The sequence below is a fragment of the Pseudomonas tremae genome (assembly GCF_001401155.1).
Classification (GTDB): domain Bacteria; phylum Pseudomonadota; class Gammaproteobacteria; order Pseudomonadales; family Pseudomonadaceae; genus Aquipseudomonas; species Aquipseudomonas tremae.
On sequence record NZ_LJRO01000133.1, the window covers coordinates 1 to 57,671 of the forward strand.

The 57,671-nt window shown below is 59.2% G+C and carries 54 protein-coding genes, 3 tRNA genes and 2 pseudogenes (1 of these 59 running past the window's edge); 11 read left to right on the plus strand and 48 right to left on the minus strand.

The features are described 5' to 3' along the window. Positions 1–291, plus strand: a pseudogene (locus tag ALO43_RS09395) (threonine dehydratase); the annotation flags it as partial. An 80-nt stretch (positions 292–371) separates the two neighbouring features. Here ALO43_RS09395 and ALO43_RS09400 read toward each other — a convergent pair. From ALO43_RS09400 to ALO43_RS09555, 32 genes are all read right to left on the minus strand, one after another. Further along, positions 372–1,199, minus strand: a complete 828-nt coding sequence (locus ALO43_RS09400; protein ID WP_024670216.1) for a DUF2242 domain-containing protein — start codon at positions 1,197–1,199, stop codon at positions 372–374. Positions 1,200–1,421: 222 nt separating this feature from the next. Continuing rightward, positions 1,422–1,498 (minus strand) — tRNA-Asp (locus ALO43_RS09405). A gap of 115 nt (positions 1,499–1,613) precedes the next feature. After that, positions 1,614–1,690 (minus strand) — tRNA-Asp (locus ALO43_RS09410). A gap of 84 nt (positions 1,691–1,774) precedes the next feature. Beyond that, positions 1,775–1,850: transfer RNA gene (locus tag ALO43_RS09415), tRNA-Val, on the minus strand. A gap of 149 nt (positions 1,851–1,999) precedes the next feature. Further along, a complete protein-coding gene (locus ALO43_RS09420; RefSeq protein WP_005892276.1) occupies positions 2,000–2,806 on the minus strand; it encodes an SDR family oxidoreductase in 807 nt (268 codons plus the stop codon). Further along, positions 2,803–4,014 carry an O-succinylhomoserine sulfhydrylase gene (locus ALO43_RS09425; protein WP_054997417.1) on the minus strand — a complete coding sequence of 404 codons (1,212 nt, stop codon included), beginning with the start codon at positions 4,012–4,014 and terminating at the stop codon, positions 2,803–2,805. The genes ALO43_RS09420 and ALO43_RS09425 overlap by 4 nt, the downstream gene beginning before the upstream one ends. Positions 4,015–4,034: 20 nt before the next feature. Next, entirely contained in the window at positions 4,035–5,543 is a 1,509-nt protein-coding gene (gene purF, locus ALO43_RS09430) for an amidophosphoribosyltransferase (RefSeq protein WP_005892270.1), read from the minus strand. Positions 5,544–5,555: 12 nt separating this feature from the next. Beyond that, on the minus strand, positions 5,556–6,143 hold the full coding sequence (locus ALO43_RS09435) for a CvpA family protein (RefSeq protein WP_024670215.1): 588 nt from the start codon (positions 6,141–6,143) through the stop codon (positions 5,556–5,558). A gap of 118 nt (positions 6,144–6,261) precedes the next feature. Continuing rightward, positions 6,262–6,921 carry an SPOR domain-containing protein gene (locus tag ALO43_RS09440; RefSeq protein ID WP_024690476.1) on the minus strand — a complete coding sequence of 220 codons (660 nt, stop codon included), beginning with the start codon at positions 6,919–6,921 and terminating at the stop codon, positions 6,262–6,264. Next, complete coding sequence (gene folC / locus ALO43_RS09445; protein WP_054997418.1) at positions 6,905–8,209, minus strand: bifunctional tetrahydrofolate synthase/dihydrofolate synthase; 1,305 nt, start codon at positions 8,207–8,209, stop codon at positions 6,905–6,907. The genes ALO43_RS09440 and folC overlap by 17 nt, the downstream gene beginning before the upstream one ends. Next, entirely contained in the window at positions 8,206–9,126 is a 921-nt protein-coding gene (gene accD, locus ALO43_RS09450) for an acetyl-CoA carboxylase, carboxyltransferase subunit beta (RefSeq protein ID WP_024670212.1), read from the minus strand. The genes folC and accD overlap by 4 nt, the downstream gene beginning before the upstream one ends. A gap of 246 nt (positions 9,127–9,372) precedes the next feature. After that, positions 9,373–9,993, minus strand: a complete 621-nt coding sequence (locus ALO43_RS09455; protein WP_054997419.1) for a phosphoribosylanthranilate isomerase — start codon at positions 9,991–9,993, stop codon at positions 9,373–9,375. 60 nt (positions 9,994–10,053) lie between these two features. Next, entirely contained in the window at positions 10,054–10,878 is an 825-nt protein-coding gene (gene truA, locus ALO43_RS09460; RefSeq protein WP_032618904.1) for a tRNA pseudouridine(38-40) synthase TruA, read from the minus strand. A 159-nt stretch (positions 10,879–11,037) separates the two neighbouring features. Continuing rightward, a complete protein-coding gene (locus ALO43_RS09465; protein WP_054997420.1) occupies positions 11,038–13,869 on the minus strand; it encodes a FimV/HubP family polar landmark protein in 2,832 nt (943 codons plus the stop codon). A gap of 109 nt (positions 13,870–13,978) precedes the next feature. Continuing rightward, the gene (locus ALO43_RS09470) at positions 13,979–14,992 is read right to left on the minus strand and encodes an aspartate-semialdehyde dehydrogenase (RefSeq protein WP_054997421.1); all 1,014 of its coding nucleotides are present in this window, start codon (positions 14,990–14,992) and stop codon (positions 13,979–13,981) included. 84 nt (positions 14,993–15,076) lie between these two features. Further along, positions 15,077–15,637, minus strand: coding sequence for a DUF1285 domain-containing protein (locus ALO43_RS09475; RefSeq protein WP_024670208.1), 561 nt, complete (start codon positions 15,635–15,637; stop codon positions 15,077–15,079). Positions 15,638–15,658: 21 nt separating this feature from the next. Next, on the minus strand, positions 15,659–16,261 hold the full coding sequence (locus ALO43_RS09480; protein WP_024670207.1) for a DUF4823 domain-containing protein: 603 nt from the start codon (positions 16,259–16,261) through the stop codon (positions 15,659–15,661). A gap of 103 nt (positions 16,262–16,364) precedes the next feature. Beyond that, positions 16,365–17,024 carry a TetR/AcrR family transcriptional regulator gene (locus tag ALO43_RS09485; protein WP_005892252.1) on the minus strand — a complete coding sequence of 220 codons (660 nt, stop codon included), beginning with the start codon at positions 17,022–17,024 and terminating at the stop codon, positions 16,365–16,367. 151 nt (positions 17,025–17,175) lie between these two features. After that, positions 17,176–17,829 (minus strand): LysE family translocator, encoded by a 654-nt coding sequence (locus ALO43_RS09490; RefSeq protein WP_054997422.1) that lies wholly within the window; start codon positions 17,827–17,829, stop codon positions 17,176–17,178. A gap of 292 nt (positions 17,830–18,121) precedes the next feature. After that, positions 18,122–18,907 (minus strand): TatD family hydrolase, encoded by a 786-nt coding sequence (locus tag ALO43_RS09495; RefSeq protein ID WP_005892246.1) that lies wholly within the window; start codon positions 18,905–18,907, stop codon positions 18,122–18,124. A gap of 15 nt (positions 18,908–18,922) precedes the next feature. Continuing rightward, positions 18,923–19,279, minus strand: a complete 357-nt coding sequence (locus ALO43_RS09500) for a PilZ domain-containing protein (protein WP_005892245.1) — start codon at positions 19,277–19,279, stop codon at positions 18,923–18,925. A gap of 34 nt (positions 19,280–19,313) precedes the next feature. Continuing rightward, the gene (locus ALO43_RS09505; RefSeq protein ID WP_005892243.1) at positions 19,314–20,300 is read right to left on the minus strand and encodes a DNA polymerase III subunit delta'; all 987 of its coding nucleotides are present in this window, start codon (positions 20,298–20,300) and stop codon (positions 19,314–19,316) included. Next, positions 20,293–20,925 (minus strand): dTMP kinase, encoded by a 633-nt coding sequence (gene tmk / locus ALO43_RS09510; protein WP_005892242.1) that lies wholly within the window; start codon positions 20,923–20,925, stop codon positions 20,293–20,295. Before tmk ends, ALO43_RS09505 begins: the two co-directional genes overlap by 8 nt. 19 nt (positions 20,926–20,944) lie before the next feature. Then, on the minus strand, positions 20,945–22,102 hold the full coding sequence (mltG, locus tag ALO43_RS09515; protein WP_005892241.1) for an endolytic transglycosylase MltG: 1,158 nt from the start codon (positions 22,100–22,102) through the stop codon (positions 20,945–20,947). 3 nt (positions 22,103–22,105) lie between these two features. Continuing rightward, entirely contained in the window at positions 22,106–22,921 is an 816-nt protein-coding gene (gene pabC, locus ALO43_RS09520) for an aminodeoxychorismate lyase (RefSeq protein WP_024690480.1), read from the minus strand. Then, positions 22,921–24,165, minus strand: a complete 1,245-nt coding sequence (gene fabF / locus ALO43_RS09525; protein WP_005892239.1) for a beta-ketoacyl-ACP synthase II — start codon at positions 24,163–24,165, stop codon at positions 22,921–22,923. Before fabF ends, pabC begins: the two co-directional genes overlap by 1 nt. 114 nt (positions 24,166–24,279) lie before the next feature. Then, positions 24,280–24,516, minus strand: a complete 237-nt coding sequence (gene acpP, locus ALO43_RS09530) for an acyl carrier protein (RefSeq protein ID WP_005892238.1) — start codon at positions 24,514–24,516, stop codon at positions 24,280–24,282. A gap of 191 nt (positions 24,517–24,707) precedes the next feature. Then, complete coding sequence (fabG, locus tag ALO43_RS09535; protein WP_005892237.1) at positions 24,708–25,451, minus strand: 3-oxoacyl-ACP reductase FabG; 744 nt, start codon at positions 25,449–25,451, stop codon at positions 24,708–24,710. 15 nt (positions 25,452–25,466) lie between these two features. Then, positions 25,467–26,405, minus strand: a complete 939-nt coding sequence (gene fabD / locus ALO43_RS09540; protein WP_054997423.1) for an ACP S-malonyltransferase — start codon at positions 26,403–26,405, stop codon at positions 25,467–25,469. Between the two features lie 116 nt (positions 26,406–26,521). After that, positions 26,522–27,544, minus strand: coding sequence for a phosphate acyltransferase PlsX (gene plsX, locus ALO43_RS09545; RefSeq protein ID WP_054997424.1), 1,023 nt, complete (start codon positions 27,542–27,544; stop codon positions 26,522–26,524). A 4-nt stretch (positions 27,545–27,548) separates the two neighbouring features. Beyond that, a complete protein-coding gene (gene rpmF / locus ALO43_RS09550; RefSeq protein ID WP_002552688.1) occupies positions 27,549–27,731 on the minus strand; it encodes a 50S ribosomal protein L32 in 183 nt (60 codons plus the stop codon). A 13-nt stretch (positions 27,732–27,744) separates the two neighbouring features. Further along, a complete protein-coding gene (locus ALO43_RS09555) occupies positions 27,745–28,272 on the minus strand; it encodes a YceD family protein (protein ID WP_054997425.1) in 528 nt (175 codons plus the stop codon). 106 nt (positions 28,273–28,378) lie between these two features. Between ALO43_RS09555 and ALO43_RS09560 the strand changes: the two genes are divergently transcribed. After that, positions 28,379–28,957: a Maf family protein gene (locus ALO43_RS09560; RefSeq protein WP_024670203.1), complete on the plus strand. Its 579-nt coding sequence runs from the start codon at positions 28,379–28,381 to the stop codon at positions 28,955–28,957. Positions 28,958–29,035: 78 nt separating this feature from the next. On the opposite strand, the gene sppA is transcribed toward ALO43_RS09560, so the two are convergent. Genes sppA through rluC form a run of 3 tightly spaced genes read right to left on the minus strand, consistent with a single transcriptional unit; the run spans position 29,036 to position 31,667 of the window. Then, complete coding sequence (gene sppA, locus ALO43_RS09565) at positions 29,036–30,034, minus strand: signal peptide peptidase SppA (RefSeq protein ID WP_054990555.1); 999 nt, start codon at positions 30,032–30,034, stop codon at positions 29,036–29,038. Between the two features lie 24 nt (positions 30,035–30,058). Continuing rightward, on the minus strand, positions 30,059–30,721 hold the full coding sequence (locus ALO43_RS09570; protein WP_054997426.1) for an HAD-IA family hydrolase: 663 nt from the start codon (positions 30,719–30,721) through the stop codon (positions 30,059–30,061). After that, positions 30,711–31,667, minus strand: coding sequence for a 23S rRNA pseudouridine(955/2504/2580) synthase RluC (rluC, locus tag ALO43_RS09575; RefSeq protein ID WP_005892226.1), 957 nt, complete (start codon positions 31,665–31,667; stop codon positions 30,711–30,713). The genes ALO43_RS09570 and rluC overlap by 11 nt, the downstream gene beginning before the upstream one ends. Positions 31,668–32,390: 723 nt before the next feature. Between rluC and rne the strand changes: the two genes are divergently transcribed. Continuing rightward, positions 32,391–35,669 carry a ribonuclease E gene (gene rne, locus ALO43_RS09580; RefSeq protein ID WP_054997427.1) on the plus strand — a complete coding sequence of 1,093 codons (3,279 nt, stop codon included), beginning with the start codon at positions 32,391–32,393 and terminating at the stop codon, positions 35,667–35,669. 151 nt (positions 35,670–35,820) lie between these two features. On the opposite strand, the gene murB is transcribed toward rne, so the two are convergent. The 10 genes from murB to ALO43_RS09630 all read right to left on the minus strand — a co-directional run bounded on the left by murB (position 35,821) and on the right by ALO43_RS09630 (position 44,894). Next, complete coding sequence (gene murB, locus ALO43_RS09585) at positions 35,821–36,840, minus strand: UDP-N-acetylmuramate dehydrogenase (RefSeq protein WP_024670199.1); 1,020 nt, start codon at positions 36,838–36,840, stop codon at positions 35,821–35,823. A 34-nt stretch (positions 36,841–36,874) separates the two neighbouring features. Beyond that, positions 36,875–37,639, minus strand: a complete 765-nt coding sequence (kdsB, locus tag ALO43_RS09590) for a 3-deoxy-manno-octulosonate cytidylyltransferase (protein ID WP_005892221.1) — start codon at positions 37,637–37,639, stop codon at positions 36,875–36,877. Continuing rightward, positions 37,636–37,821 carry a Trm112 family protein gene (locus ALO43_RS09595; RefSeq protein ID WP_004884599.1) on the minus strand — a complete coding sequence of 62 codons (186 nt, stop codon included), beginning with the start codon at positions 37,819–37,821 and terminating at the stop codon, positions 37,636–37,638. The genes kdsB and ALO43_RS09595 overlap by 4 nt, the downstream gene beginning before the upstream one ends. 17 nt (positions 37,822–37,838) lie before the next feature. Next, positions 37,839–38,834: a tetraacyldisaccharide 4'-kinase gene (gene lpxK / locus ALO43_RS09600; protein ID WP_054997428.1), complete on the minus strand. Its 996-nt coding sequence runs from the start codon at positions 38,832–38,834 to the stop codon at positions 37,839–37,841. Continuing rightward, complete coding sequence (locus tag ALO43_RS09605) at positions 38,834–39,265, minus strand: ExbD/TolR family protein (protein WP_005892218.1); 432 nt, start codon at positions 39,263–39,265, stop codon at positions 38,834–38,836. The genes lpxK and ALO43_RS09605 overlap by 1 nt, the downstream gene beginning before the upstream one ends. Further along, the gene (locus ALO43_RS09610; RefSeq protein WP_080267902.1) at positions 39,262–39,978 is read right to left on the minus strand and encodes a MotA/TolQ/ExbB proton channel family protein; all 717 of its coding nucleotides are present in this window, start codon (positions 39,976–39,978) and stop codon (positions 39,262–39,264) included. The genes ALO43_RS09605 and ALO43_RS09610 overlap by 4 nt, the downstream gene beginning before the upstream one ends. 42 nt (positions 39,979–40,020) lie before the next feature. Then, on the minus strand, positions 40,021–42,237 hold the full coding sequence (locus tag ALO43_RS09615; protein ID WP_054997429.1) for a DNA internalization-related competence protein ComEC/Rec2: 2,217 nt from the start codon (positions 42,235–42,237) through the stop codon (positions 40,021–40,023). A 136-nt stretch (positions 42,238–42,373) separates the two neighbouring features. Next, complete coding sequence (locus tag ALO43_RS09620; RefSeq protein WP_005892215.1) at positions 42,374–43,162, minus strand: ABC transporter permease; 789 nt, start codon at positions 43,160–43,162, stop codon at positions 42,374–42,376. After that, a complete protein-coding gene (locus ALO43_RS09625; RefSeq protein ID WP_005892214.1) occupies positions 43,159–44,091 on the minus strand; it encodes an ABC transporter ATP-binding protein in 933 nt (310 codons plus the stop codon). Before ALO43_RS09625 ends, ALO43_RS09620 begins: the two co-directional genes overlap by 4 nt. A 179-nt stretch (positions 44,092–44,270) precedes the next feature. Further along, positions 44,271–44,894, minus strand: a complete 624-nt coding sequence (locus tag ALO43_RS09630) for a glutathione S-transferase (protein WP_024670196.1) — start codon at positions 44,892–44,894, stop codon at positions 44,271–44,273. 162 nt (positions 44,895–45,056) lie between these two features. Between ALO43_RS09630 and ALO43_RS09635 the strand changes: the two genes are divergently transcribed. From ALO43_RS09635 to ALO43_RS09645, 3 genes and pseudogenes are all read left to right on the plus strand, one after another. Beyond that, positions 45,057–47,504, plus strand: coding sequence for an acyl-CoA dehydrogenase (locus ALO43_RS09635; RefSeq protein ID WP_054997430.1), 2,448 nt, complete (start codon positions 45,057–45,059; stop codon positions 47,502–47,504). Between the two features lie 78 nt (positions 47,505–47,582). Further along, a pseudogene (locus ALO43_RS09640) lies at positions 47,583–47,995 on the plus strand (PA2817 family protein). Between the two features lie 130 nt (positions 47,996–48,125). Continuing rightward, on the plus strand, positions 48,126–48,980 hold the full coding sequence (locus tag ALO43_RS09645; protein WP_024690491.1) for a pirin family protein: 855 nt from the start codon (positions 48,126–48,128) through the stop codon (positions 48,978–48,980). Positions 48,981–49,092: 112 nt separating this feature from the next. Here ALO43_RS09645 and ALO43_RS09650 read toward each other — a convergent pair whose 3' ends face one another. Then, positions 49,093–50,277 carry a patatin-like phospholipase family protein gene (locus tag ALO43_RS09650; RefSeq protein ID WP_005892205.1) on the minus strand — a complete coding sequence of 395 codons (1,185 nt, stop codon included), beginning with the start codon at positions 50,275–50,277 and terminating at the stop codon, positions 49,093–49,095. 30 nt (positions 50,278–50,307) lie between these two features. Further along, a complete protein-coding gene (locus ALO43_RS09655) occupies positions 50,308–51,240 on the minus strand; it encodes a lipid A biosynthesis lauroyl acyltransferase (protein WP_005892203.1) in 933 nt (310 codons plus the stop codon). Positions 51,241–51,360: 120 nt separating this feature from the next. On the opposite strand from ALO43_RS09655, the gene minC reads away from it, so the two are divergent. The 5 genes from minC (at position 51,361) to ALO43_RS09680 (ending at position 55,587) form a co-directional block, all read left to right on the plus strand. Continuing rightward, positions 51,361–52,101 carry a septum site-determining protein MinC gene (gene minC, locus ALO43_RS09660; protein ID WP_005892201.1) on the plus strand — a complete coding sequence of 247 codons (741 nt, stop codon included), beginning with the start codon at positions 51,361–51,363 and terminating at the stop codon, positions 52,099–52,101. Positions 52,102–52,332: 231 nt separating this feature from the next. After that, the gene (gene minD, locus ALO43_RS09665; RefSeq protein ID WP_005892199.1) at positions 52,333–53,145 is read left to right on the plus strand and encodes a septum site-determining protein MinD; all 813 of its coding nucleotides are present in this window, start codon (positions 52,333–52,335) and stop codon (positions 53,143–53,145) included. Further along, a complete protein-coding gene (gene minE / locus ALO43_RS09670) occupies positions 53,145–53,399 on the plus strand; it encodes a cell division topological specificity factor MinE (protein WP_005892197.1) in 255 nt (84 codons plus the stop codon). The genes minD and minE overlap by 1 nt, the downstream gene beginning before the upstream one ends. Positions 53,400–53,489: 90 nt before the next feature. Continuing rightward, positions 53,490–54,125: an RluA family pseudouridine synthase gene (locus ALO43_RS09675; RefSeq protein ID WP_005892195.1), complete on the plus strand. Its 636-nt coding sequence runs from the start codon at positions 53,490–53,492 to the stop codon at positions 54,123–54,125. 172 nt (positions 54,126–54,297) lie between these two features. Then, entirely contained in the window at positions 54,298–55,587 is a 1,290-nt protein-coding gene (locus tag ALO43_RS09680) for a M18 family aminopeptidase (protein ID WP_005892193.1), read from the plus strand. Positions 55,588–55,813: 226 nt separating this feature from the next. On the opposite strand, the gene ALO43_RS09685 is transcribed toward ALO43_RS09680, so the two are convergent. Beyond that, on the minus strand, positions 55,814–57,671 hold part of the coding region annotated (locus ALO43_RS09685; protein ID WP_412778917.1) for a beta strand repeat-containing protein (this coding region is incomplete at its 5' end). The annotated region continues 314 nt past the right edge of the window; 1,858 of 2,172 annotated nt are visible.

The following is a 57,671-nucleotide window of genomic DNA, read 5'->3' on the forward strand; positions in this document are numbered from 1 at the left end:
ATTCGGCATATGGTCGGCGGGCATGCCGAGCGCGTCGACGATGAAGTGGTGCTGCGCTTCGAATTCCCGGAACGGCCGGGCGCGCTGTTCAACTTCCTCAACCGCCTGGGCGGCCGCTGGACCATTTCGATGTTCCACTACCGCAACCACGGCGCGGCAGATGGCCGGGTGGTGGCTGGTTTGGTGGTGCCAGAAGAAGAACGGCATCTGGTAGGCGCGGCGCTGGACGAGATCGGCTACCCGTACTGGGACGAGAGCGAAAACCCGGCGTATCGGTTGTTTTTGAGCTGATGCCGAAACGCGGAGCGTCCTGAAATGCATGCCGACGCGGAGCATCGGCACCATGGTTACCTGACGTTCTGAGTCAAACCTTACTGTATAGGGGCGTGCTCAAGCGGCACAGGGTTAGCTTTTTCTGTCGGCTCGGCGGCTGGCGCCTCGATGGTTTCTGCCTTGAAGGATGCAGGTTCGGCGGGGGCTGGCACAGGCTCGCTTGCCGCAGGCGGCGTGGCAGACTCCACAGCAGGCTCTACTGCCTTGGGTTTCGATTCCCTGGACTCCGGGGCCAGCCTGGACGGCTCCGCTGCCTTGGCCGGTTCAGCGGCGGCAGGTGCCACATCCGGAACGCCCAGGTCCGCCTTCGGCTTTTCTACAATATGCGCGGCCTTTTTCACTTCAGGTGGCAGGAAGTTTTCCACCAGACCGAAAAAGCGTTCATAGAACTTCGCCGACGAAACCGTCTCGCTGGCAACTTTGACCATCGAATCATCGGTAGAACCAATTGGCATCGAGACAGAACCCAATACTCCGACCCCGAGGCTGGCGGAGTTATTGGTCTTCTTCAGGGCATAACGGTCCTGCAACGCATTGGCGAACATGGTGGAGTTGCCATCTTTCATGTCAGCCGCACACACCAGATTGAAGCTGATCTCGATGTGAGTATCACCGGTTTGCTGAAAGCTCTTGCGACCGGCGACCATCTTCGGATCGTTGCTGGTGATGATGTAGCCCTGACTCAGCAAGGCACGTCGCCCCGCTTCGCAATATGCCAGGTCGGTCGCAGGATAGCTGCGTGAGAAGGTTCCGGCGTCGTCGAAGTGCTCGTGATCATAAATCGCCTGTTTGGGCGATGAACAGCCCGCTGCCATCAACAGGACAGAGGCCCACAATGCGGTGCGAAGGTTCAATAGCTTAAACATCGAGAATCCTGAGGAAGGAAGAATCTGCCAGCAAGACTGCGAACTGGGAAATGGCGGTAAGTCTGCAACAAGGGAGACGTTGTATCAACGTACAGTTCAAAAAGGATCTGAAAGCATTGCCCAGCCTCTATCTGCGCCGCATAAAACGCAGGCAACAAAAAAGCGACCCTTAGGTCGCTTTTCTGTTTGCTTCAAGGAGTTCAAGGGCCTTGAAGCGGTGTATGGCGCAGCGGACGGGACTCGAACCCGCGACCCCCGGCGTGACAGGCCGGTATTCTAACCGACTGAACTACCGCTGCGTATCGCTTTGAAACTGTTTGAAACAACCCTTAACAGGCTTGCTTCCTGTACATCTGACTGAAACGCCCTTTGGCTTTTCAATCGCAGACCCGGCGAACCCGATCTGTACAAATATGGCGCAGCGGACGGGACTCGAACCCGCGACCCCCGGCGTGACAGGCCGGTATTCTAACCGACTGAACTACCGCTGCGCATTGTGGACTTGCGTCCGTATAACCGTTTTTGAAAGCTCTCGTACTTCAGCCTTCAAACTCAACGATGCGCCAATCTTACGATGGTGGGTGATGACGGGATCGAACCGCCGACCCGCTGCTTGTAAGGCAGCTGCTCTCCCAGCTGAGCTAATCACCCTTTGCTTCGTTGAGGCCGCGAAATTTACGCACCTAACGAACCTAAGTCAATACCCTGATTGAAGTTTTTTGAAAAACCGCTTCAAACGCTGACCCTTTACCACACATCAAAAGAACAGCAAAGCACCAATCCCGCAACGCTGCGCAAAACTATTCAGCGTAGACCATTTTCCGGGTCATGCCGCCGTCTACGACAAACTCCTGACCGGTCACAAACCCGGCGTTTCGCGACAACAACCAGGCAACCATCGCCGCCACATCCTCGACTGTCCCTACCCTGCCCGCCGGATGCTGGGCATGATCGGTCTCGGACAAGGGTTCGGCGCGGCGCAACGACGGATCGCGCGCGTCAATCCAGCCAGGGCTGACCGCATTGACCCTGATTTCAGGCCCCAGACTGATTGCCAGCGCATGCGTCAACGCCGTCAGACCGCCCTTGCTGGCCGCATAAGCCTCAGTGTCGGGTTCCGACTGCCTGGCGCGCGTTGAAGTCAGATTGACGATACTGCCGCAGTGCGCACGCAAATAAGGCGCGCAGTGCTTGGCCAATAACATCGGCCCACCGAGATTGACCGCCAGTACCCGGTTCCAGTGAGACAGATCCAGGCTTTCGAGAGTGGTGTTATGCGGATCAGCGACCGCTGCGTTGCATACCAGTGCGTCCAGACGGCCGAACTTCCTGAGCACTTCAGCCACACCCTGGGCGACCTGCTCTTCACTCGCGACGTCCATGGCTATGAACAAAGCGTTGTCACCCAGCACGCGGGTTACTTTCGCACCGCGTGCACGGTCCAGATCGGTCAACACCACCTGCCAGCCTTCGGCAATCAGCCACGCCGCAATGCCCAGCCCGATGCCGCGCGCAGCCCCGGTCACCAGCGCGACGCGACCGTTGTGGGTACCTGCAAACTTCAGCGCCCACTCCTGACCTGTCTCAGCGCTCACCGTATCACTCACAACGCCGCCAGACCGCGTGCCAGGTCGGCCTGGAGGTCAGCAACGTCCTCAAGACCTACCGCCACCCGGATAAGACTGTCGCGAATGCCAGCCGCTTCACGCTCCTGCGGGGCCAGACGGCCATGCGAGGTTGTGCTCGGGTGGGTAATCGTGGTTTTGCTGTCGCCCAGGTTCGCGGTGATCGAGATCAGACGCGTGGCGTCGATAAAGCGCCATGCGCCATCCTTGCCACCTTTGACCTCGAAGCTCACGACCGCACCGAAGCCCTTTTGCTGACGCTGGGCCAGCTCATGCTGCGGATGGCTCTTGAGCCCGGCGTAGTGGACCTTCTCGATACCGTCCTGCTGCTCGAGCCATTCGGCCAGCGCCTGAGCGTTGGCACAATGAACACGCATCCGCAGGTTGAGGGTTTCGAGGCCCTTGAGGAAGATCCATGCGTTGAACGGGCTGAGTGTCGGCCCGGCCGTACGCAGAAAACCGACCACTTCCTTCATCTGCTCGCTGCGACCTGCAACCACACCGCCCATGCAACGGCCCTGGCCATCGATGAACTTGGTGGCCGAATGCACAACGATGTCGGCCCCCAGCAGCAACGGCTGTTGCAAGGCTGGCGTACAGAAGCAATTGTCGACGATCAGCATCGTGCCTTTGGCATGAGCGATCTCGGCCAGACCGGCGATGTCGACCAGCTCGGCCAATGGATTGGAGGGCGACTCGACGAACAGCATTTTGGTGTTGGTCTTGATTGCCGCTTCCCAACCACTCAGATCAGCCAGCGGAACGTAATCCACCTCGATACCGAAGCGCTTGAAATACTTGTCGAACAGGCTGATCGTGGAGCCAAAAACGCTGCGCGACACCAGAACATGGTCACCGGCACTGCACAGGCTCATCACCACCGCGAGGGTTGCGGCCATGCCGGTGGCCGTGGCGACGGCCTGCTCGGCGCCCTCAAGCGCGGCAATGCGCTCTTCGAAAGAGCGCACGGTCGGGTTGGTGTAACGCGAGTAGACGTTGCCAGGCACCTCGCCGGCAAAACGCGCAGCCGCATCGGCGGCCGTGCGAAATACGTAGCTGGAAGTAAAGAACATGGGGTCGCCATGTTCGCCTTCCGGTGTGCGGTGTTGCCCGGCACGTACGGCGAGGGTATCGAAACCCACGCCTTCAAGGTCGCTGTCCAGCCGCCCTGCATCCCATTCCTGAGTCATGCCGCCCACTCCTTGTCCGATTAGTTGTTGTACAGATCGATGATCGCACTCACGGCCTGAGTCTTGATCTTGGAAGCGTCGTTGCGCGCGCTCTCGATCCTGTTCAGATAATGTTCGTCGATGTCGCCGGTCACGTACTTGCCATCGAATACCGAGCAATCGAAGTTATCGATCTTGATCTTCTTGCTGCCGCTGACCGCTTCGATCAGGTCGTTCAGATCCTGATAGACCAGCCAGTCGGCACCGATGAGGTCGGCCACGTCCTGAGTCGTACGGTTGTGGGCAATCAGCTCGTGAGCACTCGGCATGTCGATGCCGTAGACGTTGGGGTAACGCACAGCCGGGGCCGCCGAGCAGAAGTAGACATTCTTGGCACCAGCTTCACGGGCCATTTGAATGATCTGCTTGCAGGTGGTGCCACGCACGATGGAATCATCCACCAGCATCACGTTCTTGCCGCGAAACTCCAGTTCGATCGCGTTGAGCTTCTGGCGCACGGATTTCTTGCGTGCGGCCTGACCCGGCATGATGAAGGTCCGACCGATGTAGCGGTTCTTGACGAAGCCTTCGCGAAACTTGACGCCCAGGTGGTTGGCCAGCTCCAGTGCCGCCGTACGGCTGGTGTCCGGAATCGGAATGACCACGTCGATGTCGTGATCCGGACGCTCGCGCAGGATCTTGTCGGCCAGCTTCTCGCCCATGCGCAGACGCGCCTTGTAGACCGAGATACCGTCGATGATCGAATCCGGGCGCGCCAGATAGACGTGTTCGAAAATGCACGGCGCGTACTTTGGGTTGGCGGCGCACTGACGGGTATGCAGCTTGCCGTCTTCGGTGATGTAGACCGCTTCGCCCGGTGCCAGATCACGAATCAGAGTAAAGCCCAGCACGTCCAGCGATACGCTTTCAGACGCGATCATGTACTCGACGCCTTCATCGGTGTGACGCTGACCGAACACGATAGGACGAATGGCATCCGGGTCACGGAAACCGACGATGCCGTAACCGGTGATCATCGCCACGACCGCGTAGCCCCCACGGCAGCGATGATGCACGTCAGTAACTGCGGCAAAGATGTCCTCTTCAGTGGGCTGCAACTTGCCACGCACGGCCAGCTCATGGGCGAATACGTTAAGCAGCACTTCCGAATCGGAGTTGGTGTTCACATGGCGCAGGTCGGATTCGTAAATCTCCTTGGCCAGTTGCTCGACGTTGGTGAGATTGCCGTTGTGCGCCAACGTGATGCCATAAGGCGAGTTGACGTAGAACGGCTGGGCTTCGGCCGAAGTCGAGCTGCCCGCCGTTGGATAACGCACATGACCGATGCCCATATGCCCGACCAGACGCTGCATATGTCGCTGATGGAACACATCACGCACCAATCCATTGTCCTTGCGCAGGAATAACCGGCCATCGTGGCTGGTTACGATACCGGCAGCGTCCTGGCCGCGGTGCTGGAGGACGGTAAGCGCGTCATACAGCGCCTGATTGACGTTCGACTTGCCGACGATACCGACGATGCCACACATGCGACACAACCCCTACTTAGTGGAACTGGATTTACCGAGCACATCCTGCTGTGGTGTAGACGGCAGGATCTGTTCCTTGAACGGCAGATCAGCGGGTATGCTGATGCCGCTTGCAAGCCACTTGCTGGACATCCCGAGAATCAGGTTTTTCGACCAGTCAGCAACCATGAGAAATTGCGGCACCAGCCTGGACTGCTGCCACCATTGATCCTGTTGTACCGGCCCCAGGCTCAACAGCCCCACCGCCACAACGACAAGCAGGCCTCCGCGCGCTGCGCCGAAGACCATACCAAGAAAACGATCGGTCCCGGAGAGCCCGGTGACGCGAATCAGTTCGCCTATCAGAAAGTTGACCATGGCGCCTACCAGCAGGGTGGCGACGAAGAGGATGGTACAGCTCGCAATGACGCGGGCCGAAGGTGTTTCTATGTAATTGACCAAGTACTGCGACAGCCCTGCGCCAAACATCCAGGCCACTACACCTGCAATGATCCACGTCGTCAACGACAGTGCTTCTTTTACGAAGCCGCGTTTCAGACTGATCAGGGCGGAGATGGCGACAATTCCCAGAATTGCCCAGTCAACCGGAGTAAATGGCACGTTGCAGCCTGCAGACAGATAAGGCGGCGCATTTTAGCAGAGCGCCTGCCTGCCGGTAAGCAGCGATTACCGGCAAGAGGCATTTTCCTGTACGGCGACGCCATCAGGCGCCGGACGGTCAGCCCCGCTCAGGCTGAAAGCGCACCACGATACCTTTGAGTTTTTGCTGCTTGTCGAGCTGATCGCGCAGACGATCGGCCTCTGCGCGCTCTATCAGCGGGCCGACAAACACCCGATTAACGCCATCGGACGTGCGAATGTAAGCGTTATACCCTTGGGTACGCAGGGTCTTTTGCAGGTTATCGGCATTGGCACGGTTGGACATGCTCGCCAACTGCACGGACCAGCTGACTGACAAACCATTGGCATCGACCCCAGCCGGTGCTGCAGGCTTGGCGGGAGCCGCTGGCGCGGGTGCGGGCGCAGTCACGGGTGCAGGTTTGCTGGCTGGCTTTGGCGCCGGCGCCTGTGCCGCAGGCGGTGCGCTCTGGGTGGCAGGAGCTGGTGCAATAGGCATCGACGGCGGCTGATTGCTGCTGCCGCTGTCATCCTCGCCCGGCACAGGCTCCTGAGGCAGGGCTTGAGGTTCCGGAACAGGTACTGGATCGACCTTTACTTGCGAGACTGCAGGGGCCTGAGGCGCAGAAGGCGCCTCAACCTGTACCTGACGTGTCTCATCTTCACGTGTGAAGAGCATGGGCAGAAAAATGACCGCTACAGCGATCAGCACCAGTGCTCCAACCATTCGCTGCTTGAATACGTTATCCAGCAAAGCCATTTGCAGCGTCCTCATCGGTATGCCGGGCCAGCCATTCCAGAGCCTCGGCAACACAGTAAAATGAACCGAACAGCAGAATCTCGTCATCGGTCGTGGCGTGCGCGCACTGAGCCTCGAGTGCCAGCGCAACACTCTGATAGGACGTCACGCGAGCACCAAGGTTCTCCAGTGCCGAATGTAACTCTTCTGCGCTGCGGCTGCGCGACGTGGGAAGAGGCGCAACCGCCCACTCATCGATCACCGCCGCCAGGGGCGTAATAACGCCGTCGAGGTCTTTATCACTCAAAAGCCCGAACACAGCTAGACGCCTGCCGGAAACCGGACGACGGGCCATACGCTGCGCCAGAAAATGCGCGGCATGGGGGTTGTGGCCCACATCCAGAAGCAGATTGAGCCGCCTGCCTTGCCAGCGGACTGTCCGGCGGTCGAGACGACCGGCCAGCCGGGTTTCGGCAAGCACCCGCCCTACTGCTTCCGGTTGCAGCGGATAACCCAGCAATGCAAACGCCTGAAGCGCCAGCGCGGCGTTCTGCATAGGCAGGTCGAGCAGCGGGAGATTATGCAGTTCGACCTGCTCACCAGCTGCCAGACCACGCCAGTTCCAGCTGTCATGCCCTGTCGACAGGTCGAAGTCCCGCCCTCGTAACAACAACGGGCAACCAAGCTCGCGAGCCTTGGCCAACAGGGGCTCCGGTGGCGCAGGATCACCACACAGGGCAGGACGGCCGGAACGGAAGATACCGGCCTTCTCGAACGCGACTGACTCGCGGGTATTGCCCAGGTACTCGGCATGATCAACACCGATGCTGGTAACCAGCGCGATATCCGGATCAACCAGATTTACCGCATCCAGACGTCCGCCCAGACCGACTTCCAGAACAGCCACATCGAGCTGTGCCTGTTCGAATAGCCAGAACGCCGCCAGCGTGCCCATTTCAAAGTAAGTCAGGGTGACATCGCCCCGCGCTGCTTCAACCGCGGCGAAGGCATTGCATAATTCAAGATCGGTGGCTTCGACGCCCTGCACCTTGACTCGCTCGTTGTAGCGAATCAGATGCGGCGAGCTGTAGATACCGACTTTAAGGCCCTGGGACTGCAACAGGGCGGCCACAAACGCACAGGTCGAGCCTTTGCCATTGGTGCCCGTCACAGTGATCACCCGGCGCGCCGGACGCAGCAGGCCCAACTGCTGCGCCACCTGTCGGGAGCGTTCCAGCCCCATATCGATGGCGCTGGGGTGCAGTTGCTCCAGATAAGCGAGCCAATCGCCCAGTGACCCTGGGGTCATATCGAGGCAGGTGCCGGCGGAACGACGATAGGCTCGATGACCGGCGCGACGAAACGTGGCGTCGGCAGATTCATCATTTGCGCCAGCAGATTACCCAGGCGCGGACGAAGCTCGCTACGCGCGATGATCATGTCGATCGCGCCGTGATCCAGCAGGAACTCGCTGCGCTGGAAACCTTCCGGCAGCTTTTCGCGAACGGTCTGTTCGATAACGCGAGGACCGGCGAAACCGATCAGCGCCTTTGGCTCTGCGACAATGACATCGCCCAGCATGGCCAGGCTCGCCGAAACACCGCCGTAGACAGGGTCGGTCAACACCGAGATGAATGGCAGCCCCTCTTCGCGAAGGCGCGCCAGAACAGCAGAGGTCTTGGCCATTTGCATGAGAGAGATCAGTGCTTCCTGCATGCGCGCACCGCCGGAAGCGGCGAAGCAGATCATCGGGCAACGATTTTCGAGGGCGTAGTTGGCAGCGCGAACAAAGCGCTCGCCGACGATGGCACCCATCGAACCGCCCATGAAGGAAAATTCGAATGCCGACGCAACCACGGGCATGCCCAACAGGGTGCCGCTCATGGAAATCAGCGCATCTTTTTCGCCGGTCTGCTTCTGGGCAGCCGTCAGGCGGTCCTTGTACTTCTTGCCGTCACGAAACTTCAGACGGTCGACCGGTTCCAGATCAACGCCCAGCTCTTCGCGACCCTCGGCATCCAGAAAAATGTCCAGGCGCGCGCGCGCACCGATACGCATGTGGTGATTGCACTTGGGGCAGACGTCCAGGGTCTTTTCCAGCTCCGGGCGATAGAGCACCGCCTCACAGGAAGGACACTTGTGCCAGAGGCCCTCGGGAACCGAGCTCTTCTTGACCTCGGAACGCATGATCGATGGGATCAGTTTGTCTACCAACCAGTTGCTCATGCTTTATATCTCCAGTACCGATGTGGCTTGAACGGCTAGCCATGACACGCCAGCCGCACGCCCTCAGCTAAATTCGTATGGACGATGGTGACGGAACGGCGATCGACCCCTGGCCAGACCTGCACACCCCCTCACTCCGCTTCTTCACAACGACGACGGCGCACACAGGCACCCTCGCTTACTTGATTCGACCCGCATCTCTGGCGGAACAGGCTTATGGACGGCGGCCGAAGCGCAACCGTCACATCAGGAGCCCTGGACCGCACTCATGAACGCAAGGATCTTTTCGCGATCCTTGATGCCTTTGCTCTTTTCGACGCCGCCACTGACATCCACTGCATAAGGCCTGACCTGAGCGATGGCCTGCGCCACATTGGCCGAGGTCAGGCCGCCTGCGAGAATGACCGGTTTGTCGAGATCATCCGGAATCAGTGCCCAGTCGAAGGTTTCGCCAGTGCCGCCCGGCACACCTTCTACGTACGTGTCGAGCAGCACGCCACGGGCATTACGATAGGCACGACAGGCACTGGCGATGTCATCACCCGCCTTGACCCGAAGCGCCTTGATGTAGGGGCGATGATAGCCGTCACACTCTTCCGGCGTTTCATCGCCGTGAAACTGCAGCATGTCCAGCGCAACCGCATCCAGCGTCTCGTTGAGCTCACAGCGACTGGCATTGACGAACAGCCCCACCGTGGTCACGAAAGGCGGCAACGCGGCGATGATCGCGCGGGCCTGAAGCACGGTCACAGCCCGCGGGCTTTTTGGGTAAAACACCAGACCAATGGCATCCGTCCCAGCCTCGACAGCGGCCAATGCATCCTCTATGCGGGTAATCCCGCAGATCTTGCTGCGAACGGCTGACATATGTTGAAAACCTCAGACCTTTCGGAAAGTCCCGGATGTTAACAAATGCTTTCCGGATCGTCAGCCGTCCAATTCGGCAAACCCCGTAAGAAAATGCGGACCGACGTAGCGTTCAGGCAACGGGAACTCGTCGCGGTACTCGACCTGCACCAGATAAAGGCCGTAAGGATGGGCCGTCACGCCACCGGTACGCCGAACCCGGCTTTCCAGAACATCACGCGCCCATTCGACCGGACGCTCGCCGGCGCCGATCGTCATCAGCACGCCGGCGATATTGCGCACCATGTGGTGCAAAAACGCGTTGGCGCGCACATCGATCACGATCATCTTGCCATGACGGGTCACACGCAGATGGTGCAGCTGTTTGACGGGCGATTTGGCCTGACACTGCCCGGCACGGAAGGCACTGAAATCGTGAGTGCCCACCAGAAATTCGGCGGCTTGAGCCATGCGCTCGACATCCAGCGGACGATGATTCCAGGTAATTTCCTGATTCAGGTGCGCAGGACGGATCTGATCGTTGTAGATCACGTAGCGATAACGACGCGCAATGGCCTTGAAGCGTGCATGGAAGTTGGCGGGCATGACTCTGGCCCAGGTAACGCTGACATCATGAGGCAGGTTGATGTTGGCGCCCATCACCCAGGCTTTCAAGGAACGCTCGGCAAGGGTATCGAAATGCACCACCTGCCCGCAGGCGTGTACGCCAGCGTCAGTGCGCCCGGCACACATCAGCGATACCGGTGACGCAGCAACCTTGGACAGTGCGTTCTCGAGTGTTTCCTGCACGGTGAGCACGCCGGACGCCTGACGCTGCCAGCCGCAGTAGCGCGAGCCTTTGTACTCAACGCCCAGCGCGATTCGGGAAAAGCCCTCGGCCGCCATCTCGGCAGCCGGGTTATCTATGTTCGCCAATGTGGTACAGCCTGTCGGTTCGCGAAAAGTCGGCCATTATAGGGCCGCAGAAAAAACACGCTACTCACGCCGACGGCTGAAAAACAAACGGCCGCGTAAGCGGCCGTTCGAGTGGGGGGCAGGTTTGAATCAGACCAACCGCGAAAGCATCTCGCGCGCCTCACTTTTCTGCCCGTCATCACCTTCGGTCACGACCTCGTCAAGGATGTCACGCGCTCCGTCTGCATCGCCCATATCGATATAGGCACGCGCCAGGTCCAGCTTGGTCGCCGCCTCGTCAGTACCGGCCATGAAGTCGAAGTCCGGCTCATCGTCCAGCGCTGCCGCGTCTTCGGCGGTAAACCTTGGCTCGTCGAGCGGCGGATGCTCAAGGTTCTGAGAAAGACGGTCCAGCTCGGCATTGACGTCATCGATTTCGGTCGCAAACGCCTGACTGGCCTGATCGGTTTCGATTTCGTCAGCCAGCGACAGATCAAAGTCTTCAGGCAGCTCTAGATCGTCGCTGATCGGCGGCACCGGCTTTGTCTCGACAGGATCGAGCGGATCGGTGCCGAGGCCCAGCAGGAAGTCATCTTCGTTCTTGAGCGCTGGGTCTTCCTCGGACAGGTCCAGGTCGAAATCGGCAAGTTCTTCAGGGACTGCTGCTGCGCGCGCTTCTTCCTGCTCGCGCATGATCGACTCAAAGCTCAGCTCGTCGTCGTCAGCCACCGCTGATATTTTCGGCTCGTCCAGCATCAGGTCATCGATGTCATCCACCGTGGAAACATCTGACGCAGGTGTTTCTTCGAACTCGTCGAGGCTCAGATCGAAATCGTTATCGAACGGATCCGCTTCCTCGGCAGGCGCAGTTGCCACCGGTGCTATCACCTCCGGCTCGACCGCTGCGACGGGCTCAGGCTCGAGCGCCGGTTCAGTTGCCTCGTCTGCCGAATTATCAGCCAGCAACTCTTCGACATATTTGGCGTCGAGTTCAGCGGCCAATGCAGCAGCACTGGCTGCTGCAGCTGCCGCAGCAATGGCAGGAGCTGCCGAAGCCGGTGCGGGTTCAGAAGCCAGCGGCGTAGCGGACTTCAGGGTCGAGTGACGTTCTTCAAGCTGCTCGACCTCAGCTTCAGGCTTTCCCGCAGCCACCAGTTTACGCTCGTGGGCGGCGTAGGCTTTGTTGTTGCCCTGCTCGGCGTAGATTTCCATCAGCTTGAGGCGGATATCATCACGCTGCGGATCTTCCTTGATAGCCTCCTCCAGCAACTCGATGGCCTGATTCATGCGGCCATAAGCAATATGAATCTCGGCCTGGACCAGCGCATCGGCTGGACGCTCGCGAGTCGCAGCTGTAGCGGCTGCCGCAGCACCGGCGCCCATACGGACATTGGGCGGTGGCACATCAAGCCCGTCGAAACTGGCCTGCGGCGAATCCATGTCCATGTCTGAAACGAACTCGGACTCTTCAGCCAGCGCCCGCGCCATGCGCTTGTGCTTCTCGGCTTCGGCTTTTGCCGCACGACGACGTGCCAGGAACAGCAGCAACAGCGCCAGGATCAGCAGCACAGCGCCCCCGACCAGGCCGAGCAGCACCGGATTATCGAGGATCTTCTGCAGCGTACTCTCATCATCTTCAGGAACGGCCACAGGCTCCACAGCCAGCGGTTGATCCGCAGCCGGTGTCGCCACCTCAGCCGCGCCTGCCGGCAACGCATCTTCAGGCGCAATCTCGCCAGCTGGCTTGACCGGGGCGCCATTGGCATCAACCAGAGAGGCCGGCACCGCTGCGTTGGCTGGGGTCGCAGCGTCAGGAGTTGCCGCAGGAGGCGGCACCGCAGCGCCAGCCGCTTGCATTTTGGCCAACTGACCGTTTTTCAGCTCGATGAGACGCTGAAGCTTGTCCAGCTGGCTTTGCAGATCGTTCATCCGGCTTTTCAGCTCGGCATTATCCCGGCGCGTGGTATCGAGCGCTTCCTGAGCGACCGCCAGCTTGTTGCCCAGATCACTGTCACCCGCTGCGCCTTTGGCGGCTGGCTTGCCGCTCGCAGACACCAGGCTGAGGTTGTCAGAAGCATCCACTTTGGAGGGCGCCGCACCGGCGCGATCACGCCGGGTGGCATCGACCTGACGCGGGCCTGCGGGTAGGCGACGGCCTTCGCGCCAGGCACTGTACTGTCGGGAAACTTCGGCAATCGCTTGAGGCTGTGGCAGTGCAGCGGTTTGCTGAGGTGTCGGCAGACGCAGCACCTGACCCTTTTTCAAACGGTTGATGTTGCCACCGATAAATGCGTCGGGGTTCAGCGCCTGAATCGCCAGCATGGTCTGCTGAACCGTACCGCCCTTACGTACCTTCGCGGCGATTTCCCACAAGGTGTCGTTATTGGCGGTGACGTATTGCGACTGTTTATCTGCGGCTGGCGGTGGCAATGCTGCCGGAACGGCTGCGGGCGTCGGGGCAGGTGCTTCGGGCGCCGGAGCTTCTGCCGACGGCTCCACTGTGGCCAGTTGCGCAGGTGCTGCGGGAGCCGCCGCAGGGGCCGGTGCCGGAGCAGCTGCAGCAGCGGCCGCCTCCGGAGAGTACTTCGGCGGGTCCAGCAGAAGACTGTAATCACGCACCAGTCGACCGTTCGGCCAAAGCACCTGAACCAGAAACTTCACATAAGGTACGCGCACCGGCTTGCTGGAGGTGATGCGCAGGACGCTTTTGCCATTAGCATTGATGACGGGGGTAAACGAAAGATCGTTCAGCAACTCCTGACGGGAGACACCCAACTGAGCGAAGTCAGCCGTGGTTGCCAGGCTGGGGACAATTTGCGCAGCATTGAGCCCCTGCGCATCAGTCAACTCGATTTCCGCTACCAATGGCTGATTCAGGGTCGACTTGACCGACAATTCCCCGAGCCCCAGCGCCTGCGCCATTCCCGATGACAGCGCTGAAGCCGCAGCGATTGCTAATACCAGTTTACGAACCTGAACCATAGCCCATCCCTTGTTTAAAGATTCTCCGATATCCGGAGAGGTAGTCCTGCATTTGGGTGTAAGGCGTCTCGCCGCTAAAATAATTGTTCAATGTGTTGCCAAGTATCTTTTACACATAATCTTTTATCAACAATTCGCCAACCTGCACAGCATTGAGCGCGGCACCCTTGCGCACGTTATCCGAGGTAAGCCACAGATTAAGCTGTTCCGCATCGTCCGTTCCGGCTCGAACCCGGCCTACATAGACCACATCCTGCCCCACTGCGTCACCGACCGGGGTCGGGTAATCACCGGCATCCACCAGTTCGACTCCGGCAGCGGCCTCAAGTGCGGTATTGACCGCAGTCAGATCAACCGGCCCGGCCGCGCGCAGCGAGACGGTAAAGCTGTCACCGAAGAACACCGGCACCTGGATGCACGTGGCCGATATCTTAAGTGACGGCAGGGCCAGCAGTTCGCGCAACTCGGTGACCAGACGCTTTTCCAGCGGAAGGTGACCCGACTCGTCGGGTTTACCCACCTGAGCCAGCACATTGAACGCCATCTGGCGGTCAAAAAAACGGGTTTCCAGAGGGCGGACATTGAGCAATTCAGTGGTCTGACGCGCCAGCTCACTGACGCCCTCGCGCCCCAGTGCGGAAACAGCCAGGCACGCCGTCACGCTCACGAACTGAATATCGACCAGCGCACGCAACGGGGCCAAGGCAAGCGCAACCGCTGTGGCCGCAGCACTCGGGCTGGCCACCAGGCATGGCGCGACGCCACAAATATCCAAAAGCGTAGCATTGATTTCAGGCACCACATTGGGCGCCTGTGCAAACGGGAAGGCGCCTGACAGATCGACAACCGAGCACCCCGCCGCTACCGCCTTTTCGGCGTAGCTGCGACTGATCGCCGGGCCAGCGGCAAAGAACGCCAGCCGGACTGTGCTGAAGTCGAACTCGTCGACTTCACGCACGCGCACATTCTTGCCCCTGAAAGGCACCGAATGACCGGCAGACTCGATGCTTGCCAGCAAGTGCAGACTGCCTACAGGGAAATTGCGCTCTCCCAGAACCTGGACAATGGTTTCGCCGACAGTACCGGTTGCGCCGACTACGGCGATATCAAAGGACTGGCTCATGCAAAAACCTCAGGAAAATCGGGGAGCGGCACTTTAACCGTCGTACTGCAAGCAAGCAATTCAAGCGACCAAATAGACTATTTTTCAAGGCTCGAGGCCAATCGGAAAGAACGTACCGTGACTCCAGACGCCCAGCCACTGCTGCCCGTCGATCTCGCGAGAAACCGCCAGGTCGACCAGCTGATAGAACACATTTCGATGAATCAGTGCTTCCAGATTGCTGCGCACCAGTACATAAGGAGCTGGCTCGCCGGTATGCGGATCTGTCACTACCCGTAAAGGATGCTCAGGACCGGCCTCTGCTTCGTCATCGACATGAGTCCGAAAGCGCAACACTTGCGCCTCGCCCTCTCCCACCACCTCAAGGCTGACCGCGATAAAAGGCGCGTCGTCCACCTTGATACCGACCTTTTCCACAGGGGTGACCAGAAAATAATCATCCCCATCGCGCCGCATGATGGTCGAGAACAGCCGGACCATAGGCTTGCGACCGATCGGCGTCCCTTGGTAATACCAGGTTCCGTCGCGGGCAATGCGCATGTCGATGTCGCCACAAAAATCCGGATGCCACAGATGAACAGGTGGCAACCCTTTGGTTTTGGGGATCTGCGCAAACAGATCGCCCGCCTTGCTTGAATCGGTCACTCAACTCTCCTGCAGCCAGCCCTAGCGCTCAACGCCCAAGAGTGTACGAGCGTAGTCCTCAAGTGGCGGGCCGAGCAAATCTTCAGGACTTGTATCGTAAAGCGTCAGCAATCCGCCACGACTGCGTATGCGTGCGCTGTCGATCAGGTAACGGGTGCTGGTTTCGATCAGCATGAGCTGAATGACGCCACTGTCCACACCCAGCCGATCTACCGCCTCCTGATCAGACCACTGATCAACATTGCCGATGCGGTCATCTGCCTTGGCAAAGCGGGTGTAGAGCAAATAATGTGCGCCGGCACTGCGCGCTTCGGTCAGCGCTTCGTCCAGGCCTAACGGGGCACGGGCACGGCGGACCATCGGAAAGTATTCGACGAAACCCTTGAAGGCCTCCTCGGCCACCACATTGGGACGCGGATAGGCATTGCCTGGCGGCACGAAGGCGCCTTGAGCAATGTAGATGAACGAGTCTGGCTGCACACGCCAGTTGGCCGTGCGGCGGGTATTGCTGTGGTCGAGCAGACCTGCGTCGCTGAACTGCTCGCGAACACCCTCGCCCATGTCACTGACTTTCATGCAGCCGCTCAGCGCCATAAGCGCGAGCAGCAGAACCAGGCTACGCATCATCCCCTCCCAGATGCCGGTGACGGAAAACCGGCGAATGGTCGTCGGATGCAGCTTCCGCGCCATCTCTGGGCCAGAGGCTCAAAACCGCGACGCAGCGTTATTACGCAGCGGGGTCGGGCTTAGGCTCTGCTGAAAGATCGATGTCGCGCTTGCGCTTGTTGCCCATGCGTACACCGATGTCCATGAGGAAATTGAAGAAGCCCTCCTGATCCTCCAGCACGTTGCTCCAGAACGGCGAGTGGTACAGCGCAACAGCACCATGCACCAATGCCCAAGCAGCACAGTAGTGGTAGTAAGGAGGCACATCTTCAAGCTTGCCTTCAGTGATGCGGCCTTTGATCAGCAGCGTCAGGCGTTCGAAGTTGGAAGCGCGGATCTTGTGTAGCTCTTCGACCAGCTCGGGCACCTGATTGCCCTTTACCACTTTTTCTTCCAGACGGTCGAACAAGCGATAGCGCTGTGGATCACGCATGCGGAATTCGAAGTAGGCACGCGAGAGCGCCTCCTTGTCCTTGTCGACGTCGGCAGAATGCAGCAGCTCGTTCAAGTCACGCTCATAGTCGAGCATCAGGCGAAGGTAGATTTCCGCCTTGGACTTGAAGTGCTTGTAGATGGTCCCTTTGCCAATGCCAACGGCGTCCGCGATCATTTCGACGGTGACGCTGTCTTCGCCCTGCTCCAGGAAAAGCTTTAGTGCGGTGTCGAGAATTTCCTGCTCACGGCGGCGAAATTCACGGACCTTACGAGGTTCTTTCTGCATGAGGAGGTCTGTCAGGATCGAAATCGAAGCAGGGTATTATGCCCAATCGGCGCTAAATTGCACGGATCATCGGTCCTTCCGGGTTATATCCATCCACTGGCAAATAACCTGCAGCAATTGATCATTATTCGGCCCCGCACTGACCAAAACGCTAAAGCGCTGGCAGTGAAGGCGTTGCTGCGACAAATTCCATGTACCCGGTGATGACAACGTACAGCGTGAAATAGGCAAAGATCAGCGCTGACGCAATGTAAGACCAGCGTAGCATTCGCTCCCCCATGAAACGCCCACCCTGATGAGCCAGCGCGCACAGGGAAATCGACCAGACCACACCAGCCGCGACAAACCCGGCCAGAAACGTCGAGGCACTGGTCAGATCAGAACCTTGCCGCGCGATGAGTGCGCCACCTACTGCCGCGAACCAGAGAATGGCGCTGGGCGATGACATGGCCAGAAAAATCCCGCGCAGGAACAGTGTCAGGTCGGACGTTTCTGGCTCGACATCAGCGCTCGCAAGGCCCTCGCTGACAGTGGTTGCGCTCATGATCATCCTGAAACAGAACCAGGCCAGAACCGCGGTTCCGCCCAGCCACAGCACATAACGCACGGCCTCGTACTGAAGAAGCACCGCCATGCCAAGCATGGCCAGAATCGCGTAAGTCAGATCGCCGACGCAGGTGCCCAGGCCAAGCCAAAGCCCCTTGGTAAAGCCACGCTGCATGGACAGGGTTATCATGGCGATGTTTGCCAGGCCAATATCCAGGCACAACGAAAGACTCAATAGAAACCCGTTGGAAAACTCCACTGACAACCTCGACCAGACCCGCGATGTTCGTTTTGGCGCACCGATGCCCTCATCTGTTCAATAAGGACTCAACAAGCGCTTTGGTATTCCAAAACTGTTTAAAAAACGACCAGAAGGCGCTGGAAGACTTACCATTCTGGTCAATACTCAAGGCGCTGGTGCCTCATTCCCCCAAATGATGCACCTGCAAAGGTGCCAACGGACCGAGTGCCTTTGTTTTACTCCTAATGGTCTTGACCCGGTTTCACCCCCCCAGAATCCGGGTTTTTTTTGCCTGCAATTCGAGGCTTGCTCAGCGCTGAAGATGGGCCAGCGGGAACAGGCGAGAGAAATTGGCAGTGGTCTGCTCGGCGAATCGCTCGTAAGGCTCACCGCGAAGCATTGCCAGAAATTCGGCCACCTCACGCACATACTGCGGCAGATTTGGCTTGCCCCGGTAAGGAATGGGGGCGAGATAAGGCGAGTCGGTTTCGACCAGCAGACGATCGGCAGGCACCTGCCTGGCCACATCACGCAGGGCATCGGCGTTGCGAAACGTCACGATACCGGACAGCGAGATGTAGTACCCCATATCCAGCGCGGCCTTGGCCATTTCCCAGTCTTCAGTGAAACAATGCAGCACGCCGGCCTGAGGCAAGGCCGCTTCACGCAACAGGCTCAAGGTGTCGGCACGGGCACCGCGGGTATGGATGATGACCGGCTTTTCAGTGGCTCTGGCCGCCTCAAGGTGTATTCGGAAGGACGCCTGTTGCAGCTCGGCGGCTTCAGGTTCGTAGTGGTAATCCAGACCGGTTTCACCAATCGCTACCACACGCGGGTGGTCCAGCTCTTTGAGCAGCCAGTCCAGCGGCGGCATTTCACCCGGTTTGACGTCCAGCGGATGAATGCCAACCGAGCAGTCGACATCGGCATAGCGTTCGGCAAGAGCCTTGACCGCACCGGCATTGTCGGCGCTGACGCCGATACACAGAAAGTGTCCGACACCCCGGCCCCGGGCGGCCTCAAGGGCTGCGTCCAGGGAGCCATCGTGCTGGGCGAGGTCAAGGCGATCAAGGTGACAATGAGAATCTACAAGCATGGGCAAGGAACACAACTACATCGTATGGGTGGGACGATCGGACTTGAGAGCACCGACCAAGTGGGTTTCGATCAGATTGCGAGCAGTATTGTCGCCATCATTGAATTGCACGCCGACCCCGGCAGTACGGTTGCCCTGAGCACCTTTGGGTGTGATCCAGGTGACCCGGCCCGCTACCGGAACCTTCTCCGGCTCATCCATCAGATTGAGCAGCATGAACACTTCATCGCCCAGCTTGTAGCTCTTGCTGGTCGGAATGAACAGGCCGCCATTCTTGATGAACGGCATGTAAGCGGCGTACAGCACGGACTTGTCCTTGATGGTCAGGGACAGAATGCCGTTACGTGGACCCGTATTAAGCGGCAGACTCATGACAATACCTCTACGATTCCGAATAACACCGAGTCTACGCCTGTCCCGGTAGCCCTGCCCACTGCACCAGTAGCGCTTCGAGCAGCAATACCCGGTTGAGGTTGGCCTTGGACATGACTTTCTGGCGCTGCGCAAGTATCCAGTCCTGAATATCCAGCACCTTGCCACGTGTCGACTTTTGCGCCAGGTACTGAACAACCTTGCGCATATCACCCAAGCCCAGGCCCTCTTCGTCCTGAGTCATCTGATAGCGCAGGATAAGGTGAGACCAATCGCAGAACCAGTCGAACAGCAGCAATAACGGGATGTCTTTCCAGCCCTCGGCGAGCTGGGTAGCCGATTGCTGTTGCTTGAGCAGTTTTTTTACGCCATCCACCACCAGTGCGCGCTGTTCGCGAACGCCTTGGGCGTGAAGCGACACAGCCGCCAGTGGGGAGCCGGCAGCCAGTGTCAGCAGTTCAAAGCGCTCGTCCGGAGTGCAATCAGGCAACGCGCCGCTCAGCCAGTCCAGGCTCATCTGCTCGCCGGGCAGCGGGCAGGCCTGCTGCACGCAACGGCTTTTGACCGTCGGCAGCAGTCGACTCGGCTGGTGACTGACCAGCAACAGCACGGTGTTGCCCGAGGGTTCTTCGAGGCTTTTCAGTAAAGCGTTGGCCGCATTGATATTCATCGCCTCGACAGGCTCGACCAAGACCACTTTGCGTCCGCCCATCTGGGCGGTCTGGACCACAAAACTGACCAGATCACGCACCTGATCGACCTTGATCGGCTTGTCGGCCTCTTCTGGCTCAAGCACGTAATTGTCCGGGTGACTGCCAGCCAGCAGCAACAGGCACGACTTGCACTGCCCGCAAGCGTCAAGCCCGTCAGGTGCCTTGCACAACAGGCTGGCCATCAGGCGCTCGGCCAGTGCCCGCTTGCCGATACCGGCAGGACCGTGCAACAGGTAGGCGTGCGCGTGCTGAGCACGGCCTGCCATCTGTCGCCAGAGCGATTCCTGCCAGGGGTAGGCTTCAGCCACGTTGCAGCTCCAGCAATTGGGGCAGCAACGTGTCGAGAGAGGCCTGGACTTCAGCGAGGGTCTGCGCGGCATCCACCAGGCGATAACGCGCAGGCTCGGCTTTTGCCCGCTGCAGATAGGTGCTGCGTACCGCGTCGAAGAAGGCCCGGCCTTCCTGCTCGAAGCGATCCAGCCGGCCGCGTGCCGCAGCGCGCGCCAGACCGACTTCCACCGGCAGATCGAAGACCAGCGTCAGGTCAGGGCGCAGGTCGCCCTGAACAAACTGCTCCAGCGTTGCAATGCGCTGGTGAGACAGGCCACGCCCGCCCCCCTGATAGGCGTAGGTTGCATCGGTGAACCGATCACAAAGCACCACTTCACCACGCGCCAGCGCAGGACGGATGACCTCGGCCAAGTGTTGCGCACGCGCTGCAAACACCAGCAGCAGCTCCGTGTCAGCGCTCATGCTTTCTTCGCTGGGCGCCAGCAATAGCTCGCGCACGCGCTCGGCCAGAGGCGTGCCGCCAGGCTCACGTGTCAGCAGCACCTGCACGCCCTGGGCCCGCAATTGCGCTGCCAGGTAATCACGATTGGTGCTCTTGCCTGCACCTTCCGGACCTTCAAGAGTGATAAACAAGCCAGTCACAGATAATCCTTAGTCTTTGTCATTGCGCATCAGCCCCGGATTGCGGTGCATCCGGCTGGGTCGTGACATCTGGCTCTGCAGGGGAAGGCACTGATTCAGGCGTCCCTGACTCAGGCGTTTCAGCTGGCGTTACAGGCGGAGCAACAGGTGCCGGGCTGGAGCGGTAATCTGCACGGCGCTTGAGCTGATAGTCACGCACGGCTGCGTTGTGGGCGTCCAGATCGTCCGAAAAGACATGGCTGCCATCACCCTTGGCCACGAAATACAGGCTGCTGCCGGGCACAGGATTGAGCGCAGCATGAATGGCTTCGCGCCCTACCAGCGAAATAGGTGTCGGTGGCATTCCGGCGATCATATAGGTGTTGTAAGGCGTTGCTTCTTTCAGGTCAGCACGGGTCAGCTTGCCGTTGTAGCGTTCGCCCATCCCGTAGATAACGGTCGGATCGGTCTGCAACTGCATACCCAGCTTCAAGCGACGTACGAAAACACCGGCAATCTGGCCGCGCTCCTGCGGCACACCGGTTTCCTTCTCGACCAGCGATGCCATGATCAACGCCTGATAGGGCGTGGAATAAGGTGCTTCCGGCGACTTGGCACGCCACTCCTCATCCAGCACTTCTTCCAGACGACTGTAAGCCTGCTTGAGCAATTCGGCATCGGTCATGCCGCGTACATAGCGGTAGGTGTCGGGGAAGAAACGGCCTTCGGGGAACACATCAGGATGACCGATCTTCGCCATCAGCTCGCTATCGGACAAACCTGCAAGGGTCTGATCGAGCTTGGCCTGCTTGGCCAACGCAGCACGTACCTGCCTGAAATTCCAGCCTTCGACCAGAGTCAGGCTGTATTGCACGACCTCTTTGCGCTTCCAGACATCAAACAACCCTTTGACGTTCATGCCCGGCACCATGCGGTATTCGCCGCTGTGCAACGACTGCCCCGACAGGTTGAAGCGCCAGTAGAGGCGCAGCCAGAACGCGTCGCTGATCACGCCATCGGCCTGCAAGCGATTGAGAACACCGGTGGGCGTCGAGCCCGCCGGCACATCCAGCAATTGCTCTTGAGCCACCTTGAGTGGTTGTTCCAGGGCTTTGTTCTGCTGCCAGAACGCGAAGCCAAGCAGTAGGCCGGCCAGGACAACGGCAGTTTCCAGCAACACCAGTAATTTTCGGATCACAGATCAGATATCCAGAAGGGTGCGAGCAATACCTTGCAGTTTACGGGTGAGCGGACCAACCGCCCAGTCCAGCGCTGCAAAACCGCAGACAGGCCAGACGCCATAGACGCTGTTGCACAGAAACACTTCGTCTGCCGTTTCAAGGTCAGGCAAGTGCAGATCACGGATTTCGACAGCCAGCCCCAGATTTCGTGCCTGATCGAGCAATGCGGCACGCATCACGCCTGCGACCCCACACCGACTCAGGTCGGCGGTCAGCAAACGCCCGCCACAGACCAGAAACAGATTGCTGTATACCCCCTCGATCAACCGCCCCGAGGTGTCGCGCATCAGCCCCTCGGCATGTTCACTGTCGCTCCATTCGGAGCGGGCCATGACCTGCTCCAGGCGATTAAGATGCTTGAGCCCGGCCAGCAGCGGCTGTTCGGCCAGCCGGGTCTGACAGGCAAACAGGCGTACGCCCTGTTCGGCATGGGCAGCGGGATAGGCTGGTGCGGCACTGCCTTGCAGAATTCGACGTGAACACGCGTTGGCGGCAGGAGCATAACCGCGCTGACCGTCGCCTCGGGTAAGAATCAGCTTCATGACCCCGTCGCCAAGCTCGGCGGCGAAACGGGTCATTTCAGAGTGAACCAGCGCAAGGTCGACCGATATCGCCAGACGCTGGCAGCCAGTTTCAAGACGCTGCAGATGACGATCAAGCAGCAATGGCCGGCCAGCCTTGACAGCGATGGTCTCGAAAACTCCATCGCCGTAGGCCAGCCCTCTGTCCTTGACAGACAGGCTGCCGGCAGGAAGGCCATCAACCCAATCGGGCATTACTCGGCAAACCGGCGGAATACCAGCGAACCATTGGTGCCACCGAAACCGAAGGAGTTCGACAGAACGACGTCGATCGGCATGCGGCGTGCTTCGTGAGGCACAAAGTTCAGGTCACAACCTTCGCTTGGCTCGTCGAGGTTTATGGTCGGCGGAGCCACCTGATCGACCATCGCCAGCACGCTGAAAATGGCCTCGACTGCGCCAGCAGCACCCAGCAAATGGCCCGTCATCGACTTGGTCGAGCTGACTGCCAGCTGATAGGCATGATCGCCGAAGACCGACTTGATGGCCGACGCTTCGGCGAGATCGCCTGCCGGCGTCGATGTACCGTGTGCGTTGATGTATTGCACCTGATCAGGGTTGACCTTGGCATCTCGCAACGCATTGACGATGCAGCGAGCGGCACCGGCGCCGTCGTCAGGTGGCGAGGTCATGTGGTACGCATCGCCACTCATGCCAAACCCGACCAGCTCGGCATAAATGGTCGCACCACGCGCCTTGGCGTGTTCGAGTTCTTCAAGCACCATAGCACCGGCACCGTCGGAAAGGACAAACCCATCACGGCCCTTGTCCCAGGGACGGCTGGCACGCGCCGGGTCGTCGTTTCGCGTTGACAGCGCACGCGCTGCGCCGAAACCGCCCAGACCAAGGCCACAGGCCGCCATTTCAGCGCCACCGGCAATCATCACGTCCGCTTCGTCATAGGCGATGTTGCGTGCAGCCATGCCAATGCAGTGAGTGGCCGTGGTACATGCCGTCGCGATGGCATAGTTAGGCCCCTGTGCGCCCAAATGGATCGACAGGAAACCGGAAATCATGTTGATGATGGAGCCCGGTACAAAAAACGGTGAAATCCGTCCCGGCCCTTGCTCATGCAGCAAACGACTGCTGTTTTCGATGTTGGTCAGACCACCGATGCCCGAACCCATGGCGACGCCAATGCGTTCACGGTTTGCATCAGTGACTTCAAGGCCTGCGTTACGCACCGCCTGGAAGCTGGCCGCCAGGCCATACTGAATAAAGAGATCGAGCCGACGCGCTTCTTTGGGCGCCAGGTATTCCTCGACGTTGAAACCCTTGACCGAACCGCCGAAGCGGGTGGTGAAGGCTGACAAGTCCGTGTGCTCGATAAGGCCAATGCCACTGCGGCCCGCCAGAATGCCTTGCCAACTGCTGGGCACGTCATTGCCCAGTGGCGAAAGCATACCCATCCCGGTGACCACGACGCGTCTACGCGACACAGGACTCTCCTTCTCTCTTGTTTACGGAACAATCACAGCGTTTTTTAAAGAAAAAACCGCACGCCGGTTAAAGCAGTGCGGTTTTCCCGTGACAGCAGTCAGCGATTACAAATCTTAAGCCTGATGGCTAGTGACGTAATCGATTGCTGCTTGAACGGTAGTGATCTTTTCCGCTTCTTCGTCAGGGATTTCGGTCTCGAATTCCTCTTCCAGAGCCATTACCAGCTCGACGGTGTCCAGGGAGTCAGCGCCCAGGTCTTCAACGAAAGAAGCAGTGTTGACAACCTCGTCTTCTTTGACGCCAAGTTGCTCGGCAACGATTTTCTTGACGCGCTCTTCGATGGTGCTCATACCTAGTTTTAACTCCTAGTGGAAATGTTCAGGCATCTGGCCAGTGGGTAAGTGTATAGAAGAGGTTTTGCGTATTTCAAGCTAAACGCTCTTCCCTTGTCCCCAACCGTACCTTTGCCCATTCATAGATTGCAGCTTTATAACGGATTTTAGACAGCTCGTATGACATTTTTTTGAAACAGAGCGTCACATCAGCTCATGTACATGCCGCCGTTGACCGGGATTGTAGCCCCGGTAACGTAGCCTGCGCCTTCAGACGCAAGAAAAGCGACTACATGCGCGATCTCTTCAGCTTGCCCCAGGCGAGCCAGGGGGATCTGGGTAATCAGTGACTGACGTTGCGCCTCTGGCAGCTCGCGCGTCATGTCGGTGTCGATAAAGCCCGGCGCAACCGAGTTGACGGTAACCGCACGCGACCCCACTTCACGGGCCAGGGCACGGCTGAAACCTTCCAGACCGGCCTTGGCGGCAGCATAGTTTACTTGACCGGCGTTGCCCATGGCACCCACAACCGAACCGATGCTGATAATACGCCCCCAACGAGCTTTGGTCATACCACGCAAAACGCCCTTGGACAGACGGAAAAGGCTGTTCAGGTTGGTGTCGACAACGTCATGCCATTCGTCATCTTTCATGCGCATCATCAGGTTATCACGGGTGATACCGGCATTATTGACCAGAATCAACGGCGCGCCAACACGTTCCTGAATGGTCGACAAGACCGAATTTACAGACTCGGCATCACAGACATTCAGCATCAGACCGAAGCCTTCGATGCCGTTTTCCTTGAACGTCGCACTTATACGCTCGGCGCCGGACTCGGAAGTCGCAGTACCTACAACGACCGCACCCTTGCGTCCCAATTCAAGAGCAATGGCTTGACCAATACCGCGACTGGCACCGGTGACCAGTGCCACTTTACCTTGAAGGCTCATGCAGACTTCTCCTAATCAGGCCAGTGCCGCGCGTGCGGCGGCAAAGGCTTCGGGGGTATCAAGGTTGTAAGTCGTCACGCCTTCGGCGCAACGCTTGTTAAGACCGGCCAGGACTTTACTCGGCCCACATTCCACCAACTGGGTCGCACCGCGACTTGCCAGGCACTGGATGGATTCGACCCAGCGCACAGGCTTGTACAGTTGCTCCAGAAGATCACGTTTGAGGGTCGCCAGATCACTGACTGCGCTCGCGCTGACGTTCTGCACCAAAGCGATCCCTGGCGCCTGCCATTCGATGGCCTCGACGGCCTCGGCAAAACGCTCGGCAGCAGGACGCATAAGCTCGCAGTGCGAAGGCACGCTGACCGGCAGCGGCAAGGCACGCTTCGCCCCACGGGCCTTGCACAGTTCCATGGCACGCTTGACCGCTTCGGCGGAACCGGCGATGACCACCTGGCCCGGCGAGTTGAAGTTAACTGCGCTGACGACTTCGCCCTGCGCCGCTTCGGCGCAGGCGGCAATGACGTCGGCATCATCAAGACCCAGAATGGCTGCCATGCCACCCTGACCGGCCGGCACGGCTTCCTGCATCAACTGACCACGACGCTCCACCAGCTTGACGGCATCCGCCAGGCTCAGGCTTTGCGCCGCGACCAGCGCACTGTATTCACCCAGGCTATGACCGGCAACAAAAGCCGGAACGGCACCGCCTTCCGCCAACCACACGTGCCACAGGGCGATGGAAGCGGTCAGAATGGCCGGTTGGGTCTTGTCGGTCTGATTGAGCAACTCGGCAGGACCGCTCTGGGTCAATGCCCACAGGTCATAACCAAGCGCTTCGGAAGCCTGCTCGAATGTGTCCAGGATCAACGGATGCTGCTCGCCCATTCCGGCAAGCATGCCGAGCGATTGCGATCCTTGACCCGGAAAGACGAATGCGAGGGATGCAGACATATGACAGACCTCTGAATGATTGTCGTCAAAATAAGCGTCCGGACGAGCCGAACGCGAGAATTCAAGTTTACATGACTGATCGGTTGGATGACTGACCAGTCTGATGCGTCACATTTTCAGGTCTGGTCGTCTCGAAGCACTGCTTCAAGGCGCCCCCTGAGGCGCTGCGGCAAGTTTTCGCAGGCCTCGGTCTGCGCTCGCTGAATAGCACTCTGAAACCCTGCAACGCTGGCAGCCCCGTGGCTTTTCACCACAACGCCCTGCAACCCCAAAAGGCTGGCACCATTGTGACGGGCCGGGGCCAGATCGGTCCGCAAGCGCTTCAGCAACGGCAACGCCATCGCGCCGACAGCCTTGGTCAGCAGGTTACGGCTGAACAGCGCATCGATCCGCTCGGCAATCATTGTAGCCAGCCCTTCACTAGACTTGAGCAGCACGTTGCCGACAAAACCGTCACACACCACCACGTCGGCCTCCCCCCGGTACACACCATCGCCCTCGACGTAGCCGATGTAGTTGAGCCCCGCAGTCTGCTGCAACAGTGCAGCAGCTTGCTTGACCTGCTGATTACCCTTGATGTCTTCAGTGCCCACGTTGAGCAAGGCGACTCTGGGCTTTACAATCCCAAGCGTCTCGGCAAGAACAGACCCCATCACCGCAAACTGATAAAGCGCCTCGGCGCTGCAATCGACATTTGCGCCCAGATCCAGCAACTGGCAATGACCTGCGCGGGTGGGCACAGCAGCGATCATCGCGGGCCGGTCGATACCAGGCAACGTCTTGAGCACGTAACGAGACAGCGCCATCAACGCACCGGTGTTGCCGGCACTGACACAGGCCTGAGCCTGCCCGCTTGCTACAAGCTCGAGTGCAACACGCATGGAGGAATCAGGTTTGCCACGCAGAGCCTGAGAAGGACGCTCATCCATGGCAATGACTTCGCTAGCATTTACAACGCGCAGGCGCGAGCGATCCACACCTTGATGGTGGGCAATCAGTTCTTCAATAAGGGTGGCTTGGCCGACGAGGGCCAGATGAAGCGAGGGTGTAGCTGTCAGACACGCAAGGCTTGCCTGAACAATGTTGCGGGGACCGAAGTCCCCGCCCATTGCGTCGATCGCGATGATCGGAGCGGACAAGAAATTACTCGTCAGCGCCCTTGTCGATCACTTTACGACCACGGTATACGCCTTCTGGCGATACGTGGTGACGCAGGTGAATTTCACCAGTGGTCTTTTCTACCGACAGAGTGCTTGCCTCAAGAGCGTCGTGCGAACGACGCATGTCACGGGCAGAGCGGGATTTTTTGTTCTGCTGAACAGCCATAATTGATTAACTCCTAAACGTTTGGGTCACGCTTTAACTGCGCCAATACACTGAACGGGTTGGACCGCGTTACCTCGTCCACGCTCGGTTCGGGCTCATCGAGACCCGCCGGTTGCTGGCATTCTTCAGGATGATGAGCAGGCACAATGGGCAAGGCGAGCAGTAGCTCATCCTCGATCAATGCCAGCAGATCCAATGGATCTTCGCCCAGTTCCAGCACGTCATAACCTTTCGGTAACGACTGGGTATTCGCACCCTCCTTCACCACGACATAACTGCATTCGCTGTGGATCGGTAGGGTCACCAGCTCAAGACAACGCTGGCAAACCATCTTGACCGGGACGTCTATCGAACTGTGGATAACCACAGAGCGGCGTTCGTCACGCTCGAAAATGAACTTCGCCTGCACCGTACCGACAGTGTCGGCAAGCGGGTCGCAGAGTCTCTTCAAATCGCCCAGCAGCACTTCACCCTGAAGGGTAGTGCCGCGATCAGACAATTTGCGCGGGTCAACGTGAGATGGAATCGGGTCATTCAACATAGGCGCAGCATTCTAGGGATGCCCCCTTGGCATGTCAAAGGAAATTCAGGCCTGTTCGTCACTCGGGCCACTCTTTAGAATCAACGCTCAGCCTACGGAGAACCGCATGCCTTCCCTGCTCCTTGCCTCCAGCTCCACTTATCGCCGCGAACTGCTTGCCCGCCTGCGCCTGCCGTTCACCTGCAAGTCTCCGGATATCGATGAAAGCCATCACCCGAACGAGGCGGCACACGACCTGGTGCAGCGCCTCGCCCGCAAAAAAGCCGAGGCGCTGGCGGGTGAATATTCGCAGCACCTGATAATCGGTTCGGATCAGGTCGCTGTGCTCAATGGCCGAATACTGGGCAAACCGCACACCTTCGAGCGCGCCCTGCAACAACTGACGGCCGCCAGCGGCAACCGCGTAACCTTTCTGACCGGCCTGGCGCTGCTTAACAGCACGACCGGAGAATGCCAGATCGACTGCGTGCCCTTTACCGTACACATGCGCGAGCTCGATCAGGCCCGCATCGAGCGATACCTGCACGCAGAACAGCCTTACGACTGCGCAGGCAGCTTCAAGGCCGAAGGCCTGGGTGTCAGCCTGTTTCGCAGCACGGAAGGCAGCGACGCCACCAGCCTGATAGGGCTGCCACTGATTCGCCTGGTAGACATGCTTATAAAGGAAGGCGTCAGCATCCCCTGAGCGCCTGCAACACGGCCTGCAATAAAAAGCCCTGACCAGCAATGATCAGGGCTCAGACACCAAGGCTTTGAATGCCTGTCAGCGTAACGTCGGACCACTGAAGCCGACCAGCGTGGCAATACGCTCAGCCATGCTGGTGCCGATTTTTTTCGAGAAACGATCAAAAGGCGACTCTTCGACCGTGTATTCGACAATGTCCTTTTCCTTGATCAGCTCACGCGCCACGTAGCTCGCATTGCCAAGACCATCCACCAGACCAAGCCCGACCGCCTGCTCACCGGTCCAGACCAACCCGGAAAACAGCTCTGGGTGATCCTTGTCTTTCAAGCGATCGCCACGCCCCTGCTTGACGCTGGCAATGAACTGACGATGGGTAGTATCCAGCACACCCTGCCAGAACTGGGTTTCATCAGCTTTTTGCGGCTGGAACGGATCAAGAAAAGCCTTGTGCTCACCCGACGTGTAGGTACGACGATCGACACCCAGCTTTTCCATGGTGCCGACAAACCCGAAACCGGCCGCAGTGACCCCGATGGAGCCTACAAGGCTGGCCTTGTCAGCGTAAATCTCATCAGCCGCACTGGCGATGTAGTAAGCGCCCGAAGCACCCAGATCGGTAATGACCGCATATACCTTGATATCGGGCTTGGTTGCGCGCAGACGACGAATCTCGTCATAGACGTAGCCTGACTGCACAGGACTGCCACCCGGGCTGTTGATGCGCAGAATGACACCCTTGGTCTTTTCATCCTCAAAGGCTTTTTGCAACGCGGTAACGATATTTTCCGCACTGGCCGCTTCTTTGTCGGCGATCACACCCTGCACGTCGATCAGCGCGGTATGACTTGAACGTCGCGAAGCACCACCCTCAAGATCAAGCATTGGCAACACCACAGCCACAAACAGAAACGCGAACGTCAGCAGCTTGAAGAAAATCCCCCAGCGCCGTGCCCTGCGTTGCTCCTGAACACTGGCGAGGAGCGTTTTTTCAAGAAGCTTCCAGCTTTTAGCCTCTTCCCTGCCATTGACACCATCGTCCGCGCTCTGCGAAACGGGTGCTTTCCATTCATCAGACATGCTTCTTCTACCCTCACCGGAAATCTAGACGCTGCGCCTGTTTAACCAGGTGCGCAGCTCGGAAAAATGCTCAATGGCCATTATGGGCTCGAACTGCCGCAGGGACTCAAGCGGTTGCGCACCATAGCCAACCGCCACTGAATCCATACCGGCATTGCGCGCCATCAGCAGGTCGAACGAGGCGTCACCAATCATCAACGAACGGCCCGGCAAGACACCGCAGTGCGCCATGATCTCGTTCAGCATCAACGGATCAGGCTTGCTGGCGGTCTCGTCGGCAGCACGAGTGACGTCGAAATAATCCGCCCAGCCATTGGCTTTCAGCACCCGATCAAGCCCGCGTCGCGCTTTGCCGGTCGCCACAGCCAGACGATAGCCGTCTTCGCGAAACGCCTGCATCGACTCCACAACACCCTCGAACAACGGCGAAGGCACCTTGTCCATCTCCATGTACGCGTCAGCGTAGTGCTGGCGGATTTCGACAAGAATGGTTTCGCTGGTCTGCGGGTACAGTGTGCGGATCGCCTCGGGCAGGCCAAGGCCGATAATGTTCTTGATTGCAGAATCGTCACACACCTCGACACCACTTTCGATGGCCGCGGTGCGCATTGAATGAATAATGCGCCCGACCGAGTCGGCCAGCGTGCCGTCCCAGTCAAATATCAACAGATCGTAATCACGACGCACTAAGACGCTCCACTGTCCTGGCCCACATCTCGTCGACAGGCGCCTGCACATTCAATTTGCTGCCATCAGGCATCGGCACGGTCAGCATGTAGGCATGCAGGAAGAGGCGCTTGCCACCCAGATCACGAATTTCCCGACTGAAGTTCTCGTCACCATATTTGGTATCACCGGCAATGGCATGACCTGCATGCAGGGTATGCACCCTGATCTGGTGAGTACGACCGGTGACCGGCTTGGCTTCGACCATGGTGGCGAAGTCACCGAAACGGCGCAGCACCTTGAAGATTGTCAGCGCCTCCTTGCCCTCCTCGTTTACTTCGACCATGCGCTCGCCGGAACGCAGATTGCTCTTGAGCAACGGGGCGCGAACCTGCTTCTGGGCAGCCGCCCAATTGCCGCGAACCAGCGCCATGTAGCGCTTGTCGACGCCATCGCCACGCAGGGCCTCATGCAGATGGCGCAACATGCTGCGCTTTTTGGCAATCATCAGCAGGCCGGAGGTGTCTCGATCAAGGCGATGCACCAGCTCGAGCTCCTTGGCGTCCGGGCGCAGCTGGCGGAAGGCTTCGATGACACCGAAGCTCAGACCGCTGCCGCCATGCACGGCAATACCCGCAGGCTTGTTGAGGACTATCAGCGCCTTGTCTTCGTAGACAATCGCAGCCTCAAGGCGCTGCAAGAGTGCCTGCGCAACCGGCACGGGCTCGTCACGCTCGGGCACGCGCACAGGAGGAATGCGCACGATATCGCCTGCCTGCAGCTTATATTCAGGCTTGGTCCGGCCCTTGTTCACACGCACTTCGCCTTTACGCACGATGCGGTAGATCAAGGTCTTGGGCACGCCCTTGAGATAAGTGATCAGAAAATTATCGATGCGTTGACCGGCAAGTTCCGGCGCAACCTCAACCAGCTGGACGCCGGGGGTTGGAGGGGCAATATTCGTCATGCGGCAAATCATAACAATTTTTATGGATTTGAAGCACTTAATGATTGCTGCTATAGTCGCGAACGCCGCCAAAAGCGGCCGGGCAGCGGATCAACGGTTGACAACCGGCCCTGACCAACGCAATTCACAAGGACGGGAGGCCGTCCTACGCAGTGTTCGGTGACAACGGAGCACGCTGGAACGTAACAAGCGCAGGTGACATGAGGCCGGAAACACGCCTGACAGCAGAGCAGACAGCTCGCGGTCAGTGCGGACAGTTCATGGCCAGTTCACAAAGTGCAGTCGCTTCCAGACGCTACGAGCGGATGCTTCGGGAACAACGCCTCAAGCCATGATGCGCAACCTTCCCAATCGAAGGCTGCGGTAAATGCCAACCCGCTGCGGATTCTGCGCGCGGCAGCACCCGAATTATCAGGGATACGTGTAGGGTGGAGACGCACAACCATCGGAATGTGTAGCACAAGGCTTGTTCTAGACGCTTCATCTCGTCCGCTACCGATGGTCGATTCCTCCTCCTGACAAAGCTTTTGCTGAAAGGGTGTCTTATGCCACCACAGCAAGCAGGAAACGTAGTCGCGACCCTCCGCCCCTTCTGGGCGAGGACCTCGCTAGACACTGGAGTGTCCAACCACTCCTGACGTGCCCTGACACCGACCGTGAGAAGTCGTGTGTGCCGAACGCCGTTTCCGGCAGCCCGGAAACCGACGGTACTACATGAAAAGAATGCTGATTAACGCAACTCAACCCGAAGAGTTGCGTGTTGCACTGGTAGACGGCCAGCGCCTCTACGACCTGGACATCGAGTCAGGTGCACGCGAGCAGAAGAAGGCCAACATCTATAAAGGCCGAATCACTCGCATCGAACCCAGCCTTGAGGCTGCCTTTGTCGATTTCGGCTCTGAGCGCCACGGTTTTCTGCCCCTCAAGGAAATCTCCCGCGAGTACTTCAAGAAAGCCCCTGAAGGCCGCGTCAACATCAAGGACGTCCTGAGCGAAGGCCAGGAAGTCATCGTTCAGGTCGAGAAAGAAGAGCGTGGCAACAAGGGCGCAGCCCTGACCACCTTCATCAGCCTGGCAGGCCGTTATCTGGTCCTGATGCCGAACAACCCTCGCGCCGGTGGCATCTCGCGCCGTATCGAAGGCGAAGAGCGCAACGAACTGCGTGAAGCCCTCAACGGCCTGATCGCCCCCGCCGACATGGGTCTGATCGTTCGCACTGCAGGCCTTGGCCGCAGCAGCGAAGAAATGCAGTGGGACCTCGATTACCTGCTGCAACTGTGGACCGCCATCAAGGAAGCGTCCCTCGATCGTTCGGCTCCTTTCCTGATCTACCAGGAAAGCAACGTCATCATCCGCGCCATCCGCGACTATCTGCGCCAGGACATCGGTGAAGTCCTGATCGACAGCGTCGAAGCCCAGGAAGAAGCCCTGACCTTCATCCGCCAGGTGATGCCGCAGTACGCCAGCAAGATCAAGCTCTACGAAGACAGCGTTCCGCTGTTCAACCGCTTCCAGATCGAAAGCCAGATCGAAACCGCCTTCCAGCGCGTGGTCGAATTGCCTTCCGGCGGCTCCATCGTCATCGATCCTACCGAAGCCCTGGTGTCCATCGACATCAACTCGGCGCGCGCCACCAAAGGCAGCGACATCGAAGAAACCGCCCTGCAGACCAACCTTGAAGCGGCTGAGGAAATCGCCCGTCAATTGCGTCTGCGCGACATCGGCGGCCTGATTGTCATCGACTTCATCGACATGACGCCGGCCAAGAACCAGCGCGCAGTGGAAGAAAAAGTCCGCGAAAGCCTGGAAGCCGACCGCGCCCGCGTTCAGGTCGGTCGCATCTCGCGCTTCGGCCTGCTGGAAATGTCCCGTCAGCGCCTGCGTCCATCGTTGGGCGAAAGCAGCGGCATCGTTTGCCCCCGCTGCAACGGCACCGGCATCATCCGCGACGTCGAATCGCTGTCGCTGGCCATCCTGCGCCTGATCGAAGAAGAAGCCCTGAAAGACCGTACTGCCGAAGTACGTGCCCAGGTGCCGATCCCGGTTGCTGCGTTCCTGCTCAATGAAAAACGCAACTCGATCACCAAGATCGAATTGCGCACTCGCGCACGCATCATCATCCTGCCGAATGACCAGCTCGAAACCCCGCACTTCGAGGTTCAGCGTCTGCGTGATGACAGCCCGGAAGCGCACAACAGCCAGACCAGCTACGAAATCGCCGCTGCCGCCGCCGAAGTGGAAGAGATTGCCCCGCTGGCTGCCGCAACCCGCACCCTGGTTCGTCAGGAGGCAGCCGTCAAGACTGCTCCAGCGCGCGCCAATGCGCCGGTTCCGGTAGAAGCCGTTGCACCTGCTCCGACGCCTGCACCTGTCGCTCACGAGTCAAGCCTGTTCAAGGGCCTGGTGAAATCCCTGGTCAGCCTGTTCGCGACCAAGGAAGAGCCTGTTGCACCGGTAGTAGTTGAAAAACCGGCTGCAGAACAGCGTCCAGCTCGCAACGAAGAACGTCGCAACGGTCGTCAACAGAGCCGTGGCCGCAACAATCGTCGTGATGAAGAACGCAAACCTCGTGAAGAACGTGCTCCCCGCGAGGAGCGTGCCGAACGCGCCCCGCGTGAAGAGCGTGCGCCTCGCGAAGAACGCGCACCGCGTGAAGAACGTGCCGTCCGCGAACCTCGTGAAGCCCGTGAAGACTCGGCACCTCGCGAAGAGCGTCCGGCCCGTACTTCCCGTGAGCGCAAGCCGCGTGAAGCTCGTGAAGACCGCCCGGTTCGTGAACTGCGCGAGCCTCTGGACGCAGCCCCGGCTGTTGATCTGGCCCGCGAAGAACGTCCTGAACGCGCTCCGCGTGAAGAGCGTCAACCACGCCAGCCTCGTGAAGAACGTCAACCACGCGCCGAACAGGCCGCGGCGGCTGCATCCGAAGAAGAGCAAGTACTGCTCAACGACGAACAGGCCAACGACGAGAATCAGGACAGCAACGACGGCAGTGAAGGCGACCGCCCTCGCCGCCGCTCCCGCGGTCAGCGTCGTCGCAGCAACCGTCGCGAGCGTCAACGTGATGCCAACGGCAATGTGATCGAAGGCTCCGACGAAAACGGTAACGAAGAAGGCAGCGCCGATCTGTCGGCCGGTCTTGGCTTCACAGCCGCCGCCTCTGCCGCCAGTAGCGTGATCAGCGCTCCAGCCGAAGCCGATGCGCATCAGCAGGCCGAGCGCGCCAACAGCACAGACGCATCGACTGCAGAGCCTGCACAGCAGACTCCTGCCGCCGAAGCGCCGGCTGTTGAAGCACCTGCATTTGAACAGCCAGCCGCCCAGACAACAGCCACTGAAGCACCGGTCGCAGATGCGTCGGCAGCAGCAGAGCCTGTCGTTGAAGCCCCAGCCGTTGAAGCGCCTGCGGTGATCGACACTCCGGTTGCGCAACCTGCTCCTGAAGTAGAAGTTCTGCCAGCAGCGACCGAAGCACCGGCTTTTGCAGCACCGACCGAGCAGTTCGAGGCACCGCATGCCGAGCGTGTAGTGCCGTTCAAGCCAACGCCAGAGCCTGCGCCACAAGCGCCGGTCGAAGCAGCGGCTCATGAGGAAGTGCCAGCCACTGAATCATCCGAACTGCCAACACCTGTCGAAGCACCTGCTGCCGAGCCTGCATTCGCGAAAGAAGAACCTGTACCTTATGCCGCGCCTCAGGCCGCTGCCGAGGAACAGGTGTCTGCACCCGCAGAGCAGGAACCGGCGATCGAGGAACAACCGGCAGCTCCGGTCAGCAGCACTGGTCGTGCCCCCAACGATCCGCGTGAAGTTCGTCGCCGCAAACGCGAAGAAGAAGCGCGTCGTGCGGCGGCTGCAAGCGCTCCGGTTGCTGAGGCAGCACCTGTTGCTGCAGAGCCAGAATCGGTCCAGCCTTCACCGGCAACCGAAGAGGCTGCAACCAGCCACCAAACCGCTCAGCCTCACCATGAAGCCAATAAGGAAGACGAGACTAAACCTCTCATCTAACTCCGGCCCATGAAAAAGCCCCGCTTGTGCAGACAGGCGGGGCTTTTTTACATCTGCGATTCAGGATAACTCTTTGGTCTGGCCGCAAACGCTGTGTCCGTTTCTGAGTTTGCGTAGGCCGAGACGCAGATATAAATGTGCGGAGCCTTGCTTAGTAGAGGTTCGGCTCCATTTCCAGCTCGACACCGAAACGCTCGGCGATATCGGCCTGAATTCGGCGCGCGAGGTTGAGCAATTGCAGGCCACTGGCCTGTCCGTAATTGACCAGCACCAGTGACTGGAGCGTATGCACCCCGGCGTCGCCTTCACGGAAGCCCTTCCAGCCAGCCTGCTCGATCAACCATCCCGCCGCCAACTTCACCCGGCCATCAGGCTGCGGGTAGCCGACCACACCTGGATGCTCGGCCTGGAGCCTGATGTAAAGCTCAGCCGAAATCACCGGATTCTTGAAAAAACTGCCTGCGTTGCCCAATACCGCAGGGTCAGGCAGTTTTTCGCTACGAATGGCGCAGATTGCGCGACTGACATCGAACGGCGTCGGTTTTTCGATGCCCAGTTCATTAAGACGCTGACGGACCGGGCCGTACTCAAGATGCAATCTGGCGTCGCGAGTCAGCCTGAAACGCACACGCAGAATCAACCAGCGTGCTACCTGGTGCTTGAAAACGCTGTCCCGGTAACCAAACGCACAGTCGTCAAGAGAAAACTCTCGCAGCTCGCCAGTTTCGCGGTCCAGCGCAGTCAGGCTATGAAAGACATCCTTGATCTCGACGCCATACGCCCCGATGTTCTGCATCGGGGCCGCGCCTACCGTACCTGGAATCAGGCTGAGATTTTCGAGCCCTGCCAGCCCAAGCTCCAGACAGGATTGAACAAACGGATGCCAGGGCTCGCCGGCCTCGGCCTCTACAATCGATTCCGCACAGTCTTCACGCACGATGCGAATGCCGCGGCTCGCCATGCGCAGCACCAGCGCCTGCACATCACTGCTAAGCAACAGATTGCTGCCGCCGCCGATGACCAGCAGCGGCACATTGTGTTCGGCGGAATACGCCAGCGCCTCGAGAACATCGTCATCGCTGTGCGCTTCGGCAAACAGTTGCGCCTGTACATTCACACCAAAGGTATTGAACGGCTTCAGGGAAACATCGGAGTGAACCTGCAAGGTCATGCCCTCACCTTTCCAGCTGGCTGGATAAACCGCATCAAGCCTCCAGAAGGCGTCTTACGCGCTCAAGGTCTTCAGGTGTGTCGACACCGCCGGGCGGCGCTTCAAGCGCGTCAGCCACATGAATGCGCACGCCATTCCACAGCGCACGCAATTGCTCGAGGCTTTCGGTGTTTTCCAGCCAGCACGGCCCCCAACTGACGAAGTCATGCAGAAAACCCGCACGGTAGGCATAGATACCGATATGCCGGCGGTAAGGCACACCCGCAGGCAACCGGTCTTTATCACTGGCCAGCGCATCCCGCGCCCACGGAAGCGGAGCGCGGCTGAAGGTCAGGGCCAGACCGTTGATGTCGGTCGAGACCTTGACGATGTTCGGATTGAACAACGCCGCCACATCATCGATAGGCTCGGCCAGGGTAGCCATGCCGGCTTCCGGATGCGCAGCCAGGTTGGCTGCCACCTGGTCAATCACCGCAGGCGGGATCATCGGTTCGTCGCCCTGGACATTGACCACAATCGCATCGGCCGCCAGCCCCAGTTGCGTGGCTACCTCGGCCAGGCGATCGGTGCCGGAGTTGTGGTCTTCGCGGGTCAGCAGCACTTCAGCGCCAAATGCGCGGCACGCCTCGACGATGCGTGCATCGTCAGTCGCCACCACTACACGCTCGGCACTGCTCTTGCGTGCCTGTTCCCAGACAAGCTGAACCATGGGTTTGCCAGCAATGGTTTGCAACGGCTTGCCGGGAAACCGGCTGGAGCCGTAACGCGCCGGAATGACGACGGTAAAGGCTGCTGTCATTTTTCCAGTCGCTCATCGGCGGTCAGGGTGCGCGCTTCGCTTTCCAGCATCACCGGAATACCGTCACGAACCGGATAGGCAAGGCCTGCGCCCTTGCTGATCAGCTCGGTCTTGTCGGCGCTGAGCTTCAATGGCCCCTTGCAGATGGGGCAGGCAAGGATGTCGAGTAGTTTGGTGTCCATAGGAGATCCTGAAGCAATCATGAAGAAAGACGGAGGAGTTGCTCATCGAACCAGCCGACGAAGGCGTCGGACGGCGCTGCATCGACCGCCAGATACCACCAGTCGTCGCCTGCGAAGGCACGACACTTCACCGCATCCTTCTCGGTCATGACCAAGGGTAAAGCCGGGGTAAAGGTCAGCGCCTGAGCACTGTAGACTGCATGGTCGGCGAAAGCGTGAGCCACCGGTCGCCAGTGTAGTCCTTCGAGGGTCTTGAAGAAACGTTGCGGATTGCCGATTCCGGCGACCGCATGCAGCGCCTGCCCGGCCGGGAAATAGTCAACTGGCCGGCGCTCGCCGCTCCGCAGGTTGATCAGCGCAGACGGCTTGAGCGAGAACGCGTAGCCATCGTCGCGATCCGCAGCAGCGCCGTTGTAGAGCAAGGCATCGACACTCTTAAGCCGTTCGACCGGCTCGCGCAACGGGCCGGCCGGCAGGCAGCGGCGATTGCCCAGACCTCGGGCGGCATCGATCAGCACCAATTCAAGGTCACGCGCCAGACGGTAATGCTGCAAGCCATCGTCGGAAAGAATCAGGTCCAGCGGCTCGGCAGCGAGCAACGCCTGAACGGCGCGACTGCGATCAGGGTCGATCATCAGCGGCACACCGCAGCGCTTGACGATGAGCAAAGGCTCGTCACCTGCCTCGGCGGCGCTCTGGTCAGGCTGTACACGCCAGGGCAGGCTTGGCGGTTTGGCGCCATAACCTCGGCTGACAACGCCTACGCGCAGCCCGCGGAGGCGGCAGTGTTCGATCATCCAGAGGATCAGAGGCGTTTTGCCTGTGCCACCGATGGTGATATTGCCAACCACGATAATCGGCACCGGGGCCCGATAGATATCGCCCTCGCCAGCCACAAAACGCGCCCGTTTGCTGTCCACCACGCGTCGGTAAAGGCTTTCCAGCGGACGCAACAACATCAGCGCCGGGTGGCCCTTGTACCAGGCATCAAGCAAACGGTCGGTAAATGCCATCAGTTAGCCGTTGTGGCCTCGACAGTGGTCATGCGCAAATGACTGAAGCCCAGTTTCCCTGCTGCATCCATGGCCGTGATGACCGACTGATGAGGGGTCTTGCCATCCGCGCTGATAGACAGCGGCAAGCTGGTATCGCCCGCCGACTCGCGCTGCAGTGCTTCGATCAGCGTTGCCAGGTCGTTCTTCGGCAACAGCTGATTGTTCAGGGAAAATATCCCGTCGGCATTGATGGCGATGTCCAGGTGCTTCGCGGCGGCGTCCACCTCCGGCGTGCCGGTGACTGCCTGTGGCAAGTCCACACGCAGCTGGGTCTCACGGGTAAACGTGGTCGTCACGATGAAAAACAGCAGCAGGATGAACACCACGTCAATCAGAGAGACCAGATTGATGTCGATGTTTTCGCGAGGTCTGCGGCGGCGAAATTTCACTTCTTCTTGCCCCCGCCTGCCCTGGCCAGCGATTTGAGGTCTATTTTGGCGTCGATCAGATCGACATCACGGTCGCCCTGCACCACCTCGACCAGACGAATTGCTTGCTGCTCCATACCGACCACCAGTTCATCGACACGGCTTTGCAGAAAGCGGTGAAAGAAGATCGCAGGGATCGCAACGATAAGGCCCGACGCAGTACAGATAAGCGCCTTGGAAATACCACTCGCCAGCACACCGGCATTGGCCGTGGCACCGGTGCTGTTGAACGAGCCGAAAATGTCGATCATGCCCAATACTGTGCCCAGCAGACCGAGCAGAGGCGCCATCGCGGCGATCGAGCCCAGTGCGCTCAGGTAGCGTTCCAGGTCATGAATGACGCGAGCGGCGGCCTCCTCGATGCACTCCTTCATGATCTCGCGACCGTGCCTGGAGTTGGTCAGACCGGCAGCCAGGATCTCGCCCAGCGGCGAATCTGCGCGCAGTTGCTTGAGTTTTTCGTTGTCCAGCTTCTTTTCCTGAATCCACTGCCAGGCCTGCCCCAACAGATGCGGTGGCGCAATCCGGCTGGCGCGCAGCGTCCACAGGCGTTCGATAATGATGCCGACAGCGGCGATGGAGCTTAAAATGATCGGCAGCATCATCCAGCCGCCCGATTTGACCAGTTCCCACACAGTGATCACTCCCTCGAAAAATTGCCGCCACTCTAGCATAGGGTCGCCAAGTGCCGAACGTCGAGATCGATATCCCTTCATTCAATCACGCCAGAAGCGCCGTTGTGCACGCTCCGCTTGTGGTGTACCGAATGCCCCCAGTTGCAGGCTGACAGCGCCCAGTTCGGCGCTGTCATAACTGGCGATACCCAGCCACCGATAGCGCGCCATGACCAGTGGATGAGGATGGCCAAAGGCATTGTTGTGGCCGCGCGAGATCAGTACACCAACCGGCGCGACTGCCTGCAAAAACCGCTTGGAGGAAGAACTGCGGCTGCCGTGGTGCGGCGCCTGCAACCAGTGGGCGCGCAGGTCGAAGCCGCTGCCCATCGCCGCACGCTCGGCGTGTACATCAATGTCGCCCGTTAACAACAGGCGCTCGCCATTGGCCTCGACGCTGAGGATGCAGGAGCCCGCGTTGCCGTCGGGGGCCTCCTCCCAGCGCCATGTCGTGAACACGACGCCGTCCCATTCCCAGCGTTCGCCGTTTTCGCACAGCCCGGCGTCGAGCTGCGGGGTCAGCCTGGCCACCTCTCCGCCCGACACTCGGTTCACCGGGAAGGCCCGATGAACCGCCAGGGCGCCGCCAGCATGATCCGCGTCGGCATGGCTGATCAGCATCAGATCAAGATGACGAACACCACTCTTGCGAATGGCGGGCACCACCACACGCTCGCCGATATCGAATTCACCAAAGCGTGGCCCTGCGTCATACAAAAGGGTGTGATTGCGCGTGCGCAGCAGAATCGACAGGCCCTGCCCGACATCGAGCTGCAGCACCTCGACCCGCCCCATCGGTACCGGTGTGATGGGCGGAAAAACGCATAGCAGCAACAAAGGCCAGCCCAGAGGGCGCATCGGCACACCTCTGGGCAGCAATAAAACAAAGGCTCCGAGCAGGCTTATCAGCCATGCCCAAACGGGCACCGCACTGGGCAGCCAGGCGGGCAGGACGTCGGCCACCCAGCCGAGAAACACGAACAGCCACTCCAGAGCGCCGCCCGCCAGCCACAGCAGGCCTTCACCCACCACCGGAAACGGCAGCAGCAAGGTGCCGATCAGTGCCAGCGGCAAGACGATGACGCTCACCCAGGGCACAGCGAGCAAATTGGCAAACGGACCACTCAGGCTGATCGGCAGGTTCAGCGCCAGCAGTATCGGCAGCAGGCCAATGGCGATCAACCATTGCGCGCGCGTCCAGCTTTGCCACCACTGCCAGGCGCCGAGACGACCACTGAAGATCAGGATCAGAATGCCCACTGCCGCGAATGACAGCCAAAAACCGGGTTGCAGGGTTACCAACGGCTCAAAGATCAGCACCGCGCAGAATGACAATAGGAGTGGCCAGACAACGCCCAGGTGCCGAAAGCGCAAGCGCCACAGCAACACCATGCCCACCATCACGCAAGCACGTCGGACCGGGACTTCGAAGCCAGCCAGCAGCCCGTAGCCCAGCGCCGCGACAAACGCCAATGCACATGCCGTCGGCAGCCAGGACAACGCCCGTGGCCATAGCCCCCAACGTGCCAGACCTGCAATCAACGCATAGACCACCCCTGCCAGCAGACCGATATGCTGACCGGAAATGACCAGCAGGTGGACCGTGCCGGTGTTTTGCAGCACTTGCCAGTCAGTGCGCGACAGGCCCGAGCCGTCGCCCAGCACCAGCGCCGCCAGACCGCCTTCCCTGCCCTGCGCATCGACCGCCAGCAACCGCTGACGAATGCCATCGCGCCAGGCCCCGCGCGCTGGCGTCAGCAATTGACCGTCTGCCACAGTACCGGTCGCGCCGATGCGCCGGGCCAGTAGCCAGGCCTGATAATCGAAGGCATCCGGGTTGACCAGCCCGCCCGGACGCTTGAGTTTGAGGGCCAGACGCCAGCGCTCGCCGCTTTTGACATCGGGGCCGCCGTACCAGGCCACGCGAATACGCGCAGGCAGCTTCGCGCGCCGCGAGCGCGCATCCTCCAGTTCGAAACGCACCACGCCTTCTGCAACACTCGGCAACCCGACGACGTTGCCCTGCACCCACAGCGTCTGGCCGTCAAACCGATGCAGCAGGCGATCATTCAGCGCCCACTGCGCCGACACGCACGCCCACGTGAAGCCGACCAGAAAAAACGCCATTGGATAAGTACGAAACGGCAGCAGCATCAACGCCAGTATCGGCATCAGCAGCAATAGCCAGATCGGCGGCAATACCGGCAGAAAACGCAGGGCAACAAGCCCCAGCGCAAGCGCGATCATCCCTGTGCGCATGATGATTCCCTGAAGCAGAAAGCTCTAAGGATTAACGCACCGGGGGACAATCAGCAGGAATGGTGTATTGCAGAATTTGAGCAACAGCGCTCTACAACCAGCCGACCCGCCAGCCTGGCGGGTCGAAGCCGATGTGTTACTGGCGCATACCGCGCCCGCTGACCAGCAGCCGTGCGCAGCCAAGGTACAGCACGATGGTCGCAACGATCATGAACGCCAGAGCGATGCTGATCTTGATGTCGGACACGCCCAGAATGCCGTAGCGAAATGCGTTGACCATGTGCAGGACCGGGTTGGCCAGCGACACGGTCTGCCAGAACGGCGGCAGCAGGTTGATTGAATAGAACACACCGCCCAGATACGTCAACGGGGTCAGAACGAACGTCGGGATAATCGAAATATCATCGAAATTGCGCGCGAACACTGCGTTGATGAAACCCAGCAGGGAGAAGATCGTTGCGGTCAGCACGACCACAATAATAGTCACGCCCAGGTGATGCACTTGCAGGTCGGTGAAAAACATCGACAACATGGTGACGATGAACCCCACCATCAGGCCGCGCAACACACCGCCCAGGGTGTAGCCGACCAGAATGGTGTGCGGCGACACCGGCGAGACCATCAGCTCTTCGATGGAGTGCTGAAACTTTGCACCGAAGAAGCTTGAAACCACATTGCCGTAGGAGTTGGTGATCACCGACATCATGATCAGGCCAGGCACGATGTATTGCATGTAGGTGAAACCACCCATGTCACCGATCTGCCGGCCGATCAGATTCCCGAAAATCACGAAGTACAGGACCATGGTGATCGCTGGTGGCAGCAAGGTCTGTGGCCAGATCCTCATGAAGCGGTGGACTTCGCGATAGACGATGGTTTTCAGGGCAACCAGATTGGGACGCAGTTCGCCGTTTTGCTCGATCATACCGCCACCTTCGCCAGGTTTTTCTCAACCAGAGACACAAACAACTCCTCAAGGCGATTAGATTTATTGCGCAGGCTCAACACTTCAATGTTCTGGAACGCCAACTGGCTGAACAGCGCAGTGATGCCGACATTCTTGTCGACCTGAACTTCCAGCGTATGGCTGTCCAGCAGCCGGCAGGGAAAGCCCGGCAACTGAGGAGCGTTCTGCCAGGATTCCTTGAGGTCGAGCACAAACGTCTCGACGGTGAGCGTGGCGAGCAGCTGTTTCATTCCGGTGTTCTGCACTATCACTCCATGGTCGATGATGCCGATGTTGCGGCATAGCTGCTCGGCCTCTTCCAGGTAGTGAGTGGTCAGAATGATGGTGATGCCTTTTCTGTTCAGCTCGGTGAGGAAGGTCCACATCGAGCGGCGCAGTTCGATATCCACACCGGCCGTTGGCTCATCGAGGATCAGCAGACGCGGCTCGTGAATCAGCGCGCGGGCAATCATCAGGCGCCGTTTCATGCCGCCGGACAACGAACGCGAAGGTACGTCGCGCTTGTCCCACAGACCCAGTTGGGTCAGGTACTGCTCGGCGCGTTCCTTGGCAATTTTCGCCGGGATGCCGTAATAGCCGGCCTGAGTCACGACTATATCGAAGGTCTTCTCGAACTGGTTGAAGTTGAACTCTTGCGGCACGACGCCGATGCAACGCTTGAGCGCAGCAGGTTCACGGTCCAGGTCGTGACCGAAGATGTTCACTGTTCCGCCGGTCTTGTTGACCAGCGTCGAGATGACGCCAATGGTGGTGGATTTGCCAGCGCCGTTAGGGCCGAGCAAGGCGAAAAAATCACCTTCGGCCACGTCCAGATCGATGCCACTCAAGGCCTGGAACCCGTTGCCGTAGGTTTTGGTGAGCTGCCGAATGGACAGAGCGGAAGACATATCTTGAGAAATACCCATCAGGAAAAAGGAAATGAATCAGGCTGGAAGCAGCGGCCAGTCGTCGACCCGCTCAGCCTCAATCGAACAATGGTGCTTGGCTGAGCCGGTCAAGTACAGACACATCTGTTAATAGTAAATATCGAGCGCCGGGCATGATCCATCTGGCCCCGTTTGCAGCATCAGGTCAGCGGGCTCATGACAGCCTTGCGATAGGCCGGACGTGCTTTCAGACGTTCATACCAGGCTTGGAGGTGAGGCAGCGGCGGACGTTCAATCGGCATTTCAAACCAGCCGTAGGCAAAGCAGCCCAGCGGAATGTCGCCCATACCGAAAACCTCGCCAGACAGATAAGGCTGTCGGGACAACGCCTCATCGGCGATCAGCAGCAGACCGTGCAGGTTCTTTATGCCTTGCTCGATGGCAGGCCAGTCCTGCTTGTCAGCCGGCGTGCGCACCACGCCCCAGAATACCGGGCTGAAGGCAGCAGCAATGGTCGAAGTAGCCCAGTCCATCCATTTGTCTGCACTGGCGCGAGCCTGCACATCAGCGGGGTACAGCTCGGAATCAGGGGCGTGACGCGCCGCCAGATAGCGCACGATGGCATTGGACTCCCAAAGCACAAAATCGCCGTCTTCGATCATGGGGATGCGCCCGTTGGGGTTTTTCGCACGGTAAGCCGCTTCGTCAACCAGGCCGAACGCGCCACCGGCATCCTGGGTTTGATAAGGAACCCCGACTTCTTCGGCAACCCAGAGCGCCTTGCGCACATTGCTGGAATTCTTCCGTCCCCAGATTTTAAGCATTGCGTTCCCCTCGCCTACGCTGGTAAATGAATACCATCAGTCTACGCCGATCCTGCGGCAACTTCCTTGTTAGCCAGGGGTCACTATCGATGTCGCCTCACCACTGCCTGGCGACCAGTTACTGGTAGCTGCCAGGGCGGCTGTCATCACGGAGGAACACCTATGCTGTTGTTGTGGATTGTAGTGCTGGTCGTCGGCATTGCCTGGCTGGCTCACCGACGTATCGACCCGCTCCCGGCGCTTGGCGTAGTGGCTGTCTATTTGTTGGCCATGGGTATTTTCAGCCGCGCGCCAGGATGGCTGCTGACAGTGTTCTGGTTGTTGTGGCTGGCGCTATTCATACCGCTGATACTGCCTGATCTGCGCCGTAAACATTTCACCACCCCGATGTTCAGCTGGTTCCAAAAAGTCTTGCCACCCATGTCAGAAACCGAGCGCGATGCCATCGACGCCGGGACGGTCTGGTGGGATGGCGAACTGTTCAGCGGGCGTCCGGACTGGGACAAATTGCTGGCCTATCCGAAAGTCCGCCTGACCGAAGAAGAACAGGCGTTTATCGATGGCCCGACCGAAGAACTCTGTGCGATGGTCAGCGATTGGGAGATCGGCCAGGCGATGGACCTGCCACCCCAAGCCTGGGCGCACATGAAAGCGCACGGCTTTTTCGCTCTGATTATTCCCAAAGAGTTCGGCGGCAAGGGCTTCTCGGCCTACGCTCACTCTCAGGTTGCGATGAAACTGGCCACCCGCAGCGGTGACCTGGCGTCCACCGTGATGGTCCCCAATTCCCTCGGCCCGGCTGAATTGCTGCTGCATTACGGCACCGACGAACAGCGCAATCACTACTTGCCGCGTCTGGCACGTGGCGAAGACATTCCCTGCTTTGCGTTGACCGGTCCGCTGGCAGGCTCCGATGCAGGCGCGATGCCCGACACCGGCATCATCTGCAAAGGCCAGTGGCAGGGCGAAGAAGTCATCGGCCTGCGTCTGACCTGGGAGAAGCGCTACATCACCCTCGGCCCGGTGGCCACCCTGCTCGGCCTGGCCTTCAAGGCTTACGACCCCGAGCACCTGCTGGGTGAAGAGGAAGACCTGGGCATCAGCCTGGCGCTGATCCCTACCGAAACCCAGGGTGTGGAGATCGGCCGTCGCCATCTGCCGCTGGGCGCCGCGTTCATGAATGGCCCGAACTCGGGCAAGGACGTGTTCGTGCCCCTGAGCTACCTGATCGGTGGTCAGCCGATGCTCGGCAAAGGCTGGATGATGCTGATGAACTGCCTGTCGGTGGGTCGCTCGATTTCGCTGCCTGCGGTCGGCACTGGCGCGGCCAAATACACCAGCCTGGTGACAGGGCAGTACGCCAAGGTTCGAGAGCAATTCAATGTGCCGCTGTCGGCTTTTGAAGGTATTCAGGAGGCACTGGCGCGCATAGGCGGCAACGCCTGGCTGATGGACAGCGCCCGCATGCTGACGGCCAACGCAGTCGATCTGGGCGAGAAACCTTCGGTACTGTCGGCGATCCTCAAGTACCACCTGACCGAGCGTGGCCGCGAGTGCATCGGCCATGCGATGGATGTGCACGGTGGCAAGGGCATCATCATGGGGCCGAACAACTATCTGGGCCGTAACTGGCAAGGCGCGCCGATCTTCATTACCGTCGAAGGCGCCAACATCCTCTCGCGCAATCTGATGATCTTCGGCCAGGGTGCCATTCGCTGCCATCCGTTCGTGCTCAAGGAAATGGCGTTGGCCGGACGCGAAGACAAGCAACAAGCCCTGCTCGAGTTTGACAGTCTTCTGCTCAAGCACATCGGGTTTGCGGTAAGCAACGCGGCCAGCACCCTGATCCTCAATCTCGGCTTCGGGCATTTCGAACGAGCGCCGGGCAACAGCCTGAGTCAGGGCTATTTCCGCGCGCTCAATCGGCAGGCAGCAGCGTTTGCGATGCTGGCCGACCTGAGCATGATGCTGCTGGGTGGCGAGCTCAAGCGCCGTGAACGCCTGTCCGCACGGCTGGGTGACGTACTCAGTCACATGTACCTCGCCTCGGCCGCGCTCAAGCGTTATCACGATCTGGGTTCGCCCGACCACATGAGCCCGTTGTTTCGTTGGGCGATGGAAGAAAGCCTCGGGCATTCGGAACGTGCGATGGACGAAATCCTCAGCAATTTTCCTAACCGGTTGCTGGGCGGCGTACTGCGCGCTGTGGTCTTCCCGTTTGGCCGTCGTCACAAGGGGCCGTCGGACAAGCTGGACGCCGAGGTTGCACAGGTGCTGGGCCGAGCCAAAGGCGATCCGACCCTTGAAGAGCTGCTGGCAGGCTGCTACCGCCCGCAATCGGCAGAAGACCCGGTGGGCGCCCTGCAACATGCAGTGGACCTGCTGAGCGCCGCCTATCCGCTTCATAAAAAATTGCAAGTGGCGCTCAAAAGCGGTCAGGTCAAACCCGACGCCGGCGAACATGCCATCGACGCTGCGTTGCGTCTTGGTGTGCTGCAGGCAGATGAAGTGCAGACATTGCGCACGGCGGAAGCGGCTCGTCGCGTGGTGATCGATGTGGACGACTTCGACAAGGAAGAGCTGACACTGACGGAAGGCAAGATTCGCTGATCCGTCGGGTAGCACCACACAGCAGGCGCGTAGAGCTTTATACTCTGGCGCCTGTTTTTGCATTTGAGGATTACCCCGATGGCCGACGCCACTCTCGACTACCAACTTGGCCTGCTGGCACACCTGCGCAGCATTCTGGTCGCGCTGGGCGAGGCCGAGCAGGTTCCTGAAGAAAGCCCCATGCCTTGTTCATGGAACGCTTCGATGAACTGGTCGAACAACTGCCGCTTGACCCGATCGAGAGCCAGTACCTGGGACAAGACATTCTGTGCCAGGTGATTCAGCGCTACCCGCAAATCGCCCATCTGGTGCCTCGCGACCTGCTGTGGTTCTTCGCCGGCGACTGCCTGCACTTCATGCCTGATGACGAAATCGAGCTGTATCAAGCGCTTGAAGAGCGTCGTTACGAAGCAGAGCAGAACGATGAGCCGTTTGACTGGAATCAGGAAAAGCAACTGCTGTCCATTCCCGCCCAAGGCAGCAAGCACTGAGTAGCCACCTACCCGCTCTCTGAAAACATCGATAAATACGATCATTCCATACCGGGATTTGATTCTGTTTATCGATCAGGCGGGCCTACCATGACACTCATTATCACCTGATGAGGAGTGCCTTTTTTTCATGACTCAATTTCGTAAAGTGCTGTCTGTTCAGGCTGGCCAACCTGCCTCTGACGGCGCTGGCGTGAAACTGACGCGGGTGTTCGGTGGCCGTGGCGTAGAGCAGTTCGATCCGTTTCTGATGCTGGACGAGTTTGGCTCGGACAAACCGGACGATTACATCGCAGGTTTCCCGCCCCATCCGCACCGTGGTTTCGAAACAGTGACCTACATGCTCGAAGGTCGCATGCGCCACGAAGACCACATGGGCAACGTCGGCCTGCTGCAGGGCGGCGGCGTGCAATGGATGACCGCCGCTCGCGGGATTATCCACAGCGAAATGCCCGAGCTTGAACAAGGCACCATGCGCGGCTTTCAGTTGTGGCTGAATCTGCCTGGCAAGAACAAGCTGAACGACGCCAGCTATCAGGACATCCAGCCGGAAAACGTTCCCCGCCTTACCACCGAGCAAGGCGTACACGTTGTGGTTCTGGCCGGTCGTTTCGATGACGGCAAGGTTCAGCAGCTCGGGGCCGTGCAACGCCCAGACACCGAACCGCTGTATTTTGACTTCCACATGCCTGCAGGCAGTCGCATCAGCCCGCAATTGCCCGCTGGTCACCTTGCGCTGCTGTACGTGTATGAGGGCAGCGTCGAGCTTGAGGGCAGCAGCCAACCGATTGGCGTGCGCCAGATAGCGCGGCTGTCCGACGAAGGCGAACTGTTGATCAGCAGCACCGACGGCGCTCGAGTGCTGTTGATTGCAGGCAAACCCTTGCGCGAGCCGATTGTGCAATACGGGCCATTCGTGATGAACACGCGTGAAGAGATCGAGCAGGCGTTGAGCGACTTCCGGGAAGATCGCCTGACCGCGTGATACCCGCCCTGCCCCCTGCACCACCGGGAATCCGTCATTCAATCCGGTTTCCCGGTCGTCAACGGCAGCCTGACACGGCAGCACCCTCGCAAGGTCCACCACTCGTGGCTGGTTAAGCCAGCCGCAGGAACCGTTTCAATTCTGCGCCTTGGGCAATCGCGTCGTGGCGACCCAGCTCAATCAGCTCACTGCAATAACCCGACTCGAACAACAGATAGCTGAGGACACTGGCGCCGCTGCTCTTGGTCGCCCCCGGGCCGCGCAGAAAAGTGCGCAGTGCAGGCGGCAATTCGCGGCGGTGACGTGCAGCAATTTCGTCCAGCGGTCGGCTGGGAGAGATCACCAGCACTTCTACCGGCTCCATGCCCGGTTGCCTTATCTGCTCGTCGGGCAGCAGCGCACTGGCCATGTTCAACCGCTCCAGCAGTTCGATATCGCTTTCGAGGTTGTCGATGAACGTGCTGTTGAGCATGTGCCCGCTGATTTGCGCCAGGCTCGGTTGAATGCCGCTTGGCGGACGCGGCGCAGGCCTTTCGCTCTTGAGCCCGCGCGGATTGCCGCTGACCCCCACCACCAGCACACGATTTGCCCCCAGGTGCAGCGCCGGGCTGATCGGTGCCGACTGCCGCACGGCGCCATCCCCGAAGTATTCCTGATCGAGCATCACCGGGGCGAACAGCAGGGGAATGGCAGAACTGGCAAGCAAGTGGTCCACCGTCAGTTGCGTTGGCCGACCGGTACGCCGATGACGCAGCCAGGGTTCGATAGTGCCGCGACCTTGATAGAACGTGACTGCATGCCCTGACTCGTAGCCGAAGGCTGTCACCGCCACTGCACGCAGATGATGGGCGTCAATGGCGGCTTCGATCCCGGAAAGGTCCAGCCGCTCGTTGAGCAGATCACGCAAGGGTGAGCTGTTGAGCAAGGCAACCGGAATATTGCGACCGAACCCCATCAGGCTGCGTCCAAAAAACCGGCTGGCCTGATGAATCACGCCTGACCAGTCACTGCGCAGCACTTGGTGACTGCGAAATGACTGCCAGAACTCGGTCAACTGGTGAATGGCGATGCGAAAATGCAGCGCGCCGCTGGCCAGCTTCACTGCGTTGATCGCACCTGCCGACGTGCCGACAATGACCGGGAAAGGATTGGGTGAACCGGCAGGCAGCAGGTCGGCAATGCCAGCAAGCACCCCTACCTGATAGGCGGCACGGGCACCGCCTCCTGACAGAATGAGCCCGGTCACGGGCTCGACATTGCTTGTCACAGTACTGCTCGAAACGACGGGTTCTGGCATCTGCAACTGACCTCGGTGATCGAAGACACTTTATCTATGCTTGTTATATAGCTTCGGTTCACCTGCCGGTCGACTTTTGAAACGTCGATGGGCCCACAGATATTGTTCCGGGCATTCGGTAATGGCTTTTTCTACCCACTGATTGATGCGCAGACAGTCGACTTCGTCGCTTTCACCCGGAAAATCTTCCAGGGCAGGATGAATGACCAACCGATAACCGCTGCCATCGGCCAGCCGCTGCTGGGTGAACGGAACTACCCGCGCACGCCCCAAGCGGGCAAATTTGCTGGTGGCGGTCACGGTGGCCGCCTGAATGCCGAACAGCGGCACGAACACACTTTGTTTGGCGCCATAGTCTTGGTCGGGCGCGTACCAGATGGCACGTCCGGCGCGCAGCAGCTTGAGCATGCCGCGCACATCGTCGCGTTCGACGGCCAGCGAGTCGAGATTGTGACGCTCGCGGCCACGACGCTGGATGAAATCGAACACCGGGCTTTTGTGTTCACGGTACATGCCGTCGATGGTGTGCTGCTGGCCCAGTAGCGCGGCGCCGATCTCCAGCGTGGTGAAATGCAGTGCCATCAGGATCACGCCTTCGCCCTGTTGATGAGCCTGCTGCAGGTGTTCAAGCCCTTCGACCCGAGCCAGCTTCGCCAGTCGCTGCCTGGACCACCACCAGCTCATGGCCATTTCAAAAAAAGCGATGCCCGTGGAGGCGAAGTTTTCCTTCAGCAGACGCTTGCGCTCGGCAGCGGACAAATGCGGAAAACACAGCTCGAGGTTGCGCGATGCAATATTTTTTCGATCAGTGGCCACCCGATACATGACTGCGCCCAGAGCTCGACCAATGACCAGCAAGACCCGAAAAGGCAACTGGACGATCAGCCACAAAAGCCCCAGCCCCAGCCACAACGGCCAGAAACGGGGATGAAGGAAACTGGATTTAAAGCGCGGGCGATCCATTTGGGCTTCCGTCAGAACAAAGGCCGCGCATTCTACAACGGTTCGACCCGCTTGCGGCTCGCGGGCGTTCTCGCTATAAGTCTCGGCACTTTTAGCGACAAGCTGTTGTGTATATCAACCATGAGCCAGATTGAATCGCAAAACCCGGAACCCGTATTTCAACTCAAGGGCAGCATGCTCGCCATCACTGTGATGGAGCTGACCCGAGCCAACCTCGAAGCGCTCGACAGGCAACTGGCGGCGAAAGTGGCGCAGGCTCCCAACTTCTTCAGCAACACGCCGTTGATCCTGGCTCTGGACAAACTGGCGCCCCACGAAGGCGCGGTGGACCTGCCGGGGCTGATGCGCATCTGTCGTCAGCACGGCCTGCGCACCCTGGCCATCCGGGCCAATCGCATTGAAGACATCGCTGCAGCCATCGCCGTCGATATCCCGGTGCTTCCGCCATCCGGTGCTCGTGAACGCGTACTGGACCCGGTCGAAGCCGAGGCGCCAAAGAAGGTTCCGGAAAAACCGCCCGAGCCCGTTATCAAGCCGACCCGTGTGATTACGTCGCCAGTCCGCGGCGGCCAGCAGATCTACGCCCAGGGCGGCGATCTGGTCGTGGTCGCGCCTGTCAGTCCCGGCGCGGAACTTCTGGCCGATGGAAACATCCATGTGTACGGCCCGATGCGCGGCAGAGCACTGGCAGGTATCAAGGGTGACACTCGGGCAAGGATCTTCTGTCAGCAACTCAGCGCCGAGCTGATTTCGATTGCCGGGCAATACAAGGTCTCCGAAGACTTGCGCAGAGACCCTTTGTGGGGCTCGCCGGTCCAGATAAGCCTTTCCGGTGATGTGTTGAACATCATTCGTCTTTAACGGATACTGCCGCAATTTTCAAAGTATCTCTGATTCGCCGCGAAAAGGTCGCAAAGGCTGTAGGAAATCCTGAAAGGCGTCGCTTTTCAGTCGGCATATGAGTTGAAAGTAATAGCCCGGTGCTAGCTTTCCAGGATCATGCCATTTGATTTCCAGAACTCTTCGACCCCTGCTGCGTCACGAGATGCTCTTCAGGGACTCAACGTCCTTTTCATCTAGGGGTGATTCACCTTGGCCAAGATTCTAGTTGTTACATCCGGCAAGGGTGGTGTGGGCAAGACCACTACCAGCGCCGCCATCGGTACAGGCCTCGCATTGCGCGGCCACAAGACTGTCATCGTCGACTTCGACGTCGGCCTGCGTAATCTCGACCTGATCATGGGCTGCGAGCGTCGCGTCGTTTATGACTTCGTCAACGTGGTCACAGGCGAAGCCAACCTGCAACAAGCGCTCATCAAGGACAAGAAGATCGAAAACCTGTTCGTGCTGGCCGCCAGCCAGACACGTGACAAGGATGCACTGACCAAGGAGGGCGTTGAAAAAGTCCTCATGGAACTGAAAAAGACCTTTGAATACATCGTCTGCGATTCGCCAGCAGGTATCGAAACCGGTGCTCATCTGGCGATGTACTTCGCCGACGAAGCCATCGTCGTGACCAACCCTGAAGTCTCCTCGGTACGTGACTCTGACCGCATGCTCGGCCTGCTGGCCAGCAAATCGCGTCGCGCAGAGCTCGGTGAAGACCCGATCAAGGAACACTTGCTGCTGACCCGCTACAACCCCGAGCGCGTCAGCAAGGGCGAAATGCTTGGCGTGGAAGACGTGAAGGAAATTCTCGCCGTCACCCTGCTGGGCGTGATCCCGGAATCCCAGGCTGTACTCAAGGCATCCAACTCCGGCGTGCCGGTCATTCTGGATGACCAGAGCGACGCCGGTCAGGCGTACAGCGATGCAGTCGACCGCTTGCTGGGCAAAACACTTGAGCACCGTTTTCTGGATGTGCATAAGAAAGGATTCTTTGAACGTCTGTTCGGGGGTAACTGATGAATATTTTTGACTTCTTTCGTGACCGCAAAAAAGAAAGCACGGCCTCGGTAGCGAAAGAGCGTCTGCAGATCATCGTTGCGCACGAACGTGGCCAGCGAACGACCCCTGACTACCTTCCTGCCCTGCAGAAAGAGCTGGTGGAAGTGATCCGCAAATACGTCAATATCGAGTCCGATCAGGTTCAGGTCGCTCTGGAAAGCCAGGGCAGCTGCTCAATTCTGGAACTCAATATCACCCTGCCAGATCGCTGATCAGGCAGTCGTCCACGGCGGCATCGGCGCACTTCTCAAGAAGCTGCGCCTTTGCCGCTGTCGGCGTTTCTAGCGTTTCGAGGCCGTTGCATGCCGCTGTCCAACATCCGCATCATTTATCAGGACGCTGCCGTTCTGGTGATTGACAAGCCTACCTTGCTGCTTTCCGTCCCCGGCCGCGCCGATGACAACAAGGATTGCCTGATTACCCGCCTGCAGGAAAACGGTTACCCCGAAGCCCGCATCGTTCATCGTCTGGATTGGGAAACGTCCGGCATCATTCTGCTGGCTCGCGATCCCGATACGCATCGCGAATTGTCGCGGCAGTTTCACGATCGTGAAACCGAAAAAGCCTACACCGCGCTGTGCTGGGGCCAGCCGTCGCTGGACAGCGGCAGCATCGACCTGCCCTTGCGCTACGATCCGCCGACCAAGCCGCGCCATGTCGTGGATCACGAGGCTGGCAAGCACGCGCTAACGTACTGGAAAGTTCTCGAACGGCATGCCAGCCATTGCCGGGTCGAACTCACGCCTGTCACCGGCCGCTCTCACCAGTTGCGCGTGCACATGCTGTCCATCGGGCATCCGCTGCTGGGCGATGGCCTTTACGCCCATTCCGAGGCGCTGGCGGCGTACCCGCGCCTGTGCCTGCACGCCAGCATGCTGAGTTTCACGCATCCCGGCAGCGGCGAACGAATGACCTTCGAGTGCCCTGTACCTTTCTGACCTGCATCACACAGCGGTTCTGAGCCATGACTATAGTGTCCACGCCTCGCGTGGTCATGCCGTTCGTGACGCTTTGCGTCACACAGCAGTTCCGTGATGTCAGGTGAGTGCAACCCAAGGCAACGTTTGAGCCAATGCGGTAAACTCGCGCCATTGCTGTCTGGAGCTATTTATGCGCGACGAGTTGAACAAAGGCCTCATCGATTTTCTCAAGGCCTCGCCTACCCCCTTTCACGCCACCGCCACCCTTGTGCAACACTTTGAGGCTGCGGGTTTTCAACGTTTGGACGAACGTGACACCTGGGGCATCGAAACCGGTGGCCGGTACTACGTCACACGCAATGATTCTTCCATTGTCGCGTTCAGAATGGGCCGCCAGTCGCCGCTTACCGGCGGCATCCGCATGGTCGGCGCGCACACTGACAGCCCATGCCTGCGGGTCAAGCCGCAACCGGAACTGCAACGTCAGGGCTTCTGGCAATTGGGTGTCGAAGTCTACGGCGGTGCGCTGCTGGCCCCTTGGTTCGACCGCGACCTGTCGCTGGCCGGCCGGGTCACCTTCCGCCGTGACGGCAAGGTCGAAAGCCAGCTCATCGACTTCAGACTGCCGATCGCTGTCATCCCCAACCTGGCTATTCACCTGAACCGCACAGCCAATGAAGGCTGGGCGATCAACGCGCAAAACGAGCTGCCGCCGATTCTGGCGCAAGTCGCCGGTGACGAGCGCGCAGACTTCCGCGCGCTACTGACTGATCAGTTGGCACGCGAACATGGCCTGAACGCCGATGTAGTGCTTGATTACGAGCTGAGTTTCTACGACACCCAGAGCGCAGCAGTCGTTGGCCTCAATGGTGACTTCCTGGCGGGCGCACGTCTGGACAACCTACTATCATGCTTCGCAGGCATGCAGGCGCTGCTCAACACCAGCAGTGATGAAACCGCCCTGCTGGTGTGTACCGATCACGAGGAAGTGGGCTCATCCTCGACGTGCGGCGCAGACGGCGCGATGCTGGAACAGATCGTCCAGCGCCTGCTGCCAAGCAGCGAAGACTATGTACGCACCATTCAGAAATCGCTGATGATTTCCGCCGACAACGCTCATGGCATACACCCCAACTACGCCGAGAAGCATGATGCCAATCACGGGCCCAAGCTCAACGCCGGGCCAGTCATCAAGGTCAACAGCAATCAGCGCTACGCCACCAACAGCGAAACCGCAGGTTTCTTCCGCCATCTGTGCATGGCTGAAGAAGTGCCCGTGCAAAGCTTCGTGGTGCGCAGCGACATGGCCTGTGGCTCCACCATCGGGCCGATCACCGCCAGCCACCTGGGCATACGTACGGTCGACATCGGCTTACCGACATTCGCCATGCACTCGATTCGGGAGCTTGCCGGCAGCCACGATCTGGCGCATCTGGTCAAGGTATTGGGCGCGTTCTATGCCAGCCATGAGCTGCCGTAGCAGTCACCAAGGACACAAACTGTATCGCGGGGCAGCCTGCTGTCCCGCACCTCAGCCGCTGCCGCTCGATAGATGCCTGGTCAGAATAAAATTCAATGTTCGCTGAGAATGAAAGAAATAAGTACAGCATGGGTGTTTCGAAAAAGGGACTTCATGTCCCGCAATCCATTGACGTACCCTGTCAATGCTTGACACCGGCGTTTTCGAATAAACCGGTGGACGTGGTTCAGGCATCATCGTCTTCGGGTTTACTGACGATATCGTCATCTTCGTTCACGTAATACGGCATGTCGGCCTCAACGCCTTTCTCTCCTGTTTTGGCAACCAGTTGCCTGTATTTTTTGCCATCCCAGAGCCGGAAAATAAGCGTGGAGTCCTCGCCACCCGAGAGCGTTGAGCCCTCGCTGCCAATAAGCTTGCTGCGAGCGCCCGCGACCAGAACGCTGTTCTTTCCGGCGGTCAACTTGCATTGGTCTCCAGCCATCAACGTACAGTCATTCCCGCCTGTAAGTTTGCTTCGATCACCCGCAGTCAGGTAACTGTTGTTTCCGGCCAGCAACTTGCTGCGATCACCGGCTGTCTGATTGCTGTCTGCGCCGGCGATCAGCCTGCTTCGATCACCTGCCAATTGCACGCTGAACGCACCGGCAATAAGCGTGCTGCGAAACCCCGCTGTCTGCGAACTGCCCTTGCCGGCAATAAGCATGCTTTTATGCCCGGCAACTTGAATACTCTCATGGCCCGCAATCAACGAACTGCCATAACTTGCAATCTGGTTACTGCCGTAGCCCGCAGTCAATGTACTGCGCATACCAGAGGTAAGACTGCTGCCGTAACCCGCAATCAGCACACTGCGCAGCCCGGCTATCAGCGTACTGCCATAACCTGCGGTCAACAGACTTCTGATCCCACTGGTCAGCGTACTGCCATACCCGGCTATCAACGAGCTGTCTTCCCCGGCCGTTGCGGTACTGCCATAGCCCGCAGTCAATGAACTACCACGCTCTGCGGTTTGCGTACTGCCGTAGCCAGCCGTGAGGGTACTTTCATAGCCTGCTGTCTGCGTGCTGCCATAGCCTGCAATCAGGGAACTGGAAAAGCCAGCGGTGGAAGTACTCCCGTAGCCGGTAGTAAGCGAGCTGTTTTCCTGTGCCGTCTGCGTGCTGCCGTAACCGGCAGTCAGCGTACTCTCGTAGCCTGCGGTCTGAGTACTGCCGTAACCCGCAATCAACGAGCTGGAATAACCGGCGGTGGAGGTACTTCCATAGCCGGTAACGAGATCACTGTGCTCCTGTGCCGTCTGCGTGCTGCCATAGCCAGAGGTTAGCGTGCTCTCGTAGCCCGCGGTCTGAGTACTGCCGTAACCCGCAATCAACGAGCTGGAATAACCGGCGGTGGAGGTGCTTCCATAGCCCGTGGTGAGCGAGCTGCTTTCCTGTGCGGTTTGCGTACTGCCGTAACCGGCAGTCAATGTGCTCTCGTATCCTGCAGTTTGCGTGCTGCCATATCCGGCAATCAAAGAACTGGAATAGCCGGCGGTGGAGGTACTTCCATAGCCAGTGACAAGGTCACTGCGCTCCTGAGCTGTTTGCGTACTGCCGTAGCCTGCAGTCAGGATACTTTTGAAGCCCGCCGTCTGAGTGCTGCCGTACCCGGCTATCAGCGAACTGTTCGATCCCGCAGTTGAAGTGCTGCCGTAGCCTGCGACCAGATCACTGCGTTCCCGAGCGGTCTGAGTACTGCCGTAACCGGCGGTCAGCATACTTCTGTAACTGGCTGTCTGAGTACTGCCATAACCCGCAATCAGTGAACTGCCAGAGCCTGCCGTACCCGTACTCCCGTAACCCGCTATCAGGTCGCTACCGTCTCTGGCCGTCTGAGTACTTCCATAACCCGCCGTCAGGATGCTCTTGTGACCTGCTGTCTGCGTGCTGCCGTAACCCGCCACGATGAAGCTTTCATGCCCCGCAGTGCCTGTACTCCCATAACCTGAAGTCAGGTTACTGTCGGCCCCGGCTGTTTGTGTACTGCCGTAGCCCGCTGTCAGAATGCTACCTTCCCGAGCAGTCTGGGTACTGCCGTAA

Coding starts and splice junctions, on each gene's coding strand:
- murB (WP_024670199.1), bottom strand. CDS start 36,840: ATGACCTTGCAGGTTCACTCCGATGTTTCCCTGAAGCCGTTCAATACC.
- ALO43_RS09630 (WP_024670196.1), bottom strand. CDS start 44,894: ATGCTTAAAATCTGGGGACGGAAGAATTCCAGCAATGTGCGCAAGGCG.
- acpP (WP_005892238.1), bottom strand. CDS start 24,516: ATGAGCACCATCGAAGAGCGCGTCAAGAAAATCGTTGCCGAGCAACTT.
- ALO43_RS09655 (WP_005892203.1), bottom strand. CDS start 51,240: ATGGATCGCCCGCGCTTTAAATCCAGTTTCCTTCATCCCCGTTTCTGG.
- sppA (WP_054990555.1), bottom strand. CDS start 30,034: ATGTCTGATGAATGGAAAGCACCCGTTTCGCAGAGCGCGGACGATGGT.
- ALO43_RS09595 (WP_004884599.1), bottom strand. CDS start 37,821: ATGGACACCAAACTACTCGACATCCTTGCCTGCCCCATCTGCAAGGGG.
- ALO43_RS09480 (WP_024670207.1), bottom strand. CDS start 16,261: ATGCGTAGCCTGGTTCTGCTGCTCGCGCTTATGGCGCTGAGCGGCTGC.
- fabG (WP_005892237.1), bottom strand. CDS start 25,451: ATGAGCCTTCAAGGTAAAGTGGCACTGGTCACCGGTGCCAGTCGCGGT.
- ALO43_RS09485 (WP_005892252.1), bottom strand. CDS start 17,024: ATGCAGAAAGAACCTCGTAAGGTCCGTGAATTTCGCCGCCGTGAGCAG.
- ALO43_RS09625 (WP_005892214.1), bottom strand. CDS start 44,091: ATGTCTTCCGCTCTGTCCATTCGGCAGCTCACCAAAACCTACGGCAAC.
- ALO43_RS09495 (WP_005892246.1), bottom strand. CDS start 18,907: ATGCTTGTAGATTCTCATTGTCACCTTGATCGCCTTGACCTCGCCCAG.
- kdsB (WP_005892221.1), bottom strand. CDS start 37,639: ATGACAGCAGCCTTTACCGTCGTCATTCCGGCGCGTTACGGCTCCAGC.
- ALO43_RS09560 (WP_024670203.1), top strand. CDS start 28,379: ATGCCTTCCCTGCTCCTTGCCTCCAGCTCCACTTATCGCCGCGAACTG.
- ALO43_RS09620 (WP_005892215.1), bottom strand. CDS start 43,162: ATGATCGAGCAAAACGGCGAACTGCGTCCCAATCTGGTTGCCCTGAAA.
- minC (WP_005892201.1), top strand. CDS start 51,361: ATGAGCCAGATTGAATCGCAAAACCCGGAACCCGTATTTCAACTCAAG.
- rpmF (WP_002552688.1), bottom strand. CDS start 27,731: ATGGCTGTTCAGCAGAACAAAAAATCCCGCTCTGCCCGTGACATGCGT.
- ALO43_RS09500 (WP_005892245.1), bottom strand. CDS start 19,279: ATGAGTCTGCCGCTTAATACGGGTCCACGTAACGGCATTCTGTCCCTG.
- ALO43_RS09555 (WP_054997425.1), bottom strand. CDS start 28,272: ATGTTGAATGACCCGATTCCATCTCACGTTGACCCGCGCAAATTGTCT.
- pabC (WP_024690480.1), bottom strand. CDS start 22,921: ATGCCCGATTGGGTTGATGGCCTTCCTGCCGGCAGCCTGTCTGTCAAG.
- folC (WP_054997418.1), bottom strand. CDS start 8,209: ATGACCCCAGGGTCACTGGGCGATTGGCTCGCTTATCTGGAGCAACTG.
- ALO43_RS09615 (WP_054997429.1), bottom strand. CDS start 42,237: ATGCGCACAGGGATGATCGCGCTTGCGCTGGGGCTTGTTGCCCTGCGT.
- accD (WP_024670212.1), bottom strand. CDS start 9,126: ATGAGCAACTGGTTGGTAGACAAACTGATCCCATCGATCATGCGTTCC.
- fabD (WP_054997423.1), bottom strand. CDS start 26,405: ATGTCTGCATCCCTCGCATTCGTCTTTCCGGGTCAAGGATCGCAATCG.
- ALO43_RS09645 (WP_024690491.1), top strand. CDS start 48,126: ATGACTCAATTTCGTAAAGTGCTGTCTGTTCAGGCTGGCCAACCTGCC.
- ALO43_RS09610 (WP_080267902.1), bottom strand. CDS start 39,978: ATGCTAGAGTGGCGGCAATTTTTCGAGGGAGTGATCACTGTGTGGGAA.
- ALO43_RS09680 (WP_005892193.1), top strand. CDS start 54,298: ATGCGCGACGAGTTGAACAAAGGCCTCATCGATTTTCTCAAGGCCTCG.
- ALO43_RS09675 (WP_005892195.1), top strand. CDS start 53,490: ATGCCGCTGTCCAACATCCGCATCATTTATCAGGACGCTGCCGTTCTG.
- ALO43_RS09650 (WP_005892205.1), bottom strand. CDS start 50,277: ATGCCAGAACCCGTCGTTTCGAGCAGTACTGTGACAAGCAATGTCGAG.
- ALO43_RS09440 (WP_024690476.1), bottom strand. CDS start 6,921: ATGGCTTTGCTGGATAACGTATTCAAGCAGCGAATGGTTGGAGCACTG.
- minE (WP_005892197.1), top strand. CDS start 53,145: ATGAATATTTTTGACTTCTTTCGTGACCGCAAAAAAGAAAGCACGGCC.
- truA (WP_032618904.1), bottom strand. CDS start 10,878: ATGGCGGCCGAGGGCTTTTCCCGAATCGCGCTGGGCGTTGAGTACAAA.
- rluC (WP_005892226.1), bottom strand. CDS start 31,667: ATGACGAATATTGCCCCTCCAACCCCCGGCGTCCAGCTGGTTGAGGTT.
- ALO43_RS09455 (WP_054997419.1), bottom strand. CDS start 9,993: ATGTCAGCCGTTCGCAGCAAGATCTGCGGGATTACCCGCATAGAGGAT.
- ALO43_RS09465 (WP_054997420.1), bottom strand. CDS start 13,869: ATGGTTCAGGTTCGTAAACTGGTATTAGCAATCGCTGCGGCTTCAGCG.
- ALO43_RS09400 (WP_024670216.1), bottom strand. CDS start 1,199: ATGTTTAAGCTATTGAACCTTCGCACCGCATTGTGGGCCTCTGTCCTG.
- lpxK (WP_054997428.1), bottom strand. CDS start 38,834: ATGGCATTTACCGACCGTTTGCTTGATGCCTGGTACAAGGGCCACCCG.
- ALO43_RS09425 (WP_054997417.1), bottom strand. CDS start 4,014: ATGACTCAGGAATGGGATGCAGGGCGGCTGGACAGCGACCTTGAAGGC.
- purF (WP_005892270.1), bottom strand. CDS start 5,543: ATGTGTGGCATCGTCGGTATCGTCGGCAAGTCGAACGTCAATCAGGCG.
- ALO43_RS09635 (WP_054997430.1), top strand. CDS start 45,057: ATGCTGTTGTTGTGGATTGTAGTGCTGGTCGTCGGCATTGCCTGGCTG.
- ALO43_RS09470 (WP_054997421.1), bottom strand. CDS start 14,992: ATGAGCCAGTCCTTTGATATCGCCGTAGTCGGCGCAACCGGTACTGTC.
- rne (WP_054997427.1), top strand. CDS start 32,391: ATGCTGATTAACGCAACTCAACCCGAAGAGTTGCGTGTTGCACTGGTA.